Raw genomic sequence first — 55,607 nt, 5'->3', positions numbered from 1 at the left:
TCATATTGGCGGGGGCGCCCACCAGCGCGCCCGCATCCACCACTTTCGGGATCCGCTTCACCCGGCCGCTCAATTCCGAGATGAGCTGCTCCTCCGAGCCGAAGCACCGGTGGTCGTACCAGAAGACGTGCTCCCTCGGCTCACGCAGCTTGAGCCACCGGAACTGCCTCCCCAGCGTGGTGTCAGGGTCCAGGCGAACGGCATATGCCTCATGGTGGTGCCCCTTGAGTGGGCCCACCACCTCGGCCGCGATTTGATGCGCGAACAGGAAGGTAGCGCTGGTCACCGGATTCCTCGAGACTCGGAAACAACAGAGAGTATCCTCCCTCCGGTGCCGCATGGGACTGAACGCGACTGCATGTTTATCCACTCGAGGCATCCCCACCCTCGACAAACTATGCAAAGTGCACGTCGGCGACGGTGGAGGGGTTGCATAAATATTCCGACGTGAACTACTCCGAATGAACGATGCCGTCGCCCCGTATTGACGAAGCGGACTTCTCGCACGAAACGGATGCCATCAGTGAGGGTCGCCGCTTGCCGAGTGCGAGCCGCACGGCTCGACGACTCGGCTCCACGCTGTTCGGATCTCATTCAGAGTAGGAACGATCGTCAGATCGGGGAAGTCCCTGCGAAGTTCCTGGTTGTCGTCGACGTGCGGGTTCTCAAAGCCGAGGAAGCGCACTCCCGCTCGTTGTGCCGCCACGACATCCGCAGACGAGTCTCCGATCATCAGGTAGCGGTCCGGCTCCGATGCGCGAAGCGCCCGCAGAGCCCTGGAGATACACCCGGGGTCGGGCTTCAACAGGAGTCGACCATCGGGAGACACGGTCTGCCGGCCGTAGACGTGGGGCCCGAACGGGGCGGCGAGTCCACACCGCTCGAGATAGACCCCCACAGCCGCCTCTGAATTATTGGTGGTTATGGCTATCTGCACTCCACCCTCTACGAATGCACGAACCAGACCTTCGGCCCCATCCGTCTCCGTCGCACCTTCTGCGCAATGCTGCTCCAACCTCGCCAATTCCTCCTCGAGGGCAGTGAGGCTGCCGAGGTTCGACCAAGCGAGGGCGGCCTCGCGCAGGACGTCGATGGGACTGTTCTCCCGCTCGGGGCGTACGGCCGGCAGCCCCTCCCGGGCGATGAATTCATGCAGCTGCTCCGCCACCCACGCCGCCCCCTTTGGCGCGAAAAGGTGGCACAGTGGGCCGTCGAAGTCGAACAGTACGCCTCGGACACCGGACAGCAGGGTCCGGAGCTCGCCGTCCATCCGCAGCTCGCGATCAGAAGTCACTCAGTGATTTTGGGTGCCCGCATCGTGCTTGACCAGAGGGCATGGGGCCCCCTGCCCTGCAATGACTCAGGGCAACAAACCGATCACTTCCTGCATGCGGAAAACGAAGCGCCTGGCATTTGCCTTCGTCATCTCACGCTTCTTTAGTTCATTTCTGGCATAGCCGACAAAGTCGATGCCCGCCTCCCGCGACGCCAGGACGTCCAGCGGCGAGTCCCCCACGAACAAGCAGTGCTCCGGCTTGACGTCGAGCTGTCTCACCGCTTCCAGGAGCATGTAAGGGTTCGGCTTCATGAGCCGGGCGTCGCGAGGGCGTCCGATGATCGGCCCGTCGACCCACTCCAGGAGTTCATTGACCAACAGGAAGTTCCGGATGGCCTCGTCATGGTTGTTGCTGACCACGCCGAGACGCACCCCACGCGACCTCAAGGCTCGCATGAGGTCCGCAGCGTCGTCTGTGATCTCCGCGGATGTGGCTGCCTCGACCTCCTCCTTGGCCAGGAGCTCACCCACCTCGGCACTCACCTCAAAGGCCTTGTGATGCGGCCCGTTCGCAAGCTCCCACAGCAACCCGTGCGGGTCGTCCGTGCCGGCCAGTTCGGGCGGCAGGAGCGATTCGGCACGGAGCCGGTCCTTGAGTCGGGACGCCACGGCGGATGCGGGATATCCGGCAAAGAGGCGGCAGATCGGGCCGTCGAAGTCCAGTAGGACACATTCGACGCCGCCGGCCCTCAGAGGGGATCGGCGATCTTCGTCCAGAGTGAGTTGAACCACGCCTGAGAGACTTCCATACGTTCCGGCGACTGGGGATAAAGCTTGGCCCCGACACCCAGGACGTCGTAGATGCCGATGGTCTGACCCTCGACGGTGATGGTGTTGTCGGTGACAACGTAGAGGCCGTCGAGAGCCACTGCCCCGTTGAACAGGTAGAGCTTGTGCAGGGGGGTGGCAGCCACTTGCCGCACCTCGACACTGACATCCGGCACGGCGCCCTGCCCCTGCAGGTTCACCAGGTTCTTAAGGGCCTCGATGTGAATGCCCGCAAGGCCGCTGAGCCGCTGCATCGGTCGGGGATCATCGGGGTCCTCGACGCTCCGGGGGATCGCCAGCCGCACGTCGGTACGCGGCAGTATGAGGCGGACGTGGATCGAGGAGGGCCGGATCTCCTCTCGGATGATCCGCCGCTGCTGGAGCACTAGGGACGCGTTGAGGGATTCGGCTGTCAGGCAGTACGCGTCGATCGTGATGTGCTCGGCCTCGAACGCCTCGGCGATGGCGTCATCCAGCTCCACGCTGCCGGCCCTGGCTGCGACCGCGGACGTGTGGCCGGACCCATTGGTATGGGCCGTCCCGACGGGATTGCGCCAGTCACGCGCGAACACGCCCTTGCCCTGGGTGGACTCCACGCGCCCCTCGGCTTCGAGCAGCTTGAGCGCCTTCTGAACCGTGGCGCGGGCCACCCCGAAGCGCTCCACCAGGTCTGCATGGGTGGGGAGTTGCTCGCCGACTCCGATGGCACCGCGCTCGATCTCACTGCGCAGCTCATCGGCCACGCGCTCGAACTCGCGCCTGGCCCCACTGAGATGGCGACCGTTGCTCACCTGTCACAGGGTACAGGTTTGCCGTAGACAAGTGTAGATGACTATCTGAGTTTAGTGATCTGCAGTCAGCGGCACTATGACCATACAAGCTGAAGTCAACTGCCCTACGGGACAGTCAAGTTAGCCAAGTTGGCTTCACCGGGGGCCGTGACCTCCCCGTCCCGACGACGCGCCGGGGACGGCCGCGGGTGAGAGTGCAGCGCCACGTCGCATCGCCTGCACGCACGCACACACACATCAGTACCACGCTTCCGCTCAGCCCCTTGCCGACCTCCGGGTCACATCTGCGTCCTCCGTGCTCTACGCGCGGAGAGATCGGTCCAACGCGCCTCGAAGGAGTGAATCGCTATGCCCGCTCTCGCTCTGTGCGCCTTCGCGTTCGAGCAGCTCGTCCAGTGGCGGTACGGCGCGGCAGGCGCCTTCGCCGTCGGACTGTTCACGGTGGGCCACAAGGCCCGGAACACGACGTTCACGTGCGTCGGACTCGCGGTGATCGCGCTGCTGCTGGCCCAGTAGGGCCGGCGCGGCAGCGGGCCCGCGCCTTTCGGCCGGCCACCTTGGAAGGGGGTGGGTCATGCTGTGGACTCGTGTGCCGGCGGCACTGCTGGAGCAGTACCTGGCATGGCAGTACGGGCCGTTGACGGGGCTGGGCGTACTGCTGGTGGGTGCCGGGCTCCAGGCGCGTTCCAGCAATGCGATGTGCGTCGGCGGGGTACTCGTCCTCCTGGTGCTGGTCTCCTACGCCACCACTGGCGACAACTAGAACGTGTCGATCGCCCACGGCTTCCGCGCCGTGCGGAACAGCGCGTCGACACGCGACGCCCCGCCCTGGCGGGACTCCGCGGCACGTCCGACGACCGTCAGGCGGGCCGCGGACTCGTCGCCGAGGTAGAGGGAGGCGAGGGCGGCGGCGTCGAGGGTGACGTCCGGGGCGGCGGAGGGGGCCGCCTCGGCGGTGGCGGTGCCGTCGGCGGCGGCTTCCAGGCGGAAGCGGCCGGCGGCATGGCCGTGCGGGTCGGTGACGTCGAGGACGACGGCGCCCGGAGCCGCGTACGTGCGGGCGGCCAGCGCACGGGGGACGTCGAGCAGGCGCAGCCACATGAAGTCGGAACTGGAATGGACGCTCGCGGCGCGCGGGTCGGCCAGCAGCAGCGGCAGGACGTCGTCCTGGGCGCGGAAGCCAGTCCGTACGGTGGCGACCCAGTCGATGGAGAGCAGGTACCGCCACAGGGCCCGCTCGGCCTCCGGGGTGGCGGCGATCAGCTCGTGCACGGTGAGCGGGACCTTCGGGAACATCCCGTGCCAGGTGTCCTCGGCGGTGTACGAGGCGAGGCCGTCGACGCGTCCGGAGGCGTCCCGGTAGAGGACGAAGAGCGGTTCCTTCCACGGGTGCGAGGGGTTGACCACCGTGCCGGTGGCGTACTCCCAGAAGCGCTCGGTGCGGTTGATGGCGCCGGGCGTGCGCAGCCGTACCCGGTCGTGGAGCTGCGGGCCGAGTTTGAGGACCTCGGCGGGGTCCGCGAGGTCGATGCGGCCGCCGTCCGCGGGCGCGCCCTGGGGGCGGCCGGCGCGGGCGGTGTCGACTTCCCACTCGGTGACGCCGGCGGCGGGGCCGAAGCCGTAGCGGCCGTAGATCGCGTACTCGGCCGCGACGAGGATCGCGACCGGCTCGCCGCGGCGTACGGAGGCGTCGAGTTCGGCGGCCATCATGCGGGAGGCGAGGCCGCGGCGCCGGTGCGTCGCGGTGACCGAGACGTTGGTGATCGCGGACGCGGGCAGGACCGCCCCGCCGGGCACGGTGAGTTCGCGCGGCATGCTGCGGAACGTGGCGACGCAGCGGTTGTCGTCGAACGCGCCCTGGGTGCGGTCAAGGTCCGTCTGTGAACGGCGGATGGCGACTTCTTCCTCGGTCACCGTGGGCGCCCGGTGGAAACCGGCGCTGACGGCGCGCAGCCAGCCGGGGAAGTCGGACTCACCGATCGTACGGACCTCAAGGCTCATGTCCGGCACGTTAAGCGGCCGTCCGGCCCGGCCGCATCCCCTTTTCCGCGGGCGTCCGGTCCGCCCGGCTCAGTCCCCCGCCAGCAGGTCGTCGACCCGGGCCTCGCCCTCGCGGTAGCGGCGGGCGATCTCGGTGCTGCAGCCGTCGACCGTGCGCTGCAGTGACTGCCGTCGTCGCGAGACCTGCTGCTCGTGGCGGACCAGCCGGCCCATCGCGTCGTGCAGCTCCTGATCGGTGCGGGCCTCCAGATCGGAGAGTTCGACCTCGGCGAGCATCTCCTCGGCGAGCTGCCGGTAGCGCTCGCTGTGCGGCGTGCGCAGGGTGACGTGCCGGGCGGAGGAGCGGTGCCGGGAGGGCGTGTCGGTGAGGATCTCGGAGAGCCGGTCGAGTACGGGGGCGTCCGGGGCGGTGCGGCGGGCCAGTTCGGCGCGGAGGATGTCGATCCGGCCCTGGAGGAGCCGCCGCAGGTAGGAGAGGTCGGCCTCCTCCCACTGCGCCTCGCGGCGCGCGGTGCGCAGTCCTTCGAGGGTGAGGCCGGCGAAGTCGGGCTGGGAGGTGCCTGGGCCGAGGGGGGAACGCGGGCCCGGTGCCTTGAGCATGCGATCGCCTTCCGCCGTCCCGGTGGTGATGCTGTGATTCATCGCTGTCCGTCCCCTCGTCCCCCACGTCGGGCAGATCTCGATCGTGCCACCGAGTAGCTGCGTCTCGCAGGCACCTGCACCCGAACGGCGGCTCCGGACAGTTGTGCGTGAGTCCAAGCGGGCGTACGGCCCGAGTACCGCGCGCCCCCGCTGACCCGGGACAATGGCGGCATGCGTGCGGTGGCCCAGCGGGTGAGCGAAGCGAGTGTCGTGGTGGAGGGCGAGACGGTCGGGAAGATCGTCGGTCCCGGTCTGTGCGTGCTGGTGGGGGTGACGCACGACGACACCGCGGAGAAGGCGGCGCAGTTGGCGCGGAAGCTGTGGAGCCTGCGCATCCTGCCCGACGAGAAGTCCTGCTCGGACATCGCGGCGCCGCTGCTCGTGATCTCCCAGTTCACCCTCTACGGTGACGCCCGCAAGGGGCGCCGCCCCACCTGGAACGCGGCCGCGCCCGGCCCGGTCGCCGAGCCGCTGGTGGACGAGGTGGTGGCGCAACTGCGGTCGCTGGGCGCGCACGTGGAAACGGGCCGCTTCGGAGCGAAGATGAAGGTCTCGCTCACGAACGACGGCCCGTTCACGGTCGTGCTGGAGATCTGAGAGGACAGGCCTCAGGGCTCGACGATCGTCTCCTGGCTCGCCGCCGTCCCGTCCGCGAGCAGCGTCGCGTCCACGGACGTGTTCCGCTTGATCACGGCGAGGGCGATCGGGCCCAGCTCCCAGTGCCGGGCGGACGAGGTGACGGTGCCGATCGGGCGGCCCTCCGGCCCGTCCGAGGCGAGCCGGACGGGCGTGCCGTGGCCGGGCAGCTTGACCTCGCTGCCGTCGAGGTGGAGGAAGACCAGGCGACGCGGCGGCCGGCCGAGGTTGTGCACACGGGCGACGGTCTCCTGACCGCGGTAGCAGCCCTTGTTGAGGTGGACCGCGGTGTCCAGCCAGCCCAGCTCGTGCGGGATGGTGCGGTGGTCGGTCTCCAGGCCGAGCCGCGGGCGGTGGGCCTCGATCCGCAGCGCCTCCAGGGCCAGCACGCCGATCGGGGTGCCGACCTGCTGCGCGAAGGTCTCCAGTTCGGCGCGCGGTACGAACACGTCGCGGCCGTACGGGACCTCGCGTACCGGCCACTCCTCCGGGACGGCGGCGATGCTGCCCGCCGGGAGGTGGACGACCGCGTACGCGCCGGTCACGTCGGAGACGTCGACCTGGTAGAAGAACTTCATGCTCTCCAGGTACGCGATCAGCTCGCCCTGGGTGCCGGGTTCGACGTGCATCCAGGTGGTCGTGCCGTCGTCGACGAGGTAGAGGGCATGCTCGATGTGGCCGTGGGCGGAGAGGATGAGCGCCTCGGCGGCCCGGCCGGGCGGGAGGTCGCTGACGTGCTGGGTGAGCAGCAGGTGGAGCCAGGCGAGCCGGTCCTGGCCGGTCACGGCGACGACGCCCCGGTGGGAGAGGTCGACGAAGCCGTCGCCGGACGCCAGGGCGCGTTGCTCGCGGAAGAGGTCTCCGTAGTGCGCGGCGACTCCCTCGTCAGGGCCTTCCGCGGGAACGGCGCCGGGGAGCGACAGCAGGGGGCTGGTCGTTGTTTGTCGCTGCATGGACCCAGCCTACGTCCCGTTACTTGAACCCTCAGGCGTTCGGGTCCTGCCCGCGCAGTCCGCGCAGCGGCCGAAGATCGCGAAGTGCTTCATGTCGGTCTCGAAGCCGTAGGTCTCGCGCAGCTTGGCGGTCAGCGGCTCCGCGACGGACACGTCGGCCTCGATCACCGACTCGCAGTCCCGGCACACCAGGTGCATGTGGTGGTGCCGGTCGGCGAGGTGGTACGTGGGGGCGCCGTGCCCGAGGTGGGCGTGGCTGACCAGGCCCAGCTCCTCCAGGAGCTCCAGCGTGCGGTAGACGGTGGAGATGTTGACGCCGGAGGCCGTCCTGCGCACCTCGGTCAGGATGTCGTCCGGGGTGGCGTGCTCAAGGGTGTCGACAGCCTCCAGGACAAGCTGTCGCTGCGGCGTCAGCCGGTAGCCGCGCTGCCTCAGGTCGCTCTTCCAGTCCGTGGTGACCACGAGGACAGTCTAGGCAGGGGAAAGGGGGATCACGGAGTCGTGATCCCCCTCGGGAGTCGCGCGGGAGCCGCGGGGGCGGCTCAGCGGAAGAACGCGATGCCGTCGTCCGGAAGGTCCTTGAGGTCCTTCGCCCACTCGCTGGGGTTGACGACCTTCTTCAGGTGCGCCGACATGTAGGGGCGCAGCGACACCTCCGGGGTGGCCTTCTCGCCCACCCACATCAGGTCGCTCTTGACGTAGCCGTAAAGGCGCTTGCCGCCGCTGTACGGGGGCGCGTCGGACAGCCTGGCCACGGCGTCGGTGGCGAGGTCGATCTGCGGCTTGCCCTCGGCGAGCTCGCCGTACCAGATCTCGATGACGCCGTTGTCGCGGGTCATGGTGATCTCGACCTTGCGGTCCTTGTCGATCCGCCAGAAGCCGGACTCGCTCTCCAGCGGCTTCACCGGCTTGCCCCCGGCGTCCAGGACCCAGGCCTTGGAGGTGTACTCCAGGAACGACCGTCCGTCGTGACTGAAGATCACTTCCTGACCGAAGTTGCACTTCTCGGCGCCGGGGAAGTCGAAGACGCCCGCGCCTTCCCAGGTGCCCAGGAGAAAGGCGAGCGGCACGAGGTCCGGATGCAGGTCGGACGGGATTTCAATCATGATCAGCGCTGTCCCTGGTAGAGCTTCTTCACCGCCAGAACGGAGAACGCGATGACGCCAAGGCAAACCAGGACAAGCAGGGCGTCGAAGAAGAACTCAATGGCGCTCACGAGCGTGCTCCTCGGGCAGGCGCGGACGGTCGGCGGCCCGGTGGGCCAGCTACGAGTCTAGTGGGCGGGTACGGGCGCGGCGGCGTGAGGTCCGCCCCACGCGCCGCGCCCGCCCCTCGCGTCCCGCTCGCCGGCCGGGTCAGGCGAGCAGCTGCGACTGCAGCATCACGGTCTGGTGGAAGGGCACGGCGGGCTGGGTGCCGGCCTTGGTGAGCACGACCAGCGCCAGGACGTCGCCGGCCTCGACGTACCCGAAGCGGACGTGCTCGGGACCGCGGGGCTTGCTCTCGTTGTACAGGGACCACTGCACCTCGGGATCCGGGAGATCCGACGAGTCCCAGTCCGTGTCGTAACCGGCGCCCCCGGACTTCTCGAGGCTGCCGAAGAGCATGAGGTCCTCCTTGACGGCGCCCGTGTACGCCGCGGTGGCGAACTGCAGCAGGTAGATCTCGGCGCGGGTGCCGTCGTCCGTGGTCCAGGCGCGCGCCGCGATGTGGCGCAGGGTGTTCTGCTCCAGCGTGCCGGTCAGTTTCGCGCGGTCGCCCTTCTGGTAGAGCTCGAGGAAGTCGCGGGTCGGCAGCCAGCCGGTGGGGCCCGGGAGTGCCTTGTCGACCTTGGCCCCGGCGGGGGCGGGCAGCAGCAGGGTGTGGAGGTCCGCGTAGTGGCGGCGGGCCCGGTTGTGATCCCCGTCCAGCGGCCGGGGCGCCCCTGCCGGCAGCTGGGGCAGCTTCAGGGCGGGGTACGTCCATCGGCCGTCGTCCGGGGTCCGCAGACCCGGGATCTCGGTCCGCTCCGGCTGTGTCACGGCGTACGCCGCGGCCCCGCCGAGTGCCGCGAACACCAGGACGGCGGCGGTCCACCGCACCGCGGCGCGCAGCCCCCGCCGGTCCCGCAGCCGCGTGCGCTGACGGGGCACGCCCGCGTCCGCGGAGGGCGCCGCCGTGACGGGCTCCGTCGCGACCCCTGCGGAGGCGGGCCCCTCAGCCCTCTCGGGCGCGGCCTGCGCGGGCTCCTCCGGCTGCTCCGCGGGCTCCCCGGCCTCCTGGGGCTCCGTGATCGCGGCCTCCGGACCGGCGCCCGCAAGAGCGGCGGCTTCCTCGGGGGCCTGCGCCGGCACCTCCTCCGCCGGGGCACCGGTCTGCGCCGGGATCTTCACGTCGTCGTCGGTACGAGTCTGCTCGCTCATGCGGCCTCTCCCGGGTCCTGTACGCGGTCGAGCTGCAGCTTGAACAGTTCCGCGGCGTCGTCCTTCTTCAGCGGCGACGCGCCCGAGACGGACATGCGCACGGTGAGGTCGCCCTCGGTCGCCTGGCAGATCATGGTGTCGAGCTTCGCTCCGGGCTTCTTGGGCGGCAGGACGCAGCGCGCCTTGTCGTGGCCCGCGATCTTCGGCCCGTTGCGGAAGACCCCGAGCGCCTTGGTGAAGGCGCTGAAGAACTCGGTGCCGGCGCGCGCGGCGCGCTTGTTCTTCATCTGGACGATCTGCGTCTCGAAGACCGCCTCGCCCGTCACCTCGCGGTAGGTCCGCAGGCCCACGCCCTGGATGTGCAGCTCCCTCACGGCCTTGCGCAGCCGGTCCCGCTGCTTCTTCGGCAGCCCGGCGAGATCGCCCTGGAACACCGTCTCGGCCTGCTTGCCGGTGAACTCCGCGTCGTTGCCGTACTCGCCCACATCGGGGCCCGGCATGTAGGCGGGGGGCACGGGCAGCAACAGCTTGCCCAGCGCGCCGTAGTGGCTGCCGCCGGACTCGCTGCCGAACGAGCCGGTCTTCTTCGGCTCGGGTGCCTTCCACGGCCGCGCGGCCGTCTGCTTGTCGTCGTCCTTCTGCTGCTCGAGCACGGCGAAGCCGATGCCGCCGCCGGCGACGACGGCCACCAGCGCGGCCGCGATGCCGAGCGCGAGGCCGCGGCGGCTCCTGCGGGACGCGGTGGCGGCCTCCGGCTCCGGCTCGGCGCCGGTCAGGGGCTGCGGCTCCGGCTCGGACCCCGGCTGCGATACCAGCTCGGCCTCCGGCTGGGGCTGCGGTTCCGGCTGCGATACCGGCTCCGGCTGGGGCACGGGCTCCGGCTCGGCGGGAAGGATCTTCTCGTCGCTCACAGCCGCTCCCACTGCCGCTCGGCCAGGGACACGACCGTGGACTTCTTGATCGGCCGGTCCGAGTGCACCCAGATGTCCATCATGACCGTGCCCTTCCTGGCCAGGGCGCGCGCCGTGTAGAGCGGCAGGTAGCCAGGCTTCGTGTAGGGCTTGGAGTAGACCCACGCCCTGCCGTCGAAGGTTCCGGGGATGGCCGTCCCCTTGTTGCCCGCGAACTTCTTCTCGTGCATGTAGCCCTGCTGGCCGTCGAGCATTTCCGCGGTGTAGGTGTTCGCCTCGTCGCGGAACTGGACCAAGTGGACCTCGGTGGTGGTCGTCGTGGCGTAGCCACCGGTCCGCCAGATGGAGATGGCGGCCCTCCGGAAGTCGTTGGTGTTCAGGTCGGTGAACATGGAGTCCGGCTCGGTGTACGAGTCGGCGTACTCGTACAGCGAGAGCCAGTGCTCGTTGCCGTAGCTGCCGTCCAGGTCCTTGGCGCCCTTCGGCTTCTTGAGCAGCAGCTTGCGCAGGTCGCCCTCGGACCTGACCAGCGTGTCCTCGGCCGCCGTGAGCGGCTTCGCCGCGGGGGCGGCGCCCTTGGGCTGCACGAGCTTGGGCTGGGCGAGCGGGGGGAGCGGGGTCTCCGGGCGGTCGTACTGGATCTTGTAGCCGGCTCCGGCGCCCGCGAGGACGCCCAGGACCGCCGCGGCGGCGATCAGCAGGGTGGTCCGGCCGCGTCTGCGCGGCGGGCGGACCGGGGGCCCGTCCGGAACAGGGGTGTCCTGTTCCGGGACGGGGGTGTCCTGGGACAAGGGGGTCTCCACTGGGTGTGCTGGGGGATGTGTGTCAGTGGCGCGGGACTCAGCGGCCGGTCTTCAGGCGCCGGTACTGCTGGTCGAGGAGGCGGGTGAGCATGCCCTTGCCCGGGGTCTTCGCCCCGGTGACGGAGATGCTGATGTGCACGTCGCCCTGGTGGGACAGGACGATCACCGAGCCGGTGCTCTCGGCGGACGACGAGGACAGCCGGTAGGCCTTGGCGGGGTGATCCGACGACGGGAGCGCGATCCGGGTGCCCTGGTAGTAGAAGTCGTCGTAGTAGCCGGCGGCGGAGCCTGCGCTCGCGAAGCGCACCAGCTGTACGGAGACCTCGTACTCGCCGTCGCCGGTGAGGTAGGTCCGGTACGCGGCCGCCTTGAAGCCGTACGTGGTGAGGGCGCGCCTCACGTCGGTGGACTCCGCGACGTCGGAGCGGGAGAGGTCGGTGCCCTCCTCGTCCCCGTAGGTCTCGGCGTCCTCCGGCGGGGGGAGCAGGAAGTAGCGCAGGTCGCCGCGGTGCTCCCCGTCGTGGACGGAGCCCTTGAGGGTGCCGGCGGGCGAGGCGGGCGCCGACACGCTCCGGCTCGGGGACGCCGTCGGTGACGGGGTCGCGGAGCCGGGCGCGCTCGGCCCCCGGCCGCCGGGCGACGCCACCGGCGCCCCCGCGGACGCCGACGAGGACGAGGAGCCGAACGCCATGACCGCCCCCGCGGTGAGTGTCGCGAGCACGACAAGTCCGACGACCATGGCGATCACGGCACCAGTACGCGAATCGGTACGCGCTTCCACAAGCCCCCCCGGGCAGAAATGCAGCGCACGCGCGCGAATTGCGCGACGCGGCGAACGCATTATGTCGAGCGGGAGCAAACGCTCCCAGTGTTTTTCCTGTGAGACCGGCCACCCTAAGGTATGACCATGGCGAAGAAGCTCGTGATCAAGGTAACCGCAGGTGCGGACGCGCCCGAACGCTGCTCCCAGGCCTTCACGGTGGCCGCGGTGGCGGTCGCCAGCGGCGTCGAGGTGTCGCTGTGGCTGACCGGCGAGTCGTCGTGGTTCGCGCTGCCGGGGCGGGCCGCGGAGTTCGAGCTGCCGCACGCCGCGCCGCTGCCCGAGCTCATCGAGGGGATCATGGCGGGCGGGCGGATCACGCTGTGCACGCAGTGCGCGGCGCGCCGGGACATCACGGAGAAGGACGTGCTGGACGGCGTCCGGATCGCCGGTGCGCAGGTCTTCGTCAGCGAGGCGATGGCCGACGGCACGCAGGCGCTCGTCTACTGAGGCGCTCACCGGCGCCCGCCGCCCCGGACGTCAGCGCTGGTCGCGGTGGTCGTCGCGGCGGTCCAGCTCGCGCCACCACTCGTCGGAGGTCGGGTCGCCGGTCTCGTCCCACCAGCGGTCGTCCGGGCCCCTGCGGTTGGCCACGACGGCGGCGATCGGCGGGATGACCATGGCGACGACGCACATGCCGACGGCGACCGGCACCGACCACAGGCGCACGAGGCTCCACGCCAGGACGAAGAGCAGAACGCAACTGCCCATCATGGCGTAATACCAACGACGACGACGCCTCGTGGACACCCTTCCACCGTACGTCCCGAAGGGCCGCGCTCCCACTCGGTGGTCCGGGGGAAGTGCGGCCCTTCGTCGTCGGTCGCCGCCGTGCGGCCGTCGGGTCAGACGGCGATGGCCACCTCGGTGAGGTCGCCCCGCTGGGCCACGACGGCACGGTCCACCGTCGCGCCCGGCACCAGGGCGCGCAGCGTCCACGAGCCCGGAGCCGCGAAGAAGCGGAACTGGCCGGTCGCCGAGGTCGGCACCTCGGCGGTGAACTCGCCGCCGCCGTCCAGCAGCCGAACGTAGCCGGCCACCGGCTCGCCGTCACGGGTCACGGAACCCTGGATGATCGTCTCGGTCGCGACGTCGATGCCGGCCAGGTCAGGGCCGCCGGCCTTCGCTCCACACATGGTGTTCCTTCCTCCGGGTCGGGGTCTCGGGGGCTTACTTCGCGGCGCCGAGCTCGATCGGCACGCCGACGAGGGAGCCGTACTCGGTCCAGGAGCCGTCGTAGTTCTTGACGTTCGGCTGGCCGAGCAGCTCGTGGAGCACGAACCAGGTGTGGGCGGAGCGCTCGCCGATGCGGCAGTAGGCGATGGTGTCCTTGGCCAGGTCCACGCCCTCGCCCTCGTACAGCTCCTTCAGCTCGTCGTCCGACTTGAAGGTGCCGTCGTCGTTGGCCGACTTCGACCACGGGATGTTGCGCGCGGTCGGCACGTGGCCGGGACGCTGCGACTGCTCCTGCGGGAGGTGGGCCGGGGCGAGCAGCTTGCCGGAGAACTCGTCGGGCGAGCGGACGTCGACCAGGTTGAGGCTGCCGATCGCGGCCACGACGTCGTCGCGGAAGGCGCGGATGGAGGAGTCCTGGGCCTGGGCCCGGTACTCGGTGACCGGGCGGCTGGGGACCTCGGAGCCGTCGACCAGGTCGCGGGAGTCCAGCTCCCACTTCTTGCGGCCGCCGTCGAGGAGCTTGACGTCCTGGTGGCCGTAGAGCTTGAAGTACCAGTAGGCGTAGGAGGCGAACCAGTTGTTGTTGCCGCCGTAGAGGACGACGGTGTCGTCGTTGGCGATGCCCTTCTCCGACAGCAGCTTCTCGAAGCCGGCCTGGTCGACGAAGTCGCGGCGGACCGGGTCCTGCAGGTCCTGCTTCCAGTCGATGCGGACGGCGTTCTTGATGTGGTTCTTGTCGTACGCCGACGTGTCCTCGTCGACCTCGACGATGACCACCTTCGGGTCGTCGATCCGGGCCTCGACCCAGTCCGCGTCCACCAGGACGTCACTGCGGCTCATTGCTGTTCTCCTCCGGGGCAGTTGCGGATATCTCGGCGCACGGACGGGTGCGCACGGGTGCCGGGCTGCGCTGCACGGGCGCGTCACGGCGTTGCGCGGGGAAGGGTGGGGCGGCGTGCGGCGCCGGGCGACGGCGCGGGGCCCCTAGGGGATGCGACAGAGCATGGCGGCGACACGGCACAGGTCGACTGCCCGCCGCTTCGTGAGATCCGCCTGTCGCTTCATGGCCTCGATCGTAGGGAAGGGACCGGTTGGTGTCACCGGCAGTCCGCATCCCGAGATGAGATTGTCCATACTCCGAAACGGGCAATGAGTGCCGGGCCCCCGGCCGCGCACCCCCCGTCGGCTTCCGGGTCCGTACGACTGCGGAGCGGACGCCCTCGTCTCACTGAGCGAGAACGACCTGCGTGCCGGTCGCCGCGATGGTGATGCCGTCGGCGTTCGCGGTCACCGACGAGAGTTCGATGCCCTTCGGCAGCCCCGCCAAAGCGCGGGTGAAGTCGATCCGCTCCCGGATGAGGTCCTCGATGCCCGGGGGCAGGGAGTCCAGTCCGGGTATGTCGCCCGCGGTGAGCTTGATGCTGTTCTTGCCGGTCACGTTCACCTCGCTCACCACGCTGCGCTTGACCGAGCCGATCGGCGTGGAGACGTTCACCGTGACCTTCACCCGGCCCTTGCCGTCCGCCGAGGTGCCCCCGTACGCGATGGTCACCCCGCTCGGGGCGGCCTTGGTGAGGTCGGCGTAGGTGACGAGGGCGGAGCCCTGCGCCGTGTCGGCCACCGCGCTGGTGAAGCCGTCCGCCATGCGCACTCCGTGCAGGTCCGCCTGGAAGCGGGCCACGCGCAGCGTCTGCCCGCCGGTGCCGGTCGCCTGCACGCCGTCCGCCGTCACCTCGACGTCGTCCAGCTTCTTGGCGAGCACCTGTGTCAGGAACGGGAAGCCCTTGATGTCGATCCCGGGCTTGGAGGTCAGTCCCAGCGTCTGCTGCGCCCGGTCCGCCGCCTCCGACTCCGCGAAGTGCACGGCGATGCGGTCGGCCGCGACGAACAGGGCGCCGAGAATCACGGCGAGGATGAGCAGGATCCGTACAGCGCGCATGAGTTACCCCCGGGTCGGCGTCCGGCTCGACCCTATCCGGTCAGCCCAGCAGTGCCCGGGTCATCACGTAGACGGCCGGTGCGGCAGCGGTCAGCGGCAGTGCCACACCCGCCGTGAAGTGGACGAACCGGGACGGGAAGTCGTAGCTGGCCACCCGCAGCCCGATCAGCGCGCAGACCCCGGCCGCCAGCGCGACGAGCGCCCCGTCGGACGTGTCCAGCCGCCCCAGGGCGATGCCGCTGCCGGTGGCGGCGGCGAGCGCGACCAGGACGGAGACGACGCCGGGCAGCGGGATCGCCCGGGCGACCGTCGCGACGGCGACCGCGATCACGGCGGTCACGACGGCGTCGGTGCCGCGCGGGTCGGCCGTGGCCGCCAGGAAGCCGGTGGCCAGGATCGTGACGAGCGTCGAGGCGGCGGTCGCGGTGAGCGAGGACAGCCGTTCCTCGGCGCTGCCGCGGTGCCGCAGCTGCAGGACGAGAACGAGCAGGAGCCAGACGCCGAGGGTGCCGACGATCACGGCCGGGGCGTTGTCCGCCCCGTCGATCAGCACGGCGGCCTCGGCCGTGACACCCGCGAGGAAGGCCAGCACGATGCCCTGCCGGGCGGGCCACATGCCGTTCAGCCGGAACCAGCCGGCGGCGGTGACCGCCTGCAGCACCACGGCCGCGCCGGCCAGCGCGGGGCGGCCCAGCAGCGCGCCGCCGGCCAGCAGCAGCGCGAGGGCGGCCGTGACGAGGGCGGGCTGCATGCCGGGGGCGATGATCGGCGAGCCGGTGCGGGTGGCCTGCCGGCGCCGGGCGGCGCGGCCGCCTTCCGCGGGCGGCTGCGGGGCGTCGCCGACCGGCGGGAGGACGGCGGTGGTGTCGTGCGGGGGCATCGGGCCCGCGCCGCGGTCGTACCAGTCGTGGTTGTCGGTCACGTGCTCATCCTCCCGCGAACGGCGGGAGGACCTCGACCGTGCCGCCGTCGGCCAACCTGACTCCGGCATGGTCCCGGGTGCCGACGGGGTTCCCGTCGACCAGGAACGAACAGTTCGCCAGTACGCGGGCGAACTCGGGGCGCGACTCGTGGCGCTCGCGCGCCGCGGCCAGCGCCTCGGCGAGGGTGCCCTCCCGGTACGGCTCCTCCGCGGCGCCGGCGGCGGCCTTGGCCGCGGCCCAGTACCGGATGGTTCCGTGTGCCGCCATTGCGGTCCTTCCCTTTGCCCCTGCGGTCCTGCCGCGGTCCATGATGACGCAGCGCGGGCGCGGCGCGGCGCCCGGGCCCGGCGGATCAGGCCTGACCCGCCCGGCGTACCGGCCGGGCGGGCCCGCTCAGCCGGTCCGGTCAGCCGATCCGCTTCGCCGCCCACGCGCCGATACGGCGGAGCAGCTCGGGCGGGGCGGCGTTCTCGGCGTGGCCGAAGCCGGGCTCGACCCAGAGCTCGGCGGTCCCGCCGGCGGCCTCCGCGAGGGAGAACGGGTGGTCCAGCGGGAAGTAGCCGTCCCGGTCGCCGTGCACGATGAGCAGCGGCGTGGGCGCGATGTGCCGCACCGCCTCCACCGGGGGCACCGGGACGGGGTCCCAGTCCCGGTCGTGGATGCGCGTGCGCAGCAGCCCCCGGGAGACCAGCCGCCCCGCGGGCCGCGTGATCGCCCAGTGGACCCGGCGCATCGGCGCCGTACCGCGGTAGTACCAGCGCGCGGGCGCACTCACGGAGGCCACGGCATCAACGTGCGCTCCTTCGTGCGCCGTTTTGCGCCCCGCGTGCCGCAGGACGACGGAACCGCCCATGGAGAAGCCCACCGACGCCACCGCCGGATGGCCGAGCCTGCGCGCCCAGCGCACCGCGGCGTCCAGGTCGAGGACCTCGCGGTCACCGACCGTGGAGCGCCCGCCGGAGCGGCCGTGCCCCCGGAAGGAGAAGGTCACGACTCCGCCGACGCCGTCCACCCGGCTGAAGATCGCCGCCGCGCGGCGCACGGCCGGCCGCTCCAGGGCGCCGGTGAAGCCGTGCGCGACCACGATCGCGAGCCCTCCGGGTGTCGCTCCGGGCACGTACGCGGCGTCGATCCGCACCCCGTCCCCGGCCGACAACACCGCACGCCGGCCACCGGAATTGCTCGACGAAACACACGACCGCGCAAGCGGGGGCTCACTTACCGACTCCATGTGGGCTATTCTCTTAGGTCAAGAGGATCCGGGCAGCGTCGCCCCCGGGTCCTTTCGTGCTTTCCGGGCCACCGGACCGCACACGTCGGCGCACGCATACGTCCTCGCCGGGACCGAGGAGGGTTCGCAATGGGCAAGCGGAACACGCATGACCGGACGATGAACGACGGGAGCGGCCGGTGAGCTCTCTCCTCCTTCTGACCAACGCACTCCAGCCGTCCACCGAGGTGCTCCCGGCGCTGGGGCTCCTGCTGCACAGCGTGCGGGTGGCCCCGGCCGAGGGCCCCGCGCTGGTGGACACCCCCGGCGCCGACGTGATCCTCATCGACGGCCGCCGCGACCTGCCGCAGGTGCGCTCGCTGTGCCAGCTGCTCCGCTCCACCGGCCCCGGCTGCCCGTTGGTCCTGGTGGTCACCGAGGGCGGCCTGGCGGCCGTCACCGCGGACTGGGGCATCGACGACGTCCTGCTGGACACCGCGGGGCCCGCCGAGGTCGAGGCACGGCTGCGGCTGGCGATGGGCCGGCAGCAGATCAGCGTCGACGACAGCCCGATGGAGATCCGCAACGGCGACCTGTCGGTCGACGAGGCCACGTACAGCGCGAAGCTCAAGGGCCGGGTCCTGGACCTGACCTTCAAGGAGTTCGAGCTGCTGAAGTACCTCGCCCAGCACCCGGGCCGGGTCTTCACCCGCGCCCAGCTCCTGCAGGAGGTCTGGGGCTACGACTACTTCGGCGGCACGCGCACCGTCGACGTGCACGTACGGCGGCTGCGCGCCAAGCTCGGCCCCGAGCACGAGTCCCTGATCGGGACCGTCCGCAACGTCGGCTACCGCTTCGTGACCCCGGAGAAGGGCGAGCGTGCGGCGGAGGAGACGACGCAGGTGCCGGCGCGCGAGCAACTGGACACGCCCTCCGAAGCGGCCGTCCACGCCTCGCGGAACAGCTGATCACACGGTGGTCACGGCTGTGGACAGACGGTGGGATGCGCGGGTGTACCCGCGTAGACTCGGCCCGTGGCAAAGGTGACGCGTGACGATGTGGCAAGGCTTGCGGGGACCTCGACCGCAGTCGTCAGCTACGTCATCAACAACGGACCCCGGCCGGTCGCACCGGCCACCCGCGAGCGTGTCCTCGCGGCGATCAAGCAGCTGGGCTACCGCCCCGACCGGGTGGCCCAGGCGATGGCCAGCCGCCGTACGGACCTCATAGGCCTGATCGTGCCGGACGCCCGGCAGCCGTTCTTCGCGGAGATGGCGCACGCCGTCGAGAGAGCGGCCGCCGAGCGCGGCAAGATGGTGCTGGTCGGGAACTCGGACTACCTCGACGAGCGCGAGGTGCACTATCTGCGCGCCTTCCTCGGCATGCGGGTCTCCGGGCTGATCCTCATCAGCCAGGGCCCGAGCGAGCACGCCGCGACCGAGATCGACGCCTGGGACGCGCGGGTCGTGCTGCTGCACCGGCGGCCCGAGGCGATCGACGACGTCGCGGTCGTGACGGACGACGTCGGCGGCGCGCAGCTCGCCACGCGGCATCTGCTGGAGCACGGGCACGAGTACGTGGCCTGCCTGGGCGGCACCGAGGTCACCCCGAAGTCCGGCGACCCCGTCACCGACCACATAGAGGGCTGGCGCCGCGCGATGCAGGAGGCCGGGCGCCCTGTCGACGGGCATCTGTACTCCGCGCCGTACAACCGCTACGACGCCTACAAGGTCGGCCTGGAGCTGCTGGCCCGGCCCGACCGGCCGACGGCGATCGTCTGCGCCACCGACGACCAGGCCATCGGTCTGCTGCGGGCGGCCCGCGAACTGCGGATCGACGTGCCGGGCGAACTGGCCGTGGCCGGCTTCGACGACGTCAAGGAGGCGGGGCTCACCGATCCGCCGCTGACGACGGTGGCCTCGGACCGCGAGGCGATGGCCCGCGCGGCGGTGGACCTGGTGCTGGACGACGGGCTGCGGGTCTCCGGCTCGCGGCGCGAGCGACTGCGGCAGTTCCCGTCCCGGCTGGTCGTACGGCGCAGCTGCGGCTGCCACTAGCAGGAAGTGCCCGGCCGCGGTGGGCGCCTGCCCGCCGCGGCCGCGGGCCCGGATACGGACCGTGTAAGTGAAGGCCCTGACCTGGGCCTTTGTTCTTTATATCGGGCATACGGAACTCTGCTTCGGTTCTCAGGCCACACTCAGGAAGCTCTCATGTTCGGCGAGCACAGTCATAGGCATGAACGAGAGCACCCGTCGCAACGACGCCTACGACCCGCAGCAGCCGCAGCAGTCCCACGGCACCGGCGGGTACCCGTACCAGTCCGCCCACGCCGGCTACCCGCCCCGTCCGCCGCACGAGCCGTACGAGCCGTACGCGCACCAGTCCTGGGGATCGCACGCGCAGCCCGCGCCGACGCCGCCGGCCGCGACGGCCAAGCCCCGGACCCGCCGCCCCGTGGCCCTGATCGCCGCCGTGGCACTGACCTCCGGGCTCATCGGCGGCGGGACGGCCGCCCTGGTGGGGCGGGCGACCGCGGCGCCGGCCACGGCGACCAACTCGACGAAGGTGATCGGCACGAGCACCTCGGGCAACACGAGCGTCGCGGCCGTGGCCGCCGCCGTCAGCCCGAGCATCGTGGAGATCAGCGCGTCCTCGGCCGCCGGCGAGGCGACCGGCTCGGGTGTGGTCATCACCGGTGACGGTGAGATCGTCACCAACAACCACGTCGTCTCCGGAGCGGACTCGATCAAGGTGACGTTCAGCTCCGGCAAGACGGCCACGGCGACCGTCGTCGGCACCGACAGCAGCAAGGACCTGGCGCTGGTCAAGGCCGAGGGCGTGAGCGGTATGACGACCGCCTCGCTCGGCGACTCCAGCCGGGTCGCGGTCGGCGACCAGGTCGTGGCCATCGGCTCCCCCGAGGGCCTGACCGGCACGGTGACCAGCGGCATCGTCTCGTCGCTCGACCGCGACGTCACCGTCTCCACCGACGAGAGCCGGGGACAGCGGCAGGGCGGCGGGAGCGGCCGGTGGCCGTTCGAGTTCGGCGGCGGCCGGTACAACGGCGACGTCGGCTCCTCCACGACCACGTACAAGGCGATCCAGACCGACGCCTCGCTCAACCCCGGCAACTCCGGTGGCGCCCTGATCAACATGAACGGCGAGATCATCGGCATCAACTCGGCCATGTACTCGTCCAGTTCCTCCTCCTCCGGCGACGCGGGCAGCATCGGCCTCGGCTTCGCCATCCCGGTCAACACCCTCAAGGCAGACCTCAGCACCCTGCGCGACGGCGGCAGCGACAGCTGACCGCTCCGCACAGAAGGGATGTGGGCATCATGAACGTCTTCCTCAGCACTTCCCTGCACCCCGCCGGCGTCCCCGCCGGCCCCGCGGACCGCGCGCTGATCCCCTACCGGGAGCCGGCCGCCCGCGAACCCGAGATCGCCACCACCCGCCGGTACGCGCGCCGCTACGCGCGCCGGGCGATTGCGGCCCACCGCCTCGCGGCCGTGCGAGGCTAAGAAGCGGTGCACCGTCCGAACCACCCCGGCAGCCGGAGCCCCGCACCGGAACTCCGGCACCCCGACCCTCATCCCGCGAGGTGGAAGACCATGAGCCCCGGCGACAACGGCGAGGCCCCCGCCCGCATCCTGATCGTGGACGACGAGCCCGCGGTCCGCGAAGCACTCAGGCGCAGCCTCGCCTTCGAGGGATACGAGACCGCACTGGCGGAGGACGGCCTGGCCGCCATCGACCAGGTCGCCTCCTACCAGCCGGACGCGATCGTCCTCGACGTCCTGATGCCGCGCATGGACGGCCTCACCACCGCCCGCAGGCTGCGGTCCGGCGGCACCACCACGCCGATCCTCATGCTCACCGCCCGCGACACGGTCGGCGACCGGGTCACCGGTCTCGACGCGGGCGCCGACGACTACCTCGTCAAGCCCTTCGAGCTGGACGAACTCCTCGCCCGGCTGCGGGCGCTGCTGCGTCGCAGCTCGTACGCGACCGTGGCGGGCGCCGACACCGGCGAGGAGAGCGTGCTGTCCTTCGCGGACCTGCGCATGGACACCTCGACCCGCGAGGTCACCCGGTCCGGCGAGCCGGTCGAACTGACCCGGACCGAGTACACCCTGCTGGAGATGTTCCTCGCGCACCCGCGCCAGGTGCTCACCCGCGAGCAGATCCTCAAGGCGGTCTGGGGCTTCGACTTCGAGCCCAGCTCCAACTCCCTGGACGTGTACGTCATGTACCTGCGCCGCAAGACCGAGGCCGGCGGCCTGCCCCGGCTGGTCCACACCGTGCGGGGCGTCGGCTATGTGCTGCGCTCCGCGGAGGGCAAGGGCTGATGCCGCGTCGTCCGCGCTTCCGTTCGCTGCCGCTGCGGTCCCGGCTGGCGCTCCTCACCGCCGCCGCGGTGGCCGTCGCCGTCGCGGTGTGCGCGCTGGCCTGCTGGTTCATCGTCCGGGGGCAGCTGCTGAGTCGGCTGGACGATTCGCTGCACGGCGCGTCGGCCACCGCGGTTCCCGCCGCGAACCAGGTACTGAACGAATACGGCTGCCTGAGCGAGCCGGCGACCGGCACGACCGACACGACCAACCGGCCCTTCTCCTACAACCCGTACCACTCGTCCATCCAGCTCATCATCGAGGACGGCACGTCCTGCTGGGTGCTCGGCGACAAGGCGCTCCCCGTGACCGGGGCCGACCGGGCCGTGGTCCGGGGGGAGAGGTCGGAGTCGCTTCAGACCGTGACCACGGAGGACGGCACCGAGATGCGGGTGCTGACGCAGCGGGCCACGCGCAAACCCCCGGGCGAGCCACGGCAACCGGCCGCCATCTCGACCGCCCTGCCGCTCAGCGAGGTGACCGGGCCGCTCAACAAGCTGGCCCTGATCCTGCTGGCCGTCAGCGGCATAGGGGTGCTCGGGGCCAGCGTGGCCGGGCTCGGGGTGGCCCGCGCCGGGCTCAAGCCGGTGGACCGGCTCACCGACACCGTGGAGCACGTCGCCCGTACCGAGGACCTGAGCGTCCGCATCCCGGTGGAGGGCGGCGACGAGATCGCCCGGCTGTCGGCGTCCTTCAACTCCATGACCGCCGCGCTGTCCTCCTCCCGCGAGCTCCAGCAGCAGCTGATCGCCGACGCCGGGCACGAGCTGCGCACCCCGCTCACCTCCCTGCGCACCAACATCGAACTGCTGGAACGCAGCGAGATGACCGGCCGGGCGCTGCCCCCGGAGGACCGCCGGGATCTCATGCTCTCGGTGAAGGCGCAGATGGGGGAACTGGCGGCGCTCATCGGCGATCTGCAGGAGCTGTCCCGCCCTGAAGCGGCGCAAGCCGGCGTCCCCTCGCAGACCGTGGCGTTCCACGAAGTCGTGGAGGCCGCACTGGAGCGGGCACGGCGCCGCACCGGCCCCGACCTGAAGATCACGACGGAGCTGGCGTCCTGGTACCTGCGGGCCGAACCGTCCGCCCTGGAGCGGGCGGTGATCAACCTCCTGGACAACGCGGTGAAGTTCAGCCCGCCGGCCGGCACGATCGAGGTGGAGCTGCACGGCGGCGAGCTGACCGTCAGGGACCACGGGCCGGGCATCGCGCCCGAGGAGCTGCCGCACGTCTTCGAGCGCTTCTGGCGCTCGACCTCCGCCCGCAGCCTCCCCGGCTCCGGCCTGGGCCTGTCGATCGTGGCCCGTACGGTCCAGCAACTCGGCGGAACCGTCGGCCTGCACCCCGCGCAGGGCGGTGGCACGGTGGCCGTCATGCGGCTGCCCGGCGCGGCGACGCCGCCGCCCGAGACCTCCTGAGCGGTACGCGGTCCGGCTATCCGGCGTGCCAGCGCTGCGCGGAGCCGTTGCCCGCGGAGGTGAAGGAGAGGGTGGAGCCGGGGGTGTCGCCGTCCGGCTCCACCGCGGTGCCGAGGTCGATCTGCGGGCGGATGCGGCCCAGGGAGTCGACCAGGAACTGCAGGTTCTGCGCGTTCCCGCCCTCGATGGACGAGCAGGCCCAGATGCCGAGGCCGCGGTCGGTGTCACCGCGCGAGTCCAGGCAGAACGCGGAGTCGGCGCCGTTGACCAGCAGGCCCCGGGAGTCCACCCGCCACTGCTGGGAGGCCGAGTCCGCGTCGCAGCCGGCGACGATGACGTCGTCGCCCTTGTCGAACTCCTCGTCCCGTACGTCGAGGCAGAGACCGGACGCGTCGTTGACGATCTGGCCGTAGCTGCCGCCCGGCACCCTCCGCGGCGGGCTCGTGCTCGGCGCGCGCGTCGTCGGGGCCCGGTGGGTCACCCCGGCGCCGGGCCGTGCGGGTGAGCCGGTGGCGGAGACGCCCGGGTTCGCCGAACGGCTCGGGGTCACAAAGGCGCTGGGGGTGACGGTCTCGGTGGCGGTCGCGGTGACCGTCACGGAGCCCGCCGGCGGCTGGGGCACTGCGCGGTCGTTGCCGGTCGGGGCGGGGTCGCCGGCCGCGAACACCAGGCCGGTGGCCGCCAGACTGGCGGCGGCGACCAGCAGCAGGGAGACCAGGGGCGAGGGATAGCGGGCGCGTAGGCTCACCAGCCGCTCCAACGGGCCGGGCCGCCTGCGCCTGCGGGACGTGACGGTCGCCGGGGCCGCGGCCGGGGCGGGTGCGGCAGCCGGCAGCGCGGGGGCGGACCGGGCCGCCACGTAGGCGGGACCCGCCCACCCCAGCAGGGCCGCGGCGAGGAACAGCCGGGGGTCGCGCTCGAGGGCGACCAGGGTCTCCAGCGCCCCGGCACAGCCCCGGCAGTGGGCGAGGTGCTGCTCCACGTCCTCGTTCTGCCGGGCGTCGTCGCGGCGGGCCGCGGCGTCCAGGAGCCGGCCGAAGCCCTTGCACCGGGGGTCGTCGCTGCGCTCCAGATAGGTCCGCAGATACGCCTCGCGCAGCGCGTCCCTGGCCCTGGCCGTCAGGTCGGGGATCTCCGAGGGCCGGTCGCCGGTCCAGCGGGCGACGTCGGCGTCGCTCTCGCGCTCGACGACCGCGTGCCACAGCACGCCCTGGGTGTGCTGCGGCAGGGCCGCGAAGGCGCCGAGCAGCACGGAGCGTTCGGCCAGGTGGAGCCGGGGATGGACGGGCAGGCCGGGGAGGCCGGGGAGGCGCTGCCCGGCGTTGCGGATGTCGTCGATGAAGGCGGCGTACTCGTCGCCGAGCCGTTCGCGGCGGCTGCCGCCCGCCCACACGGCGGCGGCCTGGTGGACGAGCATCAGCAGCCGGTGCCGCCAGGGCCCGCGGGGATCCACTCCGCGGTGCACCTCCTGCCAGGCCAGTGCGAAGGCCTGGGCGGCGAGTTGATCGGCGGCGGCCTGGCCGCGGGCGCACAGCCGGGCGTAGCAGACGACTGCGGGGAGGTGTCGGCGGCGCAGTTCCTCGGTCGCCGGATAGGCGGTCGGTGCGCCGGCCCGTACGCGCTCGGTGAGAGCGGCGTCGGACAACTCGTCGTAGACGGGCGCTTGGTGCTTTTGAGACACGGAGGACCACCCGGACACGTCGATGGGTCTGGAGGGACGGGGCTGCCCATGGTGGGCCACAAGTTACTGCCGAGGAAAGTGTTTCCGCTGGTAACTCCCCTGCGAGGCAAGGGGAAAGCGCGTTCAGCACACGCACTGCGGCCGCCGGGTCACCCTGGGCACGCGTGCCGCCCGCGGCGCGGGCGTCCCGGCGCGGGGTCGCCCGGGCGGGGCAGGACCCGACGGGCCGGCCGCCGAGATCGCGCAGCGTCAGCCGGCCCGTGCGGACGCCGAGGAGCGGGCCGGCGGTGCGGACGACGACGCAGCGCGTGCCGGACTCCTCGTCGTTGGCGGCGGTGAGCCGCCCGGGACCGGGCTCCCGTCGACACCGTGGCCCAGGGACGGCCGGGCGCCGGCGGGCATCACACCGGTCACGGGGACAGCATCACCCGACTCGGGGCGGAATGTCCGGTGGACGCGCCGAACCGCCGGATCCCCGTCGGGCTCGGCGGACGACGCGCGGGCTCAGCGGATGACGTGCGGCAGGAAACGCGCGTACGTATCCGTGACCAGACCGGCCGACTCCCGGATGCCGAGTCCGGCCGCCTCGTCCGCCACGATCCAGGCGCCGAGCACCACGTGGTTGCCGTCGAACGCGGGCAGCGGGGCCAGTTCCTGGTAGCAGCAGGGCTCGTCGGTCCGCAGTCGCACGGCCTCGCCCGCGCGGTGGACGCTGACGCCGGCGCCCTCGCGGCCGAGCAGCGGCTTGGCGACCCAGCCGGTGGTCCGGGCGAGGTCGCGGGGGCCGTCGAGGTGGGCGGCCAGGAGGTTGGGGTGGCCCGGGTACAGCTCCCACAGGACGGCCAGGAGCGCCTTGTTGGACAGCAGCATCTTCCAGGCGGGCTCGATCCAGCAGGTGGTGCCCGTGCCGCCGCCGTTGTCGAGGGTGTCCAGGACGTGGCCGCCGAAGGGGTCGCCGGCCAGCCATTCCCACGGGTAGAGCTTGAAGCAGCTGCGGATGAAGCGCAGCCGGTCGTCGACGAAGCGGCCGGACAACTCGTCCCAGCCGATCTCCTCGACCGACAGGGCGTGCGTCATCAGGCCGGCCTGCTCGGCGGTCTCCCGCAGATAGGCCACCGTCATCAGGTCCTCGCCGAGCTCGTCGGTCTCGGAGTGGGCGAAGTGCACCGGGCCGGGCGGCAGCAGCGGCGCCTGACGCTTCCACGCCTCGACGAGGCGGTCGTGGAGGGAGTTCCACTGGTCGGCGCCGGGGAAACGGTCCTCCATCCAGAACCACTGGGCGCTGGCCGCCTCCACCAGCGAGGTGGGGGTGTCGGCGTTGTACTCCAGCAGCTTCGCCGGGCCCCGCCCGTCGTACCGCAGGTCGAAGCGGCCGTACAGGGAGGGAAGTTCGGTGCGCCGCCGCCAGGACTCGGTGATCCGCGCCACCAGGCGCGGGTCGTGGATGCCCAGCTCGGCGAAGCGGTCCTCGGCGACGATGTGCTCCGCGGCGGCCAGGCACATCGCGTGCAGTTCCCCGACGGTCTCCTCCAGGGCCTCGACCTCGGGGAGGGAGAACTCGTAGTACCCGCTCTCGTCCCAGTACGGCCGCAGCGAGCCGTCGGGGTGGCGGGTCAGCGGATAGACGACGCCCTGTTCCTCCACGATCCGCTGCCAGTCGGGGCGGGGTTCGACGGTGTGCCGCAGCATCATCCGCCGCCGGATCCGTGGCCCGAGCCGTGGCCGCCGAAGCCCCCGGTCTTCACCGACGACTTGTCGAAGCCGCCGCCCTTGGCCTTCCCGTTGCGCACGCCGCCGCCGTAGTAGTACCGGCCGTGGCCGCCGTCGTCGCACTCCTTCGCCGGGAGCTGCTTGTAGGTGTCCGGGTCCACGCAGCGCTCGTCCGGTTCGGAGCCGCACGCGGTCAGGGCCGCGGCGAGCACTCCCATGCCGCCGAGGATCACCGTGCCGGACCTGAACCGCCGTCGCTCCGTAGTCGTCATGCGCCCAGGTTAGGGAGCGTCGCCGGCCCCCTCATCAGTGGGGTCCGGAGCCCGGACCCCGCGGGCGGGCGCGCACAGGGGACGGGGGCGGCCGTCCGTGTGGACGGCCGCCCCCGGCGCGGAGCGCGGTCGCGGGACCCGCCCGCTGCCGGTGCTGGTGCTGGTGCTGGTGCTGTTACTACTGCACGACCGTGATGCGGTTCGCCGCCGGGGCCGCCAGCGGCGCGGAGGCCGAGGAGTTGGCGGTCAGGTAGGCGTTGAGGGCGGCCAGGTCGTCGCCGCCGACGAGCTCGTTGGTGCCCTTGGCCAGCTCGCCGAAGCCGTCGCCGCCGCCCGCGAGGAAGGAGTTCATCGCGACGCGGTAGCTGCCCGCCGGGTCGATCGGGGCGCCGTTGAGGCGGATCGAGTCGGTCACGACGCGGTCGGCACCGGACTTGGTGAGGTCCAGGGTGTAGGTCAGGCCACTGGAGATCTGCAGGATCTTCGGCGCGGCCGCGTTGCTGCCGCTGACCTGCTGCTGGAGCACGGTGACCAGCTGCGCGCCGGTCAGCGTCTTGAGGTTGACCGTGTTGCTGAACGGCTGGACCGCGAAGCCCTCGGCGTAGGTGACGACGCCGTCGCCCTCGCTGCCGGTGGCCTTGTACACCAGGTCGGTGCGGATGCCGCCGGGGTTCATCAGGGCGAGGTCGGTCTCGGGGTCGAGCGTCTTGCCGTAGGCGAGCTGCGCGTCGGCGATGACGTCGCCGAGCGGCGACTCGTTGCCGGCCCGGTTGATGTCCTGGGAGATCCAGCCGACGGTCCGGTTGGCGACCGGGGCGGCCAGCGTCTGCCAGCGGCTGATCAGCGAGGTCATGTCCGCGGCCTTGTTCTGGGTGCGGTCCACGACGTGGTTGGAGCCCTGGACCGAGGCGCGCACGATGTCCTGCGTGCGCAGGTCGTACTTCATGTCGAGCTCGGTGAAGAGCCGGCCGAAGGACGCCGCGCTGGTGACCAGGCGGTCGTTCCCCTCGGGGTCGGGGATGGTGCAGACGTACGCGTTGTGGGTGTGGCCGGTGACCAGGGCGTCGACGTCCGCCGAGGTGTTCTTGGCGATGTCGACGATCGGGCCGGACAGGCCGGTGCCGGAACCGCCCGCGTCGCAGTTGTAGTTGTACGCGGAGGAGGCGGGGAAGCCGCCCTCGTGGACGAGCGCGACGATGGCGTTGACGCCCTTGCGCTTGAGCTCCTTGGCGTACTTGTTGATCGTCTCGACCTCGTCCAGGAACTTCAGGCCCTTGACGCCCTCGGCGGAGACGATGTTCGGGGTGCCCTCGAGGGTGACGCCGATGAAGCCGACGCGCACGCCCTCGACGTTCTGGATGGTGTAGGGCTTGAGCAGCGGACGGCCGGTCTTCTCGTTGACGACGTTCGCCGAGAGGATCGGGTAGTCGGCGCCCTCGAACTCGCGGCCCTCCTCGTAGCAGCCGTCGGTCGGGTGGCAGCCGCCGTTCTGGAGGCGGAGCAGCTCGTCCTTGCCCTCGTCGAACTCGTGGTTGCCGACGCCGGTGACGTCCAGGCCCAGCTTGTTCATGGCCTCGACGGTGGGCTCGTCGTGGAACAGGCCGGACAGCAGCGGGCTGGCGCCCACGATGTCGCCGGCGGCGACGGTGAGCGAACGCGCGTGTCCCTGGCGGGCGGTGCGCAGGCTGGAGGCCAGGTACTCGACGCCGCCGGCGTCGACGGTCTTGGTGGTGCCGTCCGCCTGGAGCTCGGTGACGCGGCCGGAGGAACCGGCCGGGGGCTCCAGGTTGCCGTGGAAGTCGTTGATGGCGAGCAGCTGGAGGTCGACGGTACGGCTGCCGTGGCCGTGACCCCCGTGGTGGGTCTCGTGGGCCTGGGCGGTCGGGCTCGCTATCGCGAGCGCGCCGAGCGCGGCCAGACCTGCGGTCGCGGCGGCGACGCGGCGCGCGGCGCGGCGCCGGGGGTGGGTCACTGACATGGGTCCCCTTGGACGTAAGCGATGGATAAGAGGGGAGGACTGCCGCAGCCTATTGTCAACGCGCGTAGTTGTCAGTGGCTTTGCGGTTACGGGCAGGTTTCGACTGATCAGGACATGACCGTCCATCCGCTATTGCGTCTCACATTCCAGAACGATCTGTCTCGCTATTCAAACCAGCGGCATAGTTGGATCCACCACCGACCGAGGAGGTGCACGCCATGCGCCGCCGCTGGCTGATGCTCGCCCTGGGCACCGCGGCACAGACCGCCGCCTGCGCTTTCGTCTACGGAGTCCCCTATCTGGCGGCCGAGTTGCGGGGTACGGCGCACCTGACGCTGCCGCAGATCGGGCTCCTCATCGCGTGCCCCACCGCCGGCCTCGTCGCCGCCCTCGTCGCCTGGGGCGCCGCCGCCGACCGGTACGGCGAACGCGTCGTCATCGCCACCGGGCTCGGCGCCGCCGCCGCACTGCTGGCCGCCGCGTCCGGGGCCGCGGCCGCCGGAGGCGGCATGGCGGCGCTGGGGGCGCTGCTCGCTCTGGCGGGTGCGGCGGGGGCCTCGGTGTACTCCGCGAGCGGACGTCTCGTCATGGGCTGGTTCGCCGCCGGGGAGCGCGGGCTGGCCATGGGCATCCGGCAGACCTCCACCCCGCTGGGCATGGGCGTGGCCGCGCTGACCATGCCCCCGCTCGCCGCCGCGTACGGCGTGCGCGGCGCCTTCGGCTTCCTGGCCGTCGTGTGCGGGGTCGTCGCCTGCCTGGTCGCGCTGCTGGCCGCCGACCCGGCACGCCCCGAGCCGGGCCCCGGGGCACCGCCGGCCGCCAACCCCTACCGGGGCTCGGCCGCCCTCTGGCGAATCCACGGCGCCGGCGCGCTGCTGGTCGTACCGCAGTTCACGGCGGGCGCCTTCGCGCTCGTCCTGCTGGTGGACACCCGCGGCTGGTCCGCGGTCGGCGCCGGCCGGCTGATCGCCGTCGCCCAAGTGCTGGGGGCGTGCTTCCGGATAGCCGCCGGCCGCTGGTCGGACCGGGTCGGCAGCCGGCTGCGGCCGATGCGGCAACTGGCCCTCGCCACCGCCGCGGTGGTCGCAGCGGCGGCCCTGACCGCGGCCTTCCCCTCGCCGCTGACCGCGGCCGCCCTCGTGCTGTCCGTCGGGATCACCGCCAGCACCAACGGCCTGTCCTTCACCGCCACCGCCGAGCGGGCCGGCCCCTCCTGGTCCGGCCGCGCCCTCGGCGTCCACAACACCGGCCAGAACCTCACCGCCGCGGTCGTCCCGCCGCTGAGCGCCGCCCTCATCTCGGCCACCGGATACTGGCCCGCCCTCGCCGCCGCGGCGGTCGTCGCCTGCGGCGCCGCGGCGCTGGTACCGATGGACGGCTCCCGCAGCCCCGCGGTCGTAAGCTCGGTCCCATGACCGACGCAGCAGCGCAGCAGACCGCGGTGGGCCCCCGCCGGATCGAGACCCTGGACGAGCTCACGCCCGGCCGGGCCGACGCGGTCCTGGCCCTGATCGAGGAGGCCGCGGCGGTCGACGGGCAGGCCGCGGTGTCCGAGCAGGGCCGGCTCAACCTGCGCGGCGGCGCCCGCGAAGGGGTGCGCCACCTGCTGGTCGAGTCGGACGGGGTCCTCGTCGGGTACGCCCAACTGGAGGACACCGACCCGGTCGAGGCCCCCGCCGCCGAGATGGTCATCCACCCCGGCCACCGCGCCCAGGGCCACGGCCGTGCGCTCGGCCACGCCCTGCTCGCCGCCTCCGGCAAGCGGCTGCGCGTCTGGGCCCACGGCGGCCACCCCGCCGCCCGCCATCTGGCCGGGCTCCTCGGCCTCGCCCTCTTCCGCGAGCTGCGGCAACTGCGCCGCCCCCTGGAGGAGGGCGCCGGCGGGCCGCCGCTGGGCGAGCCGGTGCTCCCCGCGGACGTCACCGTGCGCACCTTCGTCCCCGGGCAGGACGACGCCGCCTGGCTGGCGGTCAACGCCGCCGCGTTCGCGCACCACCCCGAGCAGGGCAGCCTCACCCAGCGCGACCTCGACGACCGCAAGGCCGAGCCCTGGTTCGACCCGGCCGGCTTCTTCCTCGCCTTCCGCGGCGACCGGCTGGCCGGCTTCCACTGGACCAAGGTCCACGGGCGCGAGCGCCTGGGCGAGGTCTACGTGCTCGGCATCCACCCCGACCAGCAGGGCGGCGGCCTCGGCCGGGCCCTCACCCTGATCGGACTGCGGCACCTCGCGCACGACCGCGGCCTGCCCACCGCGATGCTCTACGTCGACGCGGACAACGCCCCCGCCCTCGCCGTCTACGAGCGCCTCGGCTTCACCACGCACGAGGTCGACTTGATGTACCGGACGGAGACCTGACGGGCCCACCGGCCCGCCGTCCGGGTCCCTGAGCGCCCCGTGCCGGTGATCACCCGGACACGGCCGGTACGTACGGCGATTTCCTGACCGCCACCTGCCCGTTACCGGCGATTCAAACTCGCTTGCGAGCATCTGTGAATGCAGACGCCCGCCACGAGCCACGTCCCCCCTCTCGACCTGCCGGGATCCCGGCGCGCCGGGGACAATGGAGGCACGGTCGGTGGCCGGGTTCCGCACGCCGCCGTCCGCGTGAACGACGTGCCGGATCCGGAGGAGGGCTCGCACCCATGGCCTCGATGAATTTTCCCACGAACGCCCGGACCGAACGGTCCGAATCCGGTGCTCCCACCGAGTCCGACACCCCGGACGAGAAGTCCCCCGCGTACGGACGGCCGCACGTCGTACCGCCGCTGCACCCCGAACTGAAGCGTCTGGACGGCCTCTCCACGGTGCCAAGGCCCGCGGAGAACACCTCGGGCGAGGCCCGCCCGGCCGGCACCGCCGAGGCCGAGGCCAAGGCCGACGAGCTCCCGCTGAACCGTTTCCTGGATCGCGAGCAGAGCTGGCTGGCCTTCAACGAGCGCGTGCTGGAACTCGCCGAGGACCCGGCCACTCCCCTCCTCGAACGGGCGAACTTCCTCGCGATCTTCGCGAGCAATCTGGACGAGTTCTTCATGGTCCGCGTCGCCGGACTGAAGCGCCGCATCACCACCGGCGTCGCCCAGCGCTCGGCCTCCGGGCTGTCGCCCACCAAGGTGCTGGAGAACATCCTCAGCCGCGCCCGCGAGCTCATGGCCCGGCACGCCGCCTGCTTCCAGAACGACGTGGCCCCGGCCCTCGCCGAAGAGGAAATCCACATCATCCGGTGGAACGACCTCACGGAGAAGGAGCAGGCCCGCCTCTTCACCCTCTTCCGGAACAAGGTCTTCCCGGTCCTCACCCCGCTGGCCGTCGACCCGGCGCACCCCTTCCCGTACATCTCCGGCCTCTCCCTGAACCTGGCCGTCACCGTGCGGAACCCGGTCTCCGGCCACGACCACTTCGCCCGGGTGAAGGTCCCGCCGATCCTGTCCCGGTTCCTCGAGGCCAGCCCGCAGCGCTTCGTCCCGCTGGAGGACGTCATCGCCGCGCACCTGGAGGAGCTGTTCCCCGGGATGGAGGTGCTGGACCACCACATGTTCCGGGTGACCCGGAACGAGGACCTGGAAGTCGAGGAGGACGACACCGAGAACCTTCTCCAGGCCCTGGAGAAGGAGCTGCTGCGCCGCCGCTTCGGCCCCCCGGTCCGCCTGGAGGTCGAGGAGTCGATCTCCCCGCAGGCCCTGGACACCCTGGTCCAGGAGCTGAACATAGAGGACGCCGAGGTCTACCCGCTGCCCGGACCGCTCGACCTCACCGGGCTGTTCGCGATCGCCGGGCAGGACCGGCCGGAGCTGAAGTACCCGAAGTTCGTCGGCGGCACCCACCCGGACCTCGCCGAGGTGGAGTCCGCTCACGCCACCGACGTCTTCGCGGCGCTGCGCGAACGGGACGTGCTGCTGCACCACCCGTACAACTCATTCTCCACCTCCGTGCAGCGGTTCCTGGAGCAGGCCGCGCAGGACCCGGACGTCCTGGCCATCAAGCAGACCCTGTACCGCACCTCCGGCGACTCGCCGATCGTCGACGCGCTGATCGACGCCGCCGAAGCCGGCAAGCAGGTGCTGGTGCTGGTCGAGATCAAGGCGCGCTTCGACGAGCAGGCCAACATCAAGTGGGCCCGCAAGCTGGAGGAGGCCGGCTGCCACGTCGTCTACGGCCTGGTCGGTCTGAAGACGCACTGCAAGCTGTCGCTGGTCGTCCGCCAGGAGGGCGACAACCTGCGCCGCTACAGCCACGTCGGCACCGGCAACTACCACCCGAAGACCGCCCGCCTCTACGAGGACCTCGGTCTGCTCACCGCCGACCCGCAGGTCGGCGCCGACCTGTCCCACCTGTTCAACCGGCTCTCCGGCTACTCGCGCCGCGAGACGTACAACCGCCTGCTGGTGGCCCCGCGAAGCCTGCGCGACGGGCTGGTCTCCCGGATCCACGCGGAGATCGCCCACCACCGCGAGGGCCGGCCCGCGTACATCCGGATCAAGGCCAACTCGATGGTCGACGAGGCGATCATCGACGCCCTCTACCGGGCCTCCATGGCGGGGGTCCCGGTCGACGTCTGGGTGCGCGGCATCTGCGCGGTGCGCCCGGGAGTGCCGGGCCTGTCGGAGAACATCAAGGTGCGCAGCGTGCTCGGCCGCTTCCTGGAGCACTCCCGCGTCTTCATCTTCGCCAACGGCGGTGACCCGCAGGTGTGGCTCGGCAGCGCCGACATGATGCACCGCAACCTCGACCGCCGGATCGAGGCGCTGGTCCGGGTCTCCGACCCGGCACACCGTGCCTCCCTCAACCGGCTTCTGGAGACCGGAACCTCGGACTCCACCTCGTCCTGGTGGCTCGGCCCGGACGGGAACTGGACCCGGCACAGCACCGACGCCGAAGGGCGTCCGCTGCCCCACATCCAGGAGATGCTCATCGATGCGCGGAGGCGCCGGCGTGGCCCAGCGACACCCTGACACGGCAGCGACGCCCGCCGGCCTGACCGCCGGCGGGCTCCCCGACCGTGAGGCCGGCGCGGTTCTCGGTCAGTACCTGCGGGACGAGGCCACGGCCTTCCTGCGCGCGCTGGCACCGCGCGAGGGGGAACCGGGCCGCCCGCAGGACGACACCGACGAGGCCGGCCGCCAGATGCGCCGCTCGGCCCGCCGCATCGCCGGCACCCTGCACACCTACGGGTCGCTCACCGACCCGGGCTGGGCCGACCCCCTGCGGGCCGAACTCGGCTGGCTCACCGACACCCTCGGCCGCGAGCACCGGTACGCCGCCCGGCTCAGCCGGCTGATCGGCGCACTGCAGCGGCTGGCCTCCGCGGAGGACGCCCCCGGTGGCGTCCCCGTGGCACCCACCGACGACGACCTCGGGCTGTGGCTGCCGGTGCCCGCCCCGGACCCCGCGGCGGCGGCCGCGGCGCCGGAACCGTCCCACTACCGCCTGAACGGCGTCACGACCGGCGCGGCGGGCGCGCCGCCCGCGCCCGCCGTGGCCCCCGAACCGCTCACGGCCGCGGCCCGCGCCGCCGGCACCCGCCGCGCCCCCGCCCCGCCGCAGGCAGCCGAACGCGGTGGCGGCGCCGGCGGCCCGCTCGCCGTGGGCGCCGCCCGGGCCGGCGCACTGCTGGAGCGCCAGCTCACCCTCGCCCGGACCCGCGCGCACTCCGCCGCCCTGCAGGCCATGGGCTCCTCCCGCTTCCACGCGGTGGTCGACGCGGTGGCCGTACTGGCCTCCGAGGTCCCGCTGACCCAGGCCGCCCGCAAGCCCGCCGCCACCGTCATGCCGCTGCTGGCGGAGCAGGCCCACGCCCGGCTCAGCGAGGCCGCGGCCGCGCTGCCGCTGTCGCGGGCCAGGCACCCGTACAACGGCGAGACGCTGCACGCCGCGCTCACCGGCGAACTGCCCGCCGAACGGCAGGACGCCGCGTGGAACCGGGTCCGCGTCCTGCTGCGGCTGCGCCGCTACGCCCAGGAGGTCCTCCCGTACGACGACGGGGAGTCCGCCGCCCGGCTGGCGGCCGCGGCCCGCGTCCTGGAGCAGCACCGCGAGGCCGCGGAGGCGGCGGCCGCCGTCACCGGGGCGGCCCGGACCCCCCGGATCGCCCCCGCCACCGCCTACGCGCTGGGCGTGCTCCACTCCGACCAGCGCCTGGAGGTGGAGGCGGCCCGGTACGCCTTCGCCCATCTGTGGTCGCGCTGACCCCGTCCGGCCCGTCCGCGACAAGCGCTCGGCGGCCCGCCGCCCGGAAAGGAGCACCGTCATCGCCTCCACCGGCACCACCGACACCCCGATCCTCGCCGCGGGAGCGGTGCTGTGGCGCCGCTCCCCGGTCGACGGCGGCCTGGAGATCGCGCTGATCCACCGCCCCAAGTACGACGACTGGTCACTTCCCAAGGGCAAGCTCAAACGCGGGGAGACGGCGCTGGACGGCGCCCGCCGGGAGGTCAAGGAGGAGACCGGACTGGACTGCGTGCCGGGGCGGGTGCTGCCCTCCTCGACGTATCTCGTGGACGGCCGCCCCAAGATAGTCCGCTACTGGGCCGCCGAGGCGGGGCAGGGCTCCTTCGCTCCCAACCGCGAGGTCGACCGGATGATCTGGCTGCCGCCGGCCGCCGCGCGCAACCGGCTCACCCATGAGCGGGACCGCTCTGTACTCGACGCGTTCCTCCGTGGACAAGGCATGTGACGGTGGCACGCTGAGACGTACGCCACTCGGTGTGTGGCCAGCACCGCACTGATATGCGAGGTTCACCTTGCGTTCACTCTCGTCCATCGACCACTTCACCTGATCTGCCTAATTTCGGCCTTACCGGTGAGCGAGCAGCCGCCGGGTGGATGCAGAAATCCATACCTCTGCTTCGCCGTCCACCGGCGGGCTTCAGGAAGGAATCACCAAAGGTGAAGCTTCAGCGTAAGAGCGGGCTCCGCGCCCTGGCCGTCGGCGCGGTCGCGGTCTCGGGTGCCCTCATGCTCACTGCGTGCGGTTCGGACGACAACACGAACGCGGGCGGCGACAGCAGCAAGGCGCCCGCCTCGTCCAGCAGCATCAAGTGCGCGGACAAGGGCGGCCAGCTCCTCGCTTCCGGCTCCTCGGCGCAGCAGAACGCCATGGACGCCTGGGTCAAGAACTACATGCAGGCCTGCACCGACGCCCAGATCAACTACAAGGCGTCGTCCTCCGGTGAGGGCATCATCGACTTCAACAACGGCACGGACGGCTTCGCCGGCTCCGACTCGCCGCTGAAGCCCGAGGAGGCCGAGGCCTCCAAGAAGGTCTGCACCGGCGGCACCGGCATCAGCATCCCGATGGTCGGCGGCCCCATCGCCATCGGCTACAACGTCTCCGGCGTGGACAACCTGGTCCTGGACGCCCCCACCCTGGCGAAGATCTTCGACTCGAAGATCACCAAGTGGGACGACGCGGCGATCAAGAAGCTCAACCCCGACGCCAAGCTCCCCAGCACCAAGATCCAGACCTTCCACCGTCAGGACGAGTCCGGCACCACGGACAACCTGACCAAGTACTTCAACGGTGCCGCCAAGGACGCGTGGCCGTACGAGCACGCCAAGGCGTGGGCGGGCAAGGGTGGCCAGTCGGCCGCCAAGTCCTCCGGTGTCGCGGCTCAGGTCAAGCAGGTCAACGGCTCGATCGGTTACTTCGAGCTCTCCTACGCGACCGCCAACAGCATCAAGACGGTCAAGATCGACACCGGCGCCTCCGCCCCGGTCGAGGCCACCGCTGACAACGCCTCCGCCGGCATCGCGCAGGCGAAGGTCGTGGGCACCGGTGCCGACCTGTCCCTGGACATGTCCGCCGCCTACACCACCAAGGCCGACAACGCCTACCCGATCGTCCTGGTGACCTACGAGATCGCCTGCGACAAGGGCAACAAGGCCGAGACCCTGCCGCTGGTCAAGTCCTTCCTGACCTACACCGCGAGCGAGGAGGGCCAGTCGATCCTGTCCGACGCCGGCTACGCGCCGCTCCCGGCCGAGATCGCCACGAAGGTCCGCTCCACCGTCTCCGCCCTGTCCTGACCCAGTCGGTCGGCCCCGCGACGAAAGCGTCGCGGGGCCTGCCGCACATCCGGTGCACCGCCGCCGGGGGAGTGATCCCCCAACCAGACCGGAGAAAAAACCGATGGCTATAACCGCACAGAACCCCACCCCGCCAGCGGCCGCCAGGCATTCCGGGGGTACCGTCACGCGCGCCGGCGACAAGGTCTTCGCCGGCCTCTCCCGTGGTTCCGGCATCCTGCTGCTGGTGATCATGGCGTCGATCGCGATCTTCCTGACGATCCGCGCGATCAACGCGATCTCCAAGGACCACGGCAACTTCCTGACCACCTTCGAGTGGAACGCCGGCGCCAACCCGCCGGTCTTCGGCATCGCCGTGCTGGCCTACGGCACGGTCGTCAGCTCGATCATCGCGATGGTCATCGCGGTCCCGATCGCGGTCGGCATCGCGCTGTTCATCTCGCACTACGCGCCGCGCCGCATCGCCTCCCCGCTGTCGTACATCGTCGACCTGCTCGCCGCGGTGCCCAGCATCATCTACGGCCTCTGGGGCGCGCTCTTCCTGGTCCCGCACCTGACCGGCCTGAACATGTGGCTGGACGAGTACCTCGGCTGGACCGTCGTCTTCGAGAAGGAAGACCCGCAGGGCGCGGCCCGCTCGATCTTCACCGTCGGCATCCTGCTGGCGATCATGATCCTGCCGATCATCACCAACGTCAGCCGCGAGGTCTTCCGCCAGGTGCCGCGGATGCACGAGGAGGCCGCCCTGGCCCTCGGTGCGACCCGCTGGGAGACCATCCGCATGTCGGTGCTCCCCTTCGCCCGCTCCGGCATCATCAGCGCCTCGATGCTCGGCCTCGGCCGCGCGCTCGGCGAGACGATGGCCGTCGCCACCGTGCTGTCCGCCTCACCGGTCCTGTCCGCGCACATCCTGGACCCGGTCGGCGGGACCTTCTCCCAGAACATCGTCGCCAAGTTCGGCGAGGCCAACGAGTTCGGCCGTGACGCGCTGATCGCCTCCGGTCTGGTGCTCTTCGTCATCACCCTGCTCGTCAACGGCGCCGCCCGCGCGATCATCGCCAAGCGCAAGGAATACTCGGGGGCCAACGCATGAGCCACGCAATAGCAGACAAGCGCTCCGCCCCCGCGGTGCCGCAGCGGGCCCTGGCCCAGCGCCGGCTCCCCAAGTGGGCCCCGGCCGGCATCGCCGTCGGCGCGCTCGTGCTCGGCATCGGCATCGGCATCGGCGCCGGCCTGGACAGCAAGGTCCAGTGGGGCCTGATCGCCGTCCTCCTGTTCGTGGTCGGCACGTATGTGCTCGCCGCGATGGTCGAGGGCCGCCGGCAGGCCAAGGACCGGGTCGCCACCAGCGTGATCTGGGCGTCCTTCATCCTCGCCGCGCTCCCGCTGTACTCCCTGATCGCGACCACGATCAGCAAGGGCGTCAAGATCCTCAACGGCGACTTCCTGTCGCACTCCATGAACGGCGTCCTGACGATCGGTGAGGGCGGCGGCGTCTACCACGCCATCATCGGGACCCTGGAGCAGGTCGGCATCGCCACCGCCATCGCGGCCCCGATCGGCATGCTCACCGCCGTCTACCTGGTCGAGTACGGCAAGGGCCGGCTCGCCTCGGCCGTCACCTTCTTCGTCGACGTCATGACGGGCATCCCGTCGATCGTCGCCGGTCTGTTCATCCTGTCGACCTGGAACCTGCTGCTGGGCTTCGGCCCCTCGGGCTTCGCCGGCTCCATGGCCCTGGCCATCCTGATGATGCCGGTGGTCGTCCGCTCCACCGAGGAGATGCTCAAGCTCGTCCCGAACGAGCTGCGCGAGGCCTCGCTGGCGCTCGGTGTGCCCAAGTGGCGCACCATCGTGAAGGTGGTCATCCCGACCGCGATCGGCGGCATCACCACGGGCGTCATGCTCGCGGTCGCCCGTATCGCGGGCGAGAGCGCCCCCATCGCGCTGTTGGTCTTCGGCAACAACCTGATCAACAACGACCCGTTCAACGGCCCCCAGGCCTCGCTGCCGTTCTACATCTACCAGCAGTACCAGAACGGCAACGAGCCGAGCTACGACCGGGCGTGGGCGGCGGCCCTCGTGCTGATCGCCTTCGTCATGATCCTCAACCTGCTGGCCCGCGGCATCGCGCGCTGGAAGGCCCCGAAGACCGGTCGCTGACGCGGCCAACATCAGCGACCCAAGGATTGCGAGCAACACCACCATGGCCAAGCGAATCGACGTCAGCGGCCTCTCCGCCTACTACGGCGGCTTCAAGGCGATCGACGACATCTCGATGAACATCGAGCCGCGCACGGTGACGGCCTTCATCGGCCCGTCCGGCTGCGGCAAGTCCACCTTCCTGCGCACCCTCAACCGCATGCACGAGGTCACCCCCGGCGGCCGCGTCGAGGGCAAGGTGCTGCTGGACGACGAGAACCTCTACGGCCCCGGCGTGGACCCGGTCTCCGTGCGCCGCACGGTCGGCATGGTCTTCCAGCGCCCGAACCCCTTCCCGACGATGTCCGTCTACGACAACGTCGCGGCCGGCCTGAAGCTCAACGGCGTCAAGCGGAAGAGCGACCTCGACACGATCGTCGAGAAGTCGCTGCGCGGCGCCAACCTCTGGAACGAGGTCAAGGACCGTCTGAACAAGCCCGGTTCGGGCCTGTCCGGCGGTCAGCAGCAGCGTCTGTGCATCGCCCGCGCCATCGCGGTCGAGCCCCAGGTCCTGCTCATGGACGAGCCCTGCTCCGCGCTCGACCCGATCTCCACCCTCGCCATCGAGGACCTGATCGGTGAGCTCAAGGAGCGCTTCACCATCGTCATCGTGACCCACAACATGCAGCAGGCCGCCCGCGTCTCCGACCGCACCGCCTTCTTCAACCTGTCGGCGGTCGGCCAGCCCGGCAAGCTCATCGAGATCGACGACACGGAGCGGATCTTCTCCAACCCGTCCGTCCAGGCGACCGAGGACTACATCTCCGGCCGCTTCGGCTGAGCCGACACGCAGCCGCCAATAGCCGTCCTGCGGTGCTGCATGGCGGTGCCACCGCAAGGCGAAGGGCCCGTCCCCGTTCGGGGGCGGGCCCATTTGCATGCGTTCGCGCTACGGCGAGGCGCGGAGAGCAGACCGCACGGACCGAACGCGCCCGGCGGCCGGCCGGAAGGGGCGGCGGTACGTCAACGGGCGGTGACCGCAGTGCGGTCACCGCCCGTTGACGTACCGGCTCAGGCGAACGCCACGTGCACCACGGCGTAGACCAGCGCGGCCACCAGCGCCGCGGCCGGCATCGTGATGAACCAGCCGGTCACGATGTTCTTGGCGACGCCCCAGCGGACCGCGTTGACCCGCTTCGTCGCGCCGACGCCCATGATCGCCGAGGTGATGACATGGGTGGTGGAGATCGGCGCCTTGAAGATGTAGGCGGTCGTGTAGAGGATCGACGCCGCCGTGGTCTCCGCGGCGAAGCCCTGCGGCGGGTCCAGCTCGATGATCTTGCGGCCGAGGGTGCGCATGATGCGCCAGCCGCCGGCGTACGTCCCGAGCGAGAGCATGGCGGCACAGGCGAACTTCACCCAGAGCGGGATCCCGCCGCCCGCCTCCTGCACGTCGGCGATGCTCAGGGCGAGCACCACGACACCCATCGTCTTCTGGGCGTCCTGCAGACCGTGGCCGAGCGCCATGCCCGCCGCGGAGACGGTCTGGGCGATCCGGAAACCGCGCTTGGCCTTGTTCGGGTTGGCCTTGCGGAAGATCCACAGGATGGCCAGCATCACCAGGTAGCCGACGATCAGGCCGACGATCGGCGACAGGAACATCGGAATGATGATCTTCTCCACCACCCCGGACCAGATCACCCCCGTCCCGCCGGCCAGCGCCGCGCCCACCAGACCGCCGAAGAGCGCGTGGCTGCTGGAGGAGGGCAGGCCGAAGTACCAGGTGATCAGGTTCCAGACGATCGCCCCGACCAGCGCGGAGAACAGGATGGCCATGCCGGCCTGGCCGGTCGGCGTCTCGATCAGGCCCTCACTGACGGTGTGGGCGATCCCGACGCCGAAGAAGGCGCCGGCCAGGTTCATCACCGCGGCCATCGCCAGCGCGGCCCGCGGCGTCAGTGCCCGGGTGGACACGGAGGTGGCGATGGCGTTCGCCGAATCGTGGAAGCCGTTGGTGTACGTGAAGAAGAGCGCGACCCCGATGGTCACGACCAGAGAGAAGGTCTCCACCTGGGTCAGGACTCCTTGACCGCGATGGTCTCCACGGTGTTGGCCACGTGCTCGAAGGCGTCCGCCGCCTCCTCCAGGACGTCCACGATCTGCTTGAGCTTGAGCACCTCGATGGCGTCGTACTTGCCGTTGAAGAGGTGGGCCAGCAGCTTGCGGTGGATCTGGTCCGCCTGGTTCTCCAGCCGGTTGACCTCGATCCAGTACTCCGTGAGGTTGTCCATCGTGCGCAGGTGCGGCATCGCCTCGGCGGTCAGCTCGGCCGCCCGCGCCAGCACCTCGATCTGCTGCTCGACCCCGCGGGGGAGCTCCTCGACCTGGTACAGCACGACCAGGTCGACGGCCTCCTCCATGAAGTCCATGATGTCGTCGAGGGACGACGCCAGGGAGTAGATGTCCTCACGGTCGAAGGGCGTGATGAAGGAGGAGTTCAGCTGGTGGAAGATCGCGTGCGTCGCGTCGTCGCCCGCGTGCTCCGCGGCCCGCATCCGTTCCGCGATCTCCGAGCGGGTGGCCGAATCGGCCCCGAGCAGTTCCATGAGGAGCTTCGATCCTGTGACGATGTTGTCCGCGGATGCGGCGAACATGTCGTAGAAGCTCGTCTCCCTGGGGGTCAGACGAAAGCGCACGTGAAGTCCTCGGAATACATCGGTTTCGGTCGCTTTGATGCTAGGCGCATCATCCGGCCACAACTAACCGGCGTCCTACAGTGTCGCATCACCGCGCGTGCGCCCCAGGTGGGGTTCTTCACGCACGCTCGCACATTGGGGCGAATTCGGTACGATATACCCGGCCGGGGTATAGGGGGCAGGAGGACATCATGACGGTCACCGAGACCGGCGACTCGAATCCGCACGCGGAGTCGCCGCCCGAGCACGCGCAGCCCGTCGAGCACACCGACGCGGCCGGGGACGACGGCCGGGAGCCCGGGCACGCGGCGCACCAGCACGGCTACGCCAAACAGAAGGACCAGCACCTCAAGCGGCTGCGCCGCATCGAGGGGCAGATCCGCGGTCTGCAGCGCATGGTCGAGCAGGACGTGTACTGCATCGACATCCTCACCCAGGTGTCGGCCGGCACGAAGGCCTTGCAGTCCTTCGCGCTCCAGTTGCTGGAGGAGCATCTGCGGCACTGCGTCGCCGACGCCGCGGCGAAGGGCGGTCCGGAGGCCGACGACAAGGTGGCCGAGGCCACCGCGGCCATAGCCCGGCTGCTGCGGAGCTAGCGACCGGCCCCCGCCGACCGCCGCGCCCCCTGCGCGGGCACGCGGGGGTTCACGTTCAGCACCTCATCGATGCGTTCGGAACTCAGCCGTTCCTCGGTCGTCGCCGACGCCGCGATCATCAGCTCGCAGCACAGCTCGATCTCCGCGAGGGCCACGTGGACCTGATCGTCCTGGTCCAGGAGCCACATCGCCACGTGCACCACCTCCTCCCCGCCCAGCGTAGGGACTGGCGCACGGTCGGTGCATGACACGGACGGGCCATTTCGGCAAGCCCTCAGGGGCCGGTCGCAGAAACGATCTTCCCCGTGTAGATGTCGGCCTCACGGGGCAGGACGACCCGCACCGGGGCCCCGAACGCGTACATCCCGGTCGTCGAGACCACCGTGACCTGGGCCGGCGCGCTCCGCGTGCCCGCGCCCCCGTTGCTGAAGGTGAAGCGCTGCCGGACCTTGCGCAGCCGGCCGTCCCCGTCGAGGTAGGCGTCGAACGGCACCCGGGTCACGGAGAACCCTTTCGCCGCGGCCGCCAGCTCCGCCCGCACCCGCGGGGACGCGATCCGCGCCGCCTCCGCGATGTCCGTGACCCCCTGGTAGTGCCGCACCCGGACCCCGTCCAGGGTCTCCACCCCGCTCTGCCGCACCTCCCGCGCGGCCCGCAGCAGCTCCGCGGCCACCAGGGGATCGGTCGCGCCGCCCGTGACCAGGTTGCCGTCCGGCAGCAGGGTCGTGTCGACCCGCACCCACTTGTCCGCGGGCACTCCCTCGCCGCGGTTCTTCATGTAGAGGGCGCCGGCCGTCAGCAGCTCCGTGACCGGCGCGTGCTCCACGTCCCCCGCCGCGTCCGGCGGCAGGACGACCTCGAGGCTGCCGCGCCGCCCGGCGTAGTCGAAGGTACCGGTGCCCCGGATGGCGATCTTCGTGCCGCCGCTGGCCATCTCCATCGACGTACGGACCTTCGAGCTGCCCGCGGCGACCAGGGCGTCCACCGCCTGCTGCAGCGCCTCCCCGGCGTCGACCGGGACGCTGTCCACCTCGACGGCCTCACCGCCGGACGAACACCCCGCCAGAGCCAGCGCACACAACCCGAGACCCACGGCTGCCGCAGTCGCCCGACCGAGCTGCCCCATCTCCGCCAACCCCCTGCACCATGCCGCGCCTCGGACGTCGTGGGGCATAACGAGGGTCAGGGCACCACGTCACGGCCGGTAGCTTTGTTCCGTGCCTCCCAGTGACCCGCCGCCGTCCACCCACCGGGCGACCACCACCGACAGGGGCGCCTTCTCCTACGCGACCTGCGCCTGCGGCTGGCGCGGCCCCGCCCGCCGAGCCCGTGACCGGGCCCGCCGCGACGCCACCGAGCACGAGCGCGGCTGAGTCCGGACCCGGCCGACGTCACATCCGCCTCCCGCAACCGGCACCACGTTCCACATCGTCCTCACAGGCGACCACCGGGGGAAGCACAGCGGGAGGGCTCCACTTTGAACCGACGCACACTCATCCGCGGCGGCGCGGGCATCGCCGCGGCAGGCTGGCTCACCGGGGCCTGCACCCCCGAGGGCGGCCACCCCGCGCAGGCGGGCAGCCGAATACCCGGCGGCCCGGGAACCGCGGCAACGACCGCCGGGGCCGCGCCCACCGCCACGCCCTCCGCCGCCCCGAGCGCCCGCCCGGACTGGACGGCCCTGGGCCGCTCCCTGGACGGCCGCCTCGTCCGGCCCGACGACGCGGACTACCCCACCGCGCGCCTCCTGTACAACACGCGCTTCGACGGGCAGCGCCCCGCGGCCGTCGCGTACGTCTCCGGGACCGAGGACATCCGCGAGTGCCTGGACTTCGCACGCCGCACCGGCGTCCCCGTCTCGATCCGCAACGGCGGCCACTCCTACGCCGGCTACTCCGGCGGCAAGGGGCGGCTCGTCCTCGACGTCTCGTCACTGGCCGCGGTGAACCTCTCCGGCGGCACCGCGACCATCGGCGCCGGCGCCAAGCTCATCGACGTCTACACCCGGCTCGGCGCGCGGGGGCGCACCCTGCCCGCGGGCTCCTGCCCGACGGTCGGCATCTCCGGCCTCACCCTCGGCGGCGGCCACGGGGTCCTCAGCCGCGCGTACGGACTGACCTGCGACAGCCTCACCGGGGCCGAGATCGTCACGGCGGGCGGCCGGGTGCTTCGCTGCAGCGCCAGCGAGAACCCGGAGCTGTTCTGGGCGCTGCGCGGCGCGGGCGGCGGCCAGTTCGGCGTCGTCACCAAGCTGACGTTCGCCACGCACGCCGCCCCCCAGGTCGTCACCGGCTATCTGACCTGGCCCTGGAGCAAGGCCGCCGCCGTACTGCGCGCCTGGCAGGAGTGGGGGCCCACCCAGCCCGACGAGATCTGGTCCGCGCTGCACCTGGACAAGTCGGGGTCCGGCTCCCCGCGGATCAGCATCGCCACCGTCGGCATCACCTCCCGTGACGAGCTCGCGAACGCCGTCGACCGGCTCGCGGACCGCGCCGGCGCCCCCGCGAGCAGCGTCTCCCTCCACCCGCGGTCCTACCTCGACGCCACCCTGGCGTACGCGGGCTGCTCGAACCTGAGCACCGCCCAGTGCCACCTGCCCGGCAGCACCCCGGGCCGCAGCCCCTCGGGCCGGCTCGCCCGCGAGACGTACACGGCCCGCTCCGACTTCTACGACCGCTCGCTGTCCGCGGCCGGCATCCAGACCCTGCTGTCGCAGGTCGAGGGGCTCCGCTCGGGAGCCGGCAGCGTCTCGCTCACCGCCCTCGGCGGCGCCGTCAACCGGGTCTCGCCGACCGCCACCGCCTTCGTGCACCGGCGCTCGCGCTTCCTGGCGCAGTACATAGAGACCCCCGGCACCACGAGCTGGCTCGCCGGCCTCCACTCGGCCATGCGCCGCCACGCCTCGGGCGCCGCCTACCAGAACTACACCGACCCGACGCTGACCGACTGGCGCACCGCCTACTACGGCTCCGCCGCCGACAAGCTCAGCCGTCTCAAGGCCCGCTACGACCCCTCGCGGCTGTTCGCCTTCGCGCAGGCGCTGTAACGGGCCGCCGTCCGCCGTCGGCGAGCCGTCAGGCCGCCAGGTCCCTGTCGATCGCCGACGGCTCCGGGTGGGACTCGCCCCGGCGGGCCTGCGTCCGCCCCGGAGCCCGTACGAGCACGCCCAACCGGGAACCGGCCACGGCCTTCATCAGCGGCGTCAGCAGCGCCAGCGCCGCCGGGGCGAGGAGCAGCGCGACGGCCGTGCCGAGCGCGAAGCCGCCCAGGACGTCGGTCGGGTAGTGGACGCCCATGTAGACGCGGCAGAAGCCCTCGGCCAGCGCGACCGCGATGGCGGCCAGGCCCCACGAGCGGCTGACCATGAACAGTCCCATCGCGACGGCCATGGTCAAGGTGGCGTGGTCGCTGACGAAGGAGAAGTCGGTCTTCCCCTTCACCAGGACGTCGAGGCCCTGGTGGTCGACGAACGGCCGGGGCCGGTCCACGAAGTTGCGCAGCGGCACGTTGAGCACCAGCGCGATCGCCGCCGCGAGTCCGGACCAGATCACGCCCGCCACGGCCGCCGGCGCCTCGGCGCCGCTGCGGCGCGCCACGCGCCACCAGCACCAGCCGGCGATCAGCACCATGAGCAGGATCAGGCCGTACTCGCCGACGAACTCCATCGCGCTGTCGAGCCAGTGCGGGGCGTCCTTCGCGAGGCCGTTGATGTCGCGGAGCAGGCTGACATCGGGGTTGGAGCCGTCCAGCGAGAGCTCTGCCACCGGTGTCCCCTCACTCTCTTCCGCCGCACCCCCGCGCACGTCTGGTGTGGAGGCCGATTCTCCCCCGTCCAACGGACGGCACGGCACGCGGCGTTCCGGTCTCCACCGGATGATCACCAAGGCGTTATCGAAGGGAGACACGTCCCCACATGCCGGGACCGGGTGTTCACCTACAGCGACGGCACGGCGGGCGCGGCGGCTACACCGCCGCCGCGCCCGCCGCCGTCACGCGCGTCGCCCCGATGTAGTCGGGGGTGTCGATCTTGTCGAAGCGGATCACGGCGCCCGTGTACGGGGCGTTGATCATGTAACCGCCGCCGACGTAGATCCCCACGTGGTGGATGGTCCGCGGGTCGGTCAGGTCGTAGGCGAAGAAGACCAGATCGCCCGGGAGCAGCTCGTCCCGCTTGGGGTGCGGCCCGGCGTTCCACTGGTCGTTGGCCACACGCGGCAGCTCGATCCCCACCGACTGGTACGCCGCCTTCGTCAGGCCCGAGCAGTCGAACCGCCCGCCCTGCTCCGGCGTGCCGTTGCCGCCCCACAGATAGGGCGTGCCGAGCTTCTCCTGGGCGTAGTAGATGGCGGCCGCCGCCTGCCGCGAGGGCGCGACGCCGCCCACGGGGGCCGCGAAGCTCTTCTGCAGCGTCGTGATGATCCGGACGTAGTTCTGCGTCTCCCGGATCCGCGGCACCCCGCCGGCCTGGATCACCCGGTACGCGCCCGCGTTGTACGCCGCGAGCATGTTCTCCGTCGCGTTGCCCGGCACGTCCTTGACGTAGCGGGCCAGCTCGCAGTCGTACGAGGCCGCCGAGGGAATCGCGTCCGCCGGGTCCCACACGTCGCGGTCCCCGTCACCGTCCCCGTCCACACCGTGCGTCGCCCACGTCCCGGGGATGAACTGCGCTATCCCCTGCGCCTGAGCCTGGCTCTGCGCCCGCGGGTTCCAGCCGCTCTCCTGGTAGAGCTGGGCCGCCAGCAGCGCCGGGTTGATGGCGCCGCACAGGTTCCCCCACTTCTGCACGATGCTCTGATAGGCCGCCGGCACCGCCCCCTTGGCGAGCGTCACCGCCCCGCCGCCCGCCAGGTTCGCCGCCACCAGGTACGTACCGACGACGAGCACGGTGACGAACGACATGAAGAGGCCACCCACGACCCCCGACACCAGCCAGGCCTTGCGCGCGGTCCGCGAAGCCGCCGTCACCCGCCCCACCCCTTCATCGCCTCACCCTGCCCGGCACGGAAGGTGACGATGCGCCAGGCCTTGGGGAGCATCCCCACCCGTCGCGCCGCCAATCGTTGCCCTCCGCTCACCACCGTGATACACAGAGTAGTCAACAATGTCTCATCGAACACCGGATCGCACGCCAGTGTGTCCAGTCTGACGGTTGCGGCCCGGATCACACGGGGGAATCGGCTGAGAAAGTCGCTGAGTCGACATACGTCGGCGGCATCCTCCGCCAAGATAGACCTTGGCTCCTTGCGCCCCTGCGAGGACGCCAACTGATCTAGCGTGGTGGTGAGTTCTCATGTTCCTGGCGGCCGACAAGGGCGACATCAACACCATCATCGGTGGTATCGCCCCGGACTGGGGGCCTTTCGGCTCTTTGGGGAACGAAGCGCGCGTCATGATCGAGGTGGTCATGGCGGTGGCGATCCTGCTGTGCCTGGCCATCGCGATCTGGGGCGCGGCGAAACAGCGCATCGGAGCCACGGCGCTCCGCGACACCTTCAGTGCGGAGCAGGGCAAGGGGCTGATCATCGCCGGTCTGACCGGCGTGTTCATCATCGGCTCCCTCGGCACGCTCTTCACCATCGTCTACGGGATGGCGGTATAGCGGCCGCGCGCCGCACTCCGCCCCGCCCCCCGCGCACCGTCCCCGAGGGGCCCGTCCCGGCCCCGCACCCCACCCGAGGCTGTCTGCTGATGCCCACTCACCCGTTGACCCCCGAGGGGGCGAGCCCCCGATGAGCCTCGGCCAGGACGGCCCCCCGACCCGTACCCGTCTCCCCGAGTCCCCCGCCGGCAGCGGCGGCCCCTCCCGCCGCCCGCCGCGCTCCGGCCGCAACCTGGTCGGAGTCGTCGGCGTCGTCGTGCTGCTCATCGCCGCCATCGCCTTCGCCAACCGCGGCGGCGGCTCCCCCTCCGGCTCCCCCGGCGGCGACAGCCGGGGCGGCGCCTCCTCCAACGGCGCCCGGTCCCAGCCCACATCCCCCACCGGCACCAAGCCCGTGGGCGGCAAGAACGCGGGCATCCCCACGGGGTACGCCCGCACCGACCAGGGCGCGGAGTCCGCAGCGGCCAACTACGCGGTGGCGCTGGTGTCCGCCGACATCCTCAACCCGAACCGGCGGCACGAGATCGTGCAGCGGCTTTTCACCCACAGCACGGTGAACGAACTGCAGGCCAAGCTTGACAACGCCTACTCGAGGGACTTCCTCGCGAAGATCGGCCTCGACGAGAACGGCAACGCTCCGGAGGGCATGACCTACGTCTCGCGGACCGTCCCCGTGGGTACCCGGATCACCGATTTCCGCGGCACCGCCGCGACGGTGGAGGTCTGGTGCACCGGCGTGTTCGGGACCGCGGGCGAGGGTTCCACCAATCCGGTCGCCAACGACTGGTTCACGATGACGCTCAAGCTGCGCTGGGCGGACAATGACTGGAAGGTCGAGAGCTTCTCGCAGAAGGACGGCCCCGCGCCGGTCAACAGCGACCGAACCGCATCGACCGCCGACGAGATCGCCAACGCCGTGGAGCAGTACGGGGGTTTCACCTATGCCCGGTAACCAGCGCCGTGCCACCACGATCGGCGCCGCCCTGGTGACCCTGCAGACGGCGGCGGTGCTCCTCTCCGCGCGGGCCTTCGCGGCACCGTCCCCGACCCCCTCCCCATCGGGCGGCAAAGACGAGTGCGAACTCATCGTGGGCCCCGCACGCGACTACTGCGAAAACGGTGGCGGCTCCGGGCACACGCCCTCCGTCGCGGACCCGCTCGACCCCCTGGACTCGCTCGCCCGCGGCTGCGCCGACGCCGCCTCCTGGGTCATCGACGGCCTCTCCAAGGCGGTCAACAACACCGCCGCCGTCGACTTCACCAACAAGGCGTTCCTCACCCAGTACGCCGTCGTCTTCGCCGCCTCCACCTTCCTCACGTTGCTCCTGTGGCTGCTGGCCGTCGCCAAGCGCGCCGTGCGCGGCGTGCCCCTCACCGAGGCCCTGACCGAGGCCGTCGGCTTCCTCTGGCTCACCGTGATCGCCTCCGCGTTCACGCCGCTGATCCTCTACACCGTCGTGTCGGCCACCGACGGCATCACGGAGGTCATCGCGTCCGGCACGGCAGCCAACACCGACACCTTCTTCGGCTCGTTCCAGGAGGCGCTGACGAAGGACTCCGACATCGGCGGCGGCCCGATCATGCTGATCGTGGTCTCCCTGGTCTCCGTGCTCGCCGCCGGCGTCCTCTGGCTCGAACTCGTCATCCGTGCCGCGCTGCTGTACGTCGGCGCGCTGCTCGGCACCGCCGTGTACTCGGGCCTGGTCGACAAGAACATGTGGCACCACGTGCGCCGTTGGGCCGGAATCATGATCGCGGTCATCCTGGTGAAACCGGTGATCGTGATCGTGCTGGGCCTCGCGGGCGCCCTCAGCGGCTCGGACGGGCCCACCGCGTTCGGCGCGGTCGTGTCGGGTCTGGCCATCATCCTGCTGGCCATCTTCGCCAGCGCGATGATCTACCGCTTCGTCCCCGGCTTCGGCGACGACGTGGCCAGCCTCCGCAACAACCGCAAGGCGAGCGCCGAGTCCCAGGCCGCCGCCGTCATCTCCTCCCCGGCCGCGCTGGTGAAGCAGGGCATCAAGACGCACAGCTCCCGCGGCGGCCCCCAGGAGCAGGCCACGGGCGGCGGCGCGCAGCCCGCCAACGCCGTCCCCAGCGGCATCGCCGCGCACAGCAGCCGCAACGGCACCGCGCCGACGCCGGCCCCCGCGCCGCGCACAAACCCTGACCGCGGAAACGGCGGCGGACCCAGCAGCAAGACAGCAGGAGGCGACAGCCGGTGACGTCCCAGCCCTATGCCCCACCGCAGCAGCGCCGGACGTACCTCATCGGCAAGGCCCGTCCCAACGCCATCGTCGGCAAGAACCGGGAGACCGGCGAGATCGCCCTGATCATCGCCGGCGCGTTCCTGGGCATGATGTGCGGTCTGCTGATCCCCGTCCTGCCGCTGCGCATCCTCGGCCTGACCGGCTGGCCGCTGCTCGCCTTCGCCGCCGTCTACATGCCGTACCGGCGCCGCACCTTCTACCGCTGGTTCGAGATCAACCGCAGCTACCGCCGCACGCTGCGCTCCACCCCGACGTACCGCTCCTTCGCCGCGGAGGCGGGCACCGGCCTCGACGGGCGCGAGGTCGAGATCGGGCCGCCGCCCGGCATCGGCCGCATCACCTGGCTGTCGGCGCCCTTCGGCCCGGACGAGATCGCCGTGCTGCTGCACGTCGACCGGCGCACCGTGACCGCCGCCATCGAGATCGAGGGCCCCGGCGTCGGGCTGCGCGACAGCGAGGACCAGGAGGCCCTGGTCGAGCGCTTCGGCACCCTTCTGAAGCACGTCGCCAACGGCGACGGCTTCGTCACCCGCCTCCAGATGCTCGCCCGCACCCTCCCCGCCGACCCCGACGCCCACGCCAAGGACGTCGCCCTGCGCGGCGACGACCGGGCCGAGCAGTGGCTCAAGGACTCCTACGACCAGCTGCAGTCGATGGTGTCCACCTCCTCCGAGCAGCACCGCGCCTACCTCGTCGCGTGCATGCACTACAGCCGCGAACTCGCCGCCGAGGGCAACGCCATCGCCCGCGCCGCCGGCGGCGGCCGCAAGGCCCTCGACAAGGACGCCGGCATCGCCGCCGTCATGGCCCGCGAGCTCACCGACATCTGCGCCCGCCTCACCGAGGCCGACATCCGGGTCCGTCAGCCGCTCGGCCAGGCGCGGCTCGCGTCGCTCATCCACTCCATGTACGACCCGGACCACCCGATCGACCACATCCAGGCGATGACCCGGCGCAACGCCTGGCCCGCGGAACTGGACGCCACCGAGCCGACCTTCCTCCAGGCCAAGACCCGCGAGTCCCCGACCCGCGCCCCCTGGTGCCATTCCACGGCATGGGTCAAGGAGTGGCCGCTGACCCCCGTCGGCGTCAACTTCCTCGCCCCGCTGCTGGTTCACACCCCGGACGTCATCCGCACCGTCGCCGTGTGCATGGACCTCGAACCGACCGACGTCGCCATCGAGCGCATGCTCACCGAGAAGACCAACGACGACGCGGAGGCCAGCCGCGCCGCCAAGATGAACCGTGTCGTCGACCCCCGCGACATCGCCCACCACACCCGCATCGACCAGCGCGGCGAGGACCTCGCCTCCGGCGCCGCGGGCGTCAACCTGGTCGGCTACATCACCGTCTCCTCCCGCTCCCCCGAGGCCCTCGCCCGCGACAAGCGCACGATCCGCGCCTCCGCGGGCAAGTCGTACCTCAAGCTGGAATGGTGTGACCGGGAGCACCACCGGGCGTTCGTCAACACGCTTCCGTTCGCGACCGGCATCCGCCGCTGAGAGGGGTGAGCATGAGCACGAAGCGACCGCGCGCACGGCGTCCCGGGGCGACCGCCGCCCTCCGGCAGCCCCAGCGGCCCACGTGTGCCCGGGACCACCACCGGGGGTTCCTCAACACGCTTCCGTTCGCGACCGGCATCCGCCGCTGACGGGCCGGGAGGTAGCACCATGCGCCTGTGCGCACTTGACGCTCCGTCTCCAGCGACGGCGCTAATGGGAAGGACGACAGGGACAACGATGCCACGCCGGAGCCTGCGCCACAGGCGCGACGACCGCTGACGCCGAGGAGGCGCTCCCCCCATGGCCATGCTGGACCCCCTCGCAGCGATCACCGACGCCTTCACCGGCTTCCTCTTCGGCAAGGTGGAGAGCACCCGACTCCCCGTCCGCACCTCCACCGGCCAGGCCCAGGCCGTCTACCTGCCGACCGCCGCGCCCGGCCTCGGCGACTCCGGCGTGATCATCGGCCGCGAGGTGTACTCCGGCAAGGGCTACATCTACGACCCGTTCCAGCTGTACGGCCAGCAACTCCCCGCCCCGCACTGGCTGGTCCTCGGGGAGTCCGGCAACGGCAAGTCGGCCCTGGAGAAGACGTACGTCCTGCGCCAGCTGCGCTTCCGTGACCGCCAGGTCGTCGTCCTGGACGCGCAGGGCGAGGACGGCGTCGGTGAGTGGAATCTCATCGCCAAGGCCCTGGGAATAACTCCCATCCGCCTGGACCCGATGGCCGCCCTCGACGGGGGCATCAAGCTCAACCCGCTCGACCCCGCGATCGCCACCACGGGCCAGCTCGCCCTGCTCCGCACGATCATCGAGGTCGCGATGGGCCGCGGCCTCGACGAGCGCTCCGGCTTCGCCCTCAAGGTCGCCCACGCCTACGTCCACGAGACCGTCACCGACCGCCAGCCGATCCTGACCGACATCGTGGACCGGCTGCGGCATCCCATGGCCGACTCCGCCGAGTCGATGAACGTGGACCTGGAGGACGTCCGCGCCTGGGGTCTGGACGTCGCCCTCGTCCTCGACCGGCTCGTCGACGGCGACCTGCGGGGCATGTTCGACAGCCCGACGACCGCCGGCATCGACCTCGACGCCCCGCTGATCGTCTTCGACCTGTCCCACATCGACCGCAACTCCATCGCCATGCCGATCCTCATGGCGATTGTCGGCGTCTGGCTGGAGCACACCTGGATCCGCCCCGACCGGAAGAAGCGCATCTTCCTGGTCGAGGAGGCCTGGCACATCATCAACAGCCCGTTCGTAGCCCAGCTCTTCCAGCGGCTGCTGAAGTTCGGCCGCCGCCTCGGCCTGTCCTTCGTCGCCGTCGTCCACCACCTCTCCGACGTGGTGGACGGCGCCGCCGCCAAGGAGGCGGCGGCGATCCTCAAGATGGCCTCCACCCGAACCATCTACGCCCAGAAGGCCGACGAGGCACGGGCCACCGGCCGGGTGCTGGGCCTGCCCCGCTGGGCGGTGGAGATCATCCCCACCCTCACCCCGGGCATCGCCGTGTGGGACGTCAACGGCAACGTCCAGGTCGTGAAGCACCTCATCACCGAGACGGAACGTCCCCTGGTCTACACCGACCGCGCCATGACCGAGTCCTCGGTCGACGAGCACGAGCACGAGCACGACAGGGGCGAGGAGCCGCACGAGCCCCGGGTCTCCCTCGACAAGCAACTGGCCGACGACGCGGTGGCCTGAACGGGGGCCTGAACATGGCGAGACAGCAGCACAGCGGGCAGGAGCGCGAGGGCGGGGTCCCCGACGGCCTGATCCTCGGCGTCATGGGCTTCCTGCTCGGCATGACCATCCTGGTGTGGACGGGCACCGGGATAGCCGGCCTCGTCTCCCATGGCGCCTGGCCGGCCGAGGTCCACTTCACGCGTACGCCCGTGGCCATGCGCCATCTCATCGCCGAGCCCCACGACATCGCAGGAGCCTGGCGGCCCGCCCCGCCGGCCGGGCTGCCCGGCTCCGGGCTGTTCTGGGGTGTGTTCATCGGGCAGCTGATGGTGCTCTTCGTCCTCACGGTCTTCGTGATGGGCGTCATCGCCCGTACCCGGCTGCGCCGCGCGGCACGCCGTACGGCCGCCCTGAAGTCCGCGGAGGAGCCCGGGACGGCCGACACCCCGGTACGGCCCCGGCAGGCCGTGCAGCGGCCCGTGGAGGCCCCCGAGACAGCCGCCCCCGAGCCTGTCCCCGAGCCGGTCCCGGTAGGACCGCAGGCCGCCGCGCCGGCCGGACGGGCGACGGCGTCCGCGGGAAACCCCGCCGGCCCCTCCTTCGCCCCGGACCGCGAACTCGCCCGCACCTACGCGGTCTTCGCCGCCACGCGCAGCGACAAGGGCAAGCGCCTCGTCCAGCCGGCCGTCCTGAGCGCCGCGGGCCCGGTCGTCGTCACCACCGCCGACCCGGACACCTTCCACCAGACCGTCGGCAACCGCGCCAAGCTCGGCCCCGTCCACATCTACGACCCGGCCCACCTCGTCGACACCCCGGCGCGGCTCCGCTGGGCCCCCCACTCGGGCTGCGACGACGTCCCCACGGCCATCACCCGCGCCCGGGCCCTGCTCTTCCCGGTACGCCCGCGCGCCGCCGTCGACGCCGCCATGTTCGACGCCGCCGAGACCCTGCTGCGCTGCTGGCTGCACGCCGCCGCCGTGGACGGCCAGCCGTTCCGCCAGGTGCACCGCTGGGCGGGCGGCACGTCCGGCCAGGACGCCGTACGCATCCTGCGCACGCACCCCAAGGCCGCCTCCGGCTGGAGCGGCGAGCTGGAGTCCGTCCTGCACGCCCACGCCGACCGCCGTGACGCGGCCCAGTCCCTCGTCCACCGCGCCCTGGAGTCGCTCAACTCCGTGCACATCCGGGACGCCTGCAATCCGGGCCGAGCCGACAGCCTCGAACTGGAGTCATTCCTCAAGGATCTGGGCACGCTCTACGTGGTGGGCGAGCTCAACGAGGACCCGCGAACCCACCCGGGTGCGATGCCGCTGCTCGCCGCACTCGTCTCCAGCGTGGTCGAGCACGGCCGGCGCATGGCCGCAGGGTCATCCTCCGGTCGGCTCGACCCACCAATGACCCTCGTGCTGGACGACATCGCCGCCCTCGCACCGATCCCGGAACTGCCCGACCTCCTGGCCACCGGCACATCCACCGGCCTTCCCACCCTGGCCGTACTGCGCTCCCCCGAACAGGCCCGCGACCACTGGCGCGCCCCGCTCTGGCAACGCGCCGACGCCCGACTCCTGCTCGGCACCCAGCCCCCCGCACTCCTCGACGAGGTCCCGGACGCGATCCGCCTGTAGACCCGCCTGCAGACGGTGAGGGCCGGCTCCACCGGCACCCCCTAGGGCCGCTCCAGCACCATCTCGTACTCGGTCCGGGACTCGTCCAGCGGGAACGCCATCGTCTCCCCGGTCCTGACGAAGCCGAGGCGCGTGTAGAAGGCCTGAGCCCTGTGGTTGTCCTCGTGCACCCACAGCCGTACGCGGCGCACCTTCTCCGGCAGCTGCCACGACCACTCGATCGCCGCCCCGAGCAACTCCGCGGCCAGCCCGCCGCCCCGGAACTCCGGCCGCACATAGACCCCGACCAGATGCGTCTGCGCCACGGGGTACTCCTCGCCCGACTCGACGAGCACGGCCACATTGGCCACCCGCTCGCCCGCCTCGCCCTCCGCGATGAACGACTGGGTCCGCCCGCGCTGTCGCCACACCTCGTCCGCGAAAGCCGCCTCGGTGTCATAGGTGTTGACGAAGGCGACCGTACTCGCCGGATCCTTGAGCGCCTCGAGCCGCAGGTCCCGCTGAGCTCGCCATTCGTCCGGCCGTGAGGCACGTATCGTGTAGCTATTCATGGCCTGATGGTACGCAAAAAAGCCCCGGCTCCCGAGTTCAATCACTCGGGAGCCGGGGCTCAATAATTGTTCGGCGGCGTCCTACTCTCCCACAGGGTCCCCCCTGCAGTACCATCGGCGCTGAAAGGCTTAGCTTCCGGGTTCGAAATGTAACCG

The 55,607-nt window shown here is 71.4% G+C and carries 59 protein-coding genes and 1 rRNA gene (1 of these 60 running past the window's edge); 28 read left to right on the top strand and 32 right to left on the bottom strand.

Features of this window, described 5'->3' with window-relative positions:
• The 4 genes from ACWDAS_RS30780 to ACWDAS_RS30765 all read right to left on the bottom strand — a co-directional run.
• Positions 1-286: the beginning of a phosphotransferase gene (locus ACWDAS_RS30780; RefSeq protein WP_450397564.1), read on the bottom strand. 980 nt of this gene lie to the left of the window's left edge; only the first 286 of its 1,266 coding nucleotides appear in the window; its start codon is at positions 284-286; its stop codon lies beyond the left edge, outside the window.
• A 234-nt stretch (positions 287-520) separates the two neighbouring features.
• Complete coding sequence (locus ACWDAS_RS30775; RefSeq protein WP_450397562.1) at positions 521-1,294, bottom strand: HAD family hydrolase; 774 nt, start codon at positions 1,292-1,294, stop codon at positions 521-523.
• Positions 1,295-1,360: 66 nt separating this feature from the next.
• Positions 1,361-2,068: an HAD family hydrolase gene (locus ACWDAS_RS30770; RefSeq protein WP_450397560.1), complete on the bottom strand. Its 708-nt coding sequence runs from the start codon at positions 2,066-2,068 to the stop codon at positions 1,361-1,363.
• On the bottom strand, positions 2,026-2,895 hold the full coding sequence (locus ACWDAS_RS30765; protein ID WP_450397559.1) for a GntR family transcriptional regulator: 870 nt from the start codon (positions 2,893-2,895) through the stop codon (positions 2,026-2,028). The genes ACWDAS_RS30770 and ACWDAS_RS30765 overlap by 43 nt, the downstream gene beginning before the upstream one ends.
• 348 nt (positions 2,896-3,243) lie before the next feature.
• On the opposite strand from ACWDAS_RS30765, the gene ACWDAS_RS30760 reads away from it, so the two are divergent.
• Positions 3,244-3,411: a hypothetical protein gene (locus ACWDAS_RS30760; protein WP_179280085.1), complete on the top strand. Its 168-nt coding sequence runs from the start codon at positions 3,244-3,246 to the stop codon at positions 3,409-3,411.
• Between the two features lie 58 nt (positions 3,412-3,469).
• Positions 3,470-3,658 (top strand): hypothetical protein, encoded by a 189-nt coding sequence (locus tag ACWDAS_RS30755; protein WP_450397557.1) that lies wholly within the window; start codon positions 3,470-3,472, stop codon positions 3,656-3,658.
• Here ACWDAS_RS30755 and ACWDAS_RS30750 read toward each other — a convergent pair.
• Entirely contained in the window at positions 3,655-4,896 is a 1,242-nt protein-coding gene (locus ACWDAS_RS30750; RefSeq protein WP_450397556.1) for a GNAT family N-acetyltransferase, read from the bottom strand. The two genes, ACWDAS_RS30755 and ACWDAS_RS30750, sit on opposite strands and share 4 nt — an antisense overlap.
• A 69-nt stretch (positions 4,897-4,965) precedes the next feature.
• Positions 4,966-5,496, bottom strand: a complete 531-nt coding sequence (locus ACWDAS_RS30745; protein ID WP_450397664.1) for an RsiG family protein — start codon at positions 5,494-5,496, stop codon at positions 4,966-4,968.
• A 213-nt stretch (positions 5,497-5,709) separates the two neighbouring features.
• Between ACWDAS_RS30745 and dtd the strand changes: the two genes are divergently transcribed.
• Positions 5,710-6,135: a D-aminoacyl-tRNA deacylase gene (dtd, locus tag ACWDAS_RS30740; RefSeq protein ID WP_450397554.1), complete on the top strand. Its 426-nt coding sequence runs from the start codon at positions 5,710-5,712 to the stop codon at positions 6,133-6,135.
• 11 nt (positions 6,136-6,146) lie between these two features.
• On the opposite strand, the gene ygfZ is transcribed toward dtd, so the two are convergent.
• The 7 genes from ygfZ to ACWDAS_RS30705 form a co-directional block, all read right to left on the bottom strand.
• The gene (gene ygfZ / locus ACWDAS_RS30735; RefSeq protein WP_450397552.1) at positions 6,147-7,127 is read right to left on the bottom strand and encodes a CAF17-like 4Fe-4S cluster assembly/insertion protein YgfZ; all 981 of its coding nucleotides are present in this window, start codon (positions 7,125-7,127) and stop codon (positions 6,147-6,149) included.
• A 9-nt stretch (positions 7,128-7,136) separates the two neighbouring features.
• Positions 7,137-7,589, bottom strand: a complete 453-nt coding sequence (locus ACWDAS_RS30730) for a Fur family transcriptional regulator (protein WP_450397550.1) — start codon at positions 7,587-7,589, stop codon at positions 7,137-7,139.
• Between the two features lie 80 nt (positions 7,590-7,669).
• Positions 7,670-8,233 (bottom strand): FABP family protein, encoded by a 564-nt coding sequence (locus ACWDAS_RS30725; protein ID WP_450397548.1) that lies wholly within the window; start codon positions 8,231-8,233, stop codon positions 7,670-7,672.
• Between the two features lie 249 nt (positions 8,234-8,482).
• Positions 8,483-9,529, bottom strand: coding sequence for a hypothetical protein (locus ACWDAS_RS30720; protein ID WP_450397547.1), 1,047 nt, complete (start codon positions 9,527-9,529; stop codon positions 8,483-8,485).
• Positions 9,526-10,440, bottom strand: a complete 915-nt coding sequence (locus tag ACWDAS_RS30715; protein WP_450397546.1) for a hypothetical protein — start codon at positions 10,438-10,440, stop codon at positions 9,526-9,528. Before ACWDAS_RS30715 ends, ACWDAS_RS30720 begins: the two co-directional genes overlap by 4 nt.
• The gene (locus ACWDAS_RS30710) at positions 10,437-11,231 is read right to left on the bottom strand and encodes a hypothetical protein (protein WP_450397544.1); all 795 of its coding nucleotides are present in this window, start codon (positions 11,229-11,231) and stop codon (positions 10,437-10,439) included. The genes ACWDAS_RS30715 and ACWDAS_RS30710 overlap by 4 nt, the downstream gene beginning before the upstream one ends.
• Positions 11,232-11,280: 49 nt before the next feature.
• Positions 11,281-11,982 (bottom strand): hypothetical protein, encoded by a 702-nt coding sequence (locus ACWDAS_RS30705; protein WP_450397542.1) that lies wholly within the window; start codon positions 11,980-11,982, stop codon positions 11,281-11,283.
• A gap of 168 nt (positions 11,983-12,150) precedes the next feature.
• Here ACWDAS_RS30705 and ACWDAS_RS30700 point away from each other — a divergent pair, with 168 nt between their 5' ends.
• Positions 12,151-12,513, top strand: coding sequence for a DsrE family protein (locus tag ACWDAS_RS30700; protein WP_450397540.1), 363 nt, complete (start codon positions 12,151-12,153; stop codon positions 12,511-12,513).
• 30 nt (positions 12,514-12,543) lie between these two features.
• Here ACWDAS_RS30700 and ACWDAS_RS30695 read toward each other — a convergent pair whose 3' ends face one another.
• From ACWDAS_RS30695 to ACWDAS_RS30665, 7 genes are all read right to left on the bottom strand, one after another.
• On the bottom strand, positions 12,544-12,777 hold the full coding sequence (locus tag ACWDAS_RS30695; protein ID WP_450397662.1) for a hypothetical protein: 234 nt from the start codon (positions 12,775-12,777) through the stop codon (positions 12,544-12,546).
• A 131-nt stretch (positions 12,778-12,908) separates the two neighbouring features.
• Positions 12,909-13,199 (bottom strand): DUF1416 domain-containing protein, encoded by a 291-nt coding sequence (locus tag ACWDAS_RS30690; protein WP_450397538.1) that lies wholly within the window; start codon positions 13,197-13,199, stop codon positions 12,909-12,911.
• 34 nt (positions 13,200-13,233) lie between these two features.
• Entirely contained in the window at positions 13,234-14,079 is an 846-nt protein-coding gene (locus ACWDAS_RS30685) for a sulfurtransferase (protein ID WP_450397536.1), read from the bottom strand.
• A 385-nt stretch (positions 14,080-14,464) separates the two neighbouring features.
• Positions 14,465-15,178: an LmeA family phospholipid-binding protein gene (locus tag ACWDAS_RS30680; protein ID WP_450397534.1), complete on the bottom strand. Its 714-nt coding sequence runs from the start codon at positions 15,176-15,178 to the stop codon at positions 14,465-14,467.
• Positions 15,179-15,218: 40 nt separating this feature from the next.
• Positions 15,219-16,100 (bottom strand): hypothetical protein, encoded by an 882-nt coding sequence (locus tag ACWDAS_RS30675; RefSeq protein ID WP_450397532.1) that lies wholly within the window; start codon positions 16,098-16,100, stop codon positions 15,219-15,221.
• 4 nt (positions 16,101-16,104) lie between these two features.
• Positions 16,105-16,368 carry a MoaD/ThiS family protein gene (locus ACWDAS_RS30670; RefSeq protein ID WP_450397530.1) on the bottom strand — a complete coding sequence of 88 codons (264 nt, stop codon included), beginning with the start codon at positions 16,366-16,368 and terminating at the stop codon, positions 16,105-16,107.
• 139 nt (positions 16,369-16,507) lie between these two features.
• Positions 16,508-17,332, bottom strand: a complete 825-nt coding sequence (locus ACWDAS_RS30665) for an alpha/beta hydrolase (protein WP_450397528.1) — start codon at positions 17,330-17,332, stop codon at positions 16,508-16,510.
• Positions 17,333-17,511: 179 nt separating this feature from the next.
• Here ACWDAS_RS30665 and ACWDAS_RS30660 point away from each other — a divergent pair, with 179 nt between their 5' ends.
• From ACWDAS_RS30660 to ACWDAS_RS30635, 6 genes are all read left to right on the top strand, one after another.
• Complete coding sequence (locus ACWDAS_RS30660) at positions 17,512-18,279, top strand: response regulator transcription factor (RefSeq protein ID WP_450397526.1); 768 nt, start codon at positions 17,512-17,514, stop codon at positions 18,277-18,279.
• A gap of 66 nt (positions 18,280-18,345) precedes the next feature.
• Positions 18,346-19,368: a LacI family DNA-binding transcriptional regulator gene (locus ACWDAS_RS30655; protein WP_450397524.1), complete on the top strand. Its 1,023-nt coding sequence runs from the start codon at positions 18,346-18,348 to the stop codon at positions 19,366-19,368.
• A gap of 178 nt (positions 19,369-19,546) precedes the next feature.
• Positions 19,547-20,620 carry a S1C family serine protease gene (locus tag ACWDAS_RS30650; protein ID WP_450397523.1) on the top strand — a complete coding sequence of 358 codons (1,074 nt, stop codon included), beginning with the start codon at positions 19,547-19,549 and terminating at the stop codon, positions 20,618-20,620.
• Between the two features lie 29 nt (positions 20,621-20,649).
• A complete protein-coding gene (locus ACWDAS_RS30645; RefSeq protein WP_450397522.1) occupies positions 20,650-20,835 on the top strand; it encodes a hypothetical protein in 186 nt (61 codons plus the stop codon).
• 90 nt (positions 20,836-20,925) lie between these two features.
• Positions 20,926-21,663: a response regulator transcription factor gene (locus ACWDAS_RS30640; protein WP_450397520.1), complete on the top strand. Its 738-nt coding sequence runs from the start codon at positions 20,926-20,928 to the stop codon at positions 21,661-21,663.
• Positions 21,663-23,120 (top strand): sensor histidine kinase, encoded by a 1,458-nt coding sequence (locus ACWDAS_RS30635; RefSeq protein ID WP_450397518.1) that lies wholly within the window; start codon positions 21,663-21,665, stop codon positions 23,118-23,120. Before ACWDAS_RS30640 ends, ACWDAS_RS30635 begins: the two co-directional genes overlap by 1 nt.
• A 16-nt stretch (positions 23,121-23,136) precedes the next feature.
• Here the strand turns inward: ACWDAS_RS30635 and ACWDAS_RS30630 are convergent, their stop codons facing one another.
• The 4 genes from ACWDAS_RS30630 to ACWDAS_RS30615 form a co-directional block, all read right to left on the bottom strand.
• Entirely contained in the window at positions 23,137-24,801 is a 1,665-nt protein-coding gene (locus ACWDAS_RS30630) for an RICIN domain-containing protein (protein ID WP_450397517.1), read from the bottom strand.
• A gap of 504 nt (positions 24,802-25,305) precedes the next feature.
• Positions 25,306-26,490 carry a glutathionylspermidine synthase family protein gene (locus ACWDAS_RS30625; RefSeq protein WP_450397660.1) on the bottom strand — a complete coding sequence of 395 codons (1,185 nt, stop codon included), beginning with the start codon at positions 26,488-26,490 and terminating at the stop codon, positions 25,306-25,308.
• The gene (locus tag ACWDAS_RS30620; RefSeq protein WP_450397515.1) at positions 26,490-26,783 is read right to left on the bottom strand and encodes a hypothetical protein; all 294 of its coding nucleotides are present in this window, start codon (positions 26,781-26,783) and stop codon (positions 26,490-26,492) included. Before ACWDAS_RS30620 ends, ACWDAS_RS30625 begins: the two co-directional genes overlap by 1 nt.
• Positions 26,784-26,961: 178 nt before the next feature.
• Positions 26,962-28,761 (bottom strand): bifunctional metallophosphatase/5'-nucleotidase, encoded by a 1,800-nt coding sequence (locus ACWDAS_RS30615; protein WP_450397513.1) that lies wholly within the window; start codon positions 28,759-28,761, stop codon positions 26,962-26,964.
• Positions 28,762-28,979: 218 nt separating this feature from the next.
• Between ACWDAS_RS30615 and ACWDAS_RS30610 the strand changes: the two genes are divergently transcribed.
• From ACWDAS_RS30610 to pstB, 9 genes are all read left to right on the top strand, one after another.
• Entirely contained in the window at positions 28,980-30,176 is a 1,197-nt protein-coding gene (locus ACWDAS_RS30610) for an MFS transporter (RefSeq protein WP_450397511.1), read from the top strand.
• Positions 30,173-31,117: a mycothiol synthase gene (mshD, locus tag ACWDAS_RS30605; protein ID WP_450397509.1), complete on the top strand. Its 945-nt coding sequence runs from the start codon at positions 30,173-30,175 to the stop codon at positions 31,115-31,117. The genes ACWDAS_RS30610 and mshD overlap by 4 nt, the downstream gene beginning before the upstream one ends.
• Positions 31,118-31,404: 287 nt before the next feature.
• Entirely contained in the window at positions 31,405-33,711 is a 2,307-nt protein-coding gene (locus tag ACWDAS_RS30600; protein WP_450397507.1) for an RNA degradosome polyphosphate kinase, read from the top strand.
• A complete protein-coding gene (locus ACWDAS_RS30595) occupies positions 33,674-34,945 on the top strand; it encodes a CHAD domain-containing protein (protein ID WP_450397505.1) in 1,272 nt (423 codons plus the stop codon). The genes ACWDAS_RS30600 and ACWDAS_RS30595 overlap by 38 nt, the downstream gene beginning before the upstream one ends.
• A gap of 109 nt (positions 34,946-35,054) precedes the next feature.
• Positions 35,055-35,432: an NUDIX hydrolase gene (locus tag ACWDAS_RS30590; RefSeq protein WP_450397503.1), complete on the top strand. Its 378-nt coding sequence runs from the start codon at positions 35,055-35,057 to the stop codon at positions 35,430-35,432.
• Positions 35,433-35,644: 212 nt separating this feature from the next.
• A complete protein-coding gene (gene pstS / locus ACWDAS_RS30585; RefSeq protein ID WP_450397502.1) occupies positions 35,645-36,784 on the top strand; it encodes a phosphate ABC transporter substrate-binding protein PstS in 1,140 nt (379 codons plus the stop codon).
• Between the two features lie 103 nt (positions 36,785-36,887).
• Entirely contained in the window at positions 36,888-37,877 is a 990-nt protein-coding gene (gene pstC, locus ACWDAS_RS30580) for a phosphate ABC transporter permease subunit PstC (RefSeq protein WP_450397500.1), read from the top strand.
• Positions 37,874-38,947, top strand: a complete 1,074-nt coding sequence (gene pstA / locus ACWDAS_RS30575; protein ID WP_450397498.1) for a phosphate ABC transporter permease PstA — start codon at positions 37,874-37,876, stop codon at positions 38,945-38,947. The genes pstC and pstA overlap by 4 nt, the downstream gene beginning before the upstream one ends.
• Positions 38,948-38,990: 43 nt before the next feature.
• The gene (gene pstB / locus ACWDAS_RS30570) at positions 38,991-39,767 is read left to right on the top strand and encodes a phosphate ABC transporter ATP-binding protein PstB (RefSeq protein ID WP_450397497.1); all 777 of its coding nucleotides are present in this window, start codon (positions 38,991-38,993) and stop codon (positions 39,765-39,767) included.
• Between the two features lie 230 nt (positions 39,768-39,997).
• Here pstB and ACWDAS_RS30565 read toward each other — a convergent pair whose 3' ends face one another.
• Positions 39,998-40,996: an anion permease gene (locus ACWDAS_RS30565; RefSeq protein WP_450397496.1), complete on the bottom strand. Its 999-nt coding sequence runs from the start codon at positions 40,994-40,996 to the stop codon at positions 39,998-40,000.
• A gap of 5 nt (positions 40,997-41,001) precedes the next feature.
• Complete coding sequence (locus ACWDAS_RS30560) at positions 41,002-41,622, bottom strand: DUF47 domain-containing protein (RefSeq protein WP_026251102.1); 621 nt, start codon at positions 41,620-41,622, stop codon at positions 41,002-41,004.
• 191 nt (positions 41,623-41,813) lie between these two features.
• Here ACWDAS_RS30560 and ACWDAS_RS30555 point away from each other — a divergent pair, with 191 nt between their 5' ends.
• A complete protein-coding gene (locus ACWDAS_RS30555) occupies positions 41,814-42,218 on the top strand; it encodes a metal-sensitive transcriptional regulator (RefSeq protein WP_450397494.1) in 405 nt (134 codons plus the stop codon).
• Here ACWDAS_RS30555 and ACWDAS_RS30550 read toward each other — a convergent pair.
• Together ACWDAS_RS30550 and ACWDAS_RS30545 are read right to left on the bottom strand one after the other, a co-directional pair.
• Positions 42,215-42,406, bottom strand: a complete 192-nt coding sequence (locus ACWDAS_RS30550) for a hypothetical protein (RefSeq protein WP_450397658.1) — start codon at positions 42,404-42,406, stop codon at positions 42,215-42,217. The two genes, ACWDAS_RS30555 and ACWDAS_RS30550, sit on opposite strands and share 4 nt — an antisense overlap.
• An 86-nt stretch (positions 42,407-42,492) precedes the next feature.
• Complete coding sequence (locus tag ACWDAS_RS30545) at positions 42,493-43,344, bottom strand: hypothetical protein (RefSeq protein WP_450397493.1); 852 nt, start codon at positions 43,342-43,344, stop codon at positions 42,493-42,495.
• Between the two features lie 91 nt (positions 43,345-43,435).
• Here ACWDAS_RS30545 and ACWDAS_RS30540 point away from each other — a divergent pair, with 91 nt between their 5' ends.
• Positions 43,436-43,591, top strand: coding sequence for a hypothetical protein (locus ACWDAS_RS30540; protein ID WP_450397492.1), 156 nt, complete (start codon positions 43,436-43,438; stop codon positions 43,589-43,591).
• 104 nt (positions 43,592-43,695) lie between these two features.
• Complete coding sequence (locus ACWDAS_RS30535; RefSeq protein ID WP_450397490.1) at positions 43,696-45,264, top strand: FAD-binding oxidoreductase; 1,569 nt, start codon at positions 43,696-43,698, stop codon at positions 45,262-45,264.
• A gap of 28 nt (positions 45,265-45,292) precedes the next feature.
• Here the strand turns inward: ACWDAS_RS30535 and ACWDAS_RS30530 are convergent, their stop codons facing one another.
• On the bottom strand, positions 45,293-45,982 hold the full coding sequence (locus ACWDAS_RS30530) for a phosphatase PAP2 family protein (protein WP_450397489.1): 690 nt from the start codon (positions 45,980-45,982) through the stop codon (positions 45,293-45,295).
• Positions 45,983-46,181: 199 nt separating this feature from the next.
• Complete coding sequence (locus ACWDAS_RS30525) at positions 46,182-47,117, bottom strand: C40 family peptidase (RefSeq protein ID WP_450397657.1); 936 nt, start codon at positions 47,115-47,117, stop codon at positions 46,182-46,184.
• A 391-nt stretch (positions 47,118-47,508) separates the two neighbouring features.
• On the opposite strand from ACWDAS_RS30525, the gene ACWDAS_RS30520 reads away from it, so the two are divergent.
• The 6 genes from ACWDAS_RS30520 (at position 47,509) to ACWDAS_RS30495 (ending at position 54,900) form a co-directional block, all read left to right on the top strand.
• On the top strand, positions 47,509-47,817 hold the full coding sequence (locus ACWDAS_RS30520; RefSeq protein WP_319140882.1) for a hypothetical protein: 309 nt from the start codon (positions 47,509-47,511) through the stop codon (positions 47,815-47,817).
• A 130-nt stretch (positions 47,818-47,947) separates the two neighbouring features.
• Positions 47,948-48,769, top strand: a complete 822-nt coding sequence (locus tag ACWDAS_RS30515; protein WP_450397488.1) for a hypothetical protein — start codon at positions 47,948-47,950, stop codon at positions 48,767-48,769.
• Positions 48,759-50,042, top strand: a complete 1,284-nt coding sequence (locus tag ACWDAS_RS30510) for a hypothetical protein (RefSeq protein WP_450397486.1) — start codon at positions 48,759-48,761, stop codon at positions 50,040-50,042. The genes ACWDAS_RS30515 and ACWDAS_RS30510 overlap by 11 nt, the downstream gene beginning before the upstream one ends.
• Entirely contained in the window at positions 50,039-51,589 is a 1,551-nt protein-coding gene (locus ACWDAS_RS30505) for an SCO6880 family protein (protein ID WP_450397485.1), read from the top strand. Before ACWDAS_RS30510 ends, ACWDAS_RS30505 begins: the two co-directional genes overlap by 4 nt.
• Before the next feature lie 306 nt (positions 51,590-51,895).
• A complete protein-coding gene (locus ACWDAS_RS30500; RefSeq protein ID WP_450397655.1) occupies positions 51,896-53,293 on the top strand; it encodes an ATP-binding protein in 1,398 nt (465 codons plus the stop codon).
• 14 nt (positions 53,294-53,307) lie between these two features.
• Positions 53,308-54,900, top strand: coding sequence for a type IV secretory system conjugative DNA transfer family protein (locus ACWDAS_RS30495; protein ID WP_450397483.1), 1,593 nt, complete (start codon positions 53,308-53,310; stop codon positions 54,898-54,900).
• A 41-nt stretch (positions 54,901-54,941) separates the two neighbouring features.
• Here ACWDAS_RS30495 and ACWDAS_RS30490 read toward each other — a convergent pair whose 3' ends face one another.
• Together ACWDAS_RS30490 and rrf are read right to left on the bottom strand one after the other, a co-directional pair.
• On the bottom strand, positions 54,942-55,451 hold the full coding sequence (locus tag ACWDAS_RS30490; protein WP_450397482.1) for a GNAT family N-acetyltransferase: 510 nt from the start codon (positions 55,449-55,451) through the stop codon (positions 54,942-54,944).
• A gap of 68 nt (positions 55,452-55,519) precedes the next feature.
• Positions 55,520-55,607 (bottom strand): 5S ribosomal RNA (rrf, locus tag ACWDAS_RS30485); the annotation flags it as partial.

The organism is Streptomyces sp. NPDC001070, assembly GCF_053598835.1.
The sequence above is the reverse complement of the archived record's forward strand: the minus strand, read 5'-3'. Positions and strand labels throughout refer to the sequence as shown.

Coding starts and splice junctions, on each gene's coding strand:
- ACWDAS_RS30700 (WP_450397540.1), top strand. CDS start 12,151: ATGGCGAAGAAGCTCGTGATCAAGGTAACCGCAGGTGCGGACGCGCCC.
- ACWDAS_RS30680 (WP_450397534.1), bottom strand. CDS start 15,178: ATGCGCGCTGTACGGATCCTGCTCATCCTCGCCGTGATTCTCGGCGCC.
- dtd (WP_450397554.1), top strand. CDS start 5,710: ATGCGTGCGGTGGCCCAGCGGGTGAGCGAAGCGAGTGTCGTGGTGGAG.
- ACWDAS_RS30695 (WP_450397662.1), bottom strand. CDS start 12,777: ATGATGGGCAGTTGCGTTCTGCTCTTCGTCCTGGCGTGGAGCCTCGTG.
- ACWDAS_RS30550 (WP_450397658.1), bottom strand. CDS start 42,406: ATGTGGCTCCTGGACCAGGACGATCAGGTCCACGTGGCCCTCGCGGAG.
- ACWDAS_RS30640 (WP_450397520.1), top strand. CDS start 20,926: ATGAGCCCCGGCGACAACGGCGAGGCCCCCGCCCGCATCCTGATCGTG.
- ACWDAS_RS30490 (WP_450397482.1), bottom strand. CDS start 55,451: ATGAATAGCTACACGATACGTGCCTCACGGCCGGACGAATGGCGAGCT.
- ACWDAS_RS30665 (WP_450397528.1), bottom strand. CDS start 17,332: ATGGAGTCGGTAAGTGAGCCCCCGCTTGCGCGGTCGTGTGTTTCGTCG.
- ACWDAS_RS30545 (WP_450397493.1), bottom strand. CDS start 43,344: ATGGGGCAGCTCGGTCGGGCGACTGCGGCAGCCGTGGGTCTCGGGTTG.
- ACWDAS_RS30670 (WP_450397530.1), bottom strand. CDS start 16,368: ATGGCGGCACACGGAACCATCCGGTACTGGGCCGCGGCCAAGGCCGCC.
- pstB (WP_450397497.1), top strand. CDS start 38,991: ATGGCCAAGCGAATCGACGTCAGCGGCCTCTCCGCCTACTACGGCGGC.
- ACWDAS_RS30645 (WP_450397522.1), top strand. CDS start 20,650: ATGAACGTCTTCCTCAGCACTTCCCTGCACCCCGCCGGCGTCCCCGCC.
- ACWDAS_RS30760 (WP_179280085.1), top strand. CDS start 3,244: ATGCCCGCTCTCGCTCTGTGCGCCTTCGCGTTCGAGCAGCTCGTCCAG.
- ACWDAS_RS30595 (WP_450397505.1), top strand. CDS start 33,674: ATGCGCGGAGGCGCCGGCGTGGCCCAGCGACACCCTGACACGGCAGCG.
- ACWDAS_RS30495 (WP_450397483.1), top strand. CDS start 53,308: ATGGCGAGACAGCAGCACAGCGGGCAGGAGCGCGAGGGCGGGGTCCCC.
- ACWDAS_RS30515 (WP_450397488.1), top strand. CDS start 47,948: ATGAGCCTCGGCCAGGACGGCCCCCCGACCCGTACCCGTCTCCCCGAG.
- pstC (WP_450397500.1), top strand. CDS start 36,888: ATGGCTATAACCGCACAGAACCCCACCCCGCCAGCGGCCGCCAGGCAT.
- ACWDAS_RS30510 (WP_450397486.1), top strand. CDS start 48,759: ATGCCCGGTAACCAGCGCCGTGCCACCACGATCGGCGCCGCCCTGGTG.
- ACWDAS_RS30720 (WP_450397547.1), bottom strand. CDS start 9,529: ATGAGCGAGCAGACTCGTACCGACGACGACGTGAAGATCCCGGCGCAG.
- ACWDAS_RS30755 (WP_450397557.1), top strand. CDS start 3,470: ATGCTGTGGACTCGTGTGCCGGCGGCACTGCTGGAGCAGTACCTGGCA.
- ACWDAS_RS30615 (WP_450397513.1), bottom strand. CDS start 28,761: ATGTCAGTGACCCACCCCCGGCGCCGCGCCGCGCGCCGCGTCGCCGCC.
- ACWDAS_RS30625 (WP_450397660.1), bottom strand. CDS start 26,490: ATGCTGCGGCACACCGTCGAACCCCGCCCCGACTGGCAGCGGATCGTG.
- ACWDAS_RS30745 (WP_450397664.1), bottom strand. CDS start 5,496: ATGCTCAAGGCACCGGGCCCGCGTTCCCCCCTCGGCCCAGGCACCTCC.
- ACWDAS_RS30650 (WP_450397523.1), top strand. CDS start 19,547: ATGAACGAGAGCACCCGTCGCAACGACGCCTACGACCCGCAGCAGCCG.
- ACWDAS_RS30725 (WP_450397548.1), bottom strand. CDS start 8,233: ATGATTGAAATCCCGTCCGACCTGCATCCGGACCTCGTGCCGCTCGCC.
- ACWDAS_RS30750 (WP_450397556.1), bottom strand. CDS start 4,896: ATGAGCCTTGAGGTCCGTACGATCGGTGAGTCCGACTTCCCCGGCTGG.
- ACWDAS_RS30555 (WP_450397494.1), top strand. CDS start 41,814: ATGACGGTCACCGAGACCGGCGACTCGAATCCGCACGCGGAGTCGCCG.
- ygfZ (WP_450397552.1), bottom strand. CDS start 7,127: ATGCAGCGACAAACAACGACCAGCCCCCTGCTGTCGCTCCCCGGCGCC.
- ACWDAS_RS30600 (WP_450397507.1), top strand. CDS start 31,405: ATGGCCTCGATGAATTTTCCCACGAACGCCCGGACCGAACGGTCCGAA.
- ACWDAS_RS30620 (WP_450397515.1), bottom strand. CDS start 26,783: ATGACGACTACGGAGCGACGGCGGTTCAGGTCCGGCACGGTGATCCTC.
- ACWDAS_RS30690 (WP_450397538.1), bottom strand. CDS start 13,199: ATGTGTGGAGCGAAGGCCGGCGGCCCTGACCTGGCCGGCATCGACGTC.
- ACWDAS_RS30635 (WP_450397518.1), top strand. CDS start 21,663: ATGCCGCGTCGTCCGCGCTTCCGTTCGCTGCCGCTGCGGTCCCGGCTG.
- mshD (WP_450397509.1), top strand. CDS start 30,173: ATGACCGACGCAGCAGCGCAGCAGACCGCGGTGGGCCCCCGCCGGATC.
- ACWDAS_RS30525 (WP_450397657.1), bottom strand. CDS start 47,117: ATGTCGTTCGTCACCGTGCTCGTCGTCGGTACGTACCTGGTGGCGGCG.
- ACWDAS_RS30705 (WP_450397542.1), bottom strand. CDS start 11,982: ATGGTCGTCGGACTTGTCGTGCTCGCGACACTCACCGCGGGGGCGGTC.
- ACWDAS_RS30610 (WP_450397511.1), top strand. CDS start 28,980: ATGCGCCGCCGCTGGCTGATGCTCGCCCTGGGCACCGCGGCACAGACC.
- ACWDAS_RS30500 (WP_450397655.1), top strand. CDS start 51,896: ATGCTGGACCCCCTCGCAGCGATCACCGACGCCTTCACCGGCTTCCTC.
- ACWDAS_RS30520 (WP_319140882.1), top strand. CDS start 47,509: ATGTTCCTGGCGGCCGACAAGGGCGACATCAACACCATCATCGGTGGT.
- ACWDAS_RS30685 (WP_450397536.1), bottom strand. CDS start 14,079: ATGAGCCGCAGTGACGTCCTGGTGGACGCGGACTGGGTCGAGGCCCGG.
- pstA (WP_450397498.1), top strand. CDS start 37,874: ATGAGCCACGCAATAGCAGACAAGCGCTCCGCCCCCGCGGTGCCGCAG.